53 protein-coding genes and 1 tRNA gene (2 of these 54 only partly in view) are annotated in these 55,551 nt (G+C 71.1%); 34 read left to right on the forward strand and 20 right to left on the reverse strand.

The window, feature by feature from the left end; all coding sequences use genetic code 11:
- Positions 1-956, reverse strand: the 5' portion of a protein-coding gene (locus ACFCVM_RS16600) for a hypothetical protein (RefSeq protein ID WP_375837780.1). It extends 82 nt beyond the left edge of the window; 956 of the gene's 1,038 nt are visible here — the first part of the coding sequence; the start codon lies at positions 954-956; its stop codon lies off the left edge, out of view.
- Between the two features lie 347 nt (positions 957-1,303).
- Between ACFCVM_RS16600 and ACFCVM_RS16605 the strand changes: the two genes are divergently transcribed.
- From ACFCVM_RS16605 to ACFCVM_RS16625, 5 genes are all read left to right on the forward strand, one after another.
- Complete coding sequence (locus tag ACFCVM_RS16605; protein WP_375837781.1) at positions 1,304-2,749, forward strand: NtaA/DmoA family FMN-dependent monooxygenase; 1,446 nt, start codon at positions 1,304-1,306, stop codon at positions 2,747-2,749.
- A gap of 122 nt (positions 2,750-2,871) precedes the next feature.
- Positions 2,872-4,236, forward strand: coding sequence for an aminotransferase class V-fold PLP-dependent enzyme (locus tag ACFCVM_RS16610; protein ID WP_375837782.1), 1,365 nt, complete (start codon positions 2,872-2,874; stop codon positions 4,234-4,236).
- 65 nt (positions 4,237-4,301) lie between these two features.
- On the forward strand, positions 4,302-5,015 hold the full coding sequence (locus ACFCVM_RS16615; RefSeq protein WP_375837783.1) for a hypothetical protein: 714 nt from the start codon (positions 4,302-4,304) through the stop codon (positions 5,013-5,015).
- A gap of 63 nt (positions 5,016-5,078) precedes the next feature.
- A complete protein-coding gene (locus ACFCVM_RS16620; protein ID WP_375837784.1) occupies positions 5,079-6,005 on the forward strand; it encodes a bile acid:sodium symporter family protein in 927 nt (308 codons plus the stop codon).
- 78 nt (positions 6,006-6,083) lie between these two features.
- On the forward strand, positions 6,084-6,581 hold the full coding sequence (locus ACFCVM_RS16625; protein ID WP_375837785.1) for an FBP domain-containing protein: 498 nt from the start codon (positions 6,084-6,086) through the stop codon (positions 6,579-6,581).
- A gap of 29 nt (positions 6,582-6,610) precedes the next feature.
- Here the strand turns inward: ACFCVM_RS16625 and ACFCVM_RS16630 are convergent, their stop codons facing one another.
- Both ACFCVM_RS16630 and ACFCVM_RS16635 read right to left on the reverse strand, forming a co-directional pair.
- Positions 6,611-7,378: an SGNH/GDSL hydrolase family protein gene (locus tag ACFCVM_RS16630; RefSeq protein WP_375837786.1), complete on the reverse strand. Its 768-nt coding sequence runs from the start codon at positions 7,376-7,378 to the stop codon at positions 6,611-6,613.
- Positions 7,379-7,428: 50 nt separating this feature from the next.
- A complete protein-coding gene (locus ACFCVM_RS16635; RefSeq protein ID WP_375837787.1) occupies positions 7,429-7,623 on the reverse strand; it encodes a DUF1918 domain-containing protein in 195 nt (64 codons plus the stop codon).
- Positions 7,624-7,831: 208 nt separating this feature from the next.
- Here ACFCVM_RS16635 and ACFCVM_RS16640 point away from each other — a divergent pair, with 208 nt between their 5' ends.
- Entirely contained in the window at positions 7,832-9,223 is a 1,392-nt protein-coding gene (locus ACFCVM_RS16640) for a GH1 family beta-glucosidase (protein ID WP_375837788.1), read from the forward strand.
- Positions 9,224-9,233: 10 nt separating this feature from the next.
- Here the strand turns inward: ACFCVM_RS16640 and ACFCVM_RS16645 are convergent, their stop codons facing one another.
- Positions 9,234-10,778, reverse strand: coding sequence for a PucR family transcriptional regulator (locus ACFCVM_RS16645; RefSeq protein ID WP_375837789.1), 1,545 nt, complete (start codon positions 10,776-10,778; stop codon positions 9,234-9,236).
- A gap of 167 nt (positions 10,779-10,945) precedes the next feature.
- Between ACFCVM_RS16645 and gabT the strand changes: the two genes are divergently transcribed.
- The 8 genes from gabT (at position 10,946) to ACFCVM_RS16685 (ending at position 20,432) form a co-directional block, all read left to right on the forward strand.
- Positions 10,946-12,304: a 4-aminobutyrate--2-oxoglutarate transaminase gene (gene gabT, locus ACFCVM_RS16650; protein WP_375837790.1), complete on the forward strand. Its 1,359-nt coding sequence runs from the start codon at positions 10,946-10,948 to the stop codon at positions 12,302-12,304.
- Positions 12,301-13,632, forward strand: a complete 1,332-nt coding sequence (locus ACFCVM_RS16655) for a Glu/Leu/Phe/Val dehydrogenase (RefSeq protein WP_375837791.1) — start codon at positions 12,301-12,303, stop codon at positions 13,630-13,632. Before gabT ends, ACFCVM_RS16655 begins: the two co-directional genes overlap by 4 nt.
- Before the next feature lie 61 nt (positions 13,633-13,693).
- Positions 13,694-15,163 (forward strand): NAD-dependent succinate-semialdehyde dehydrogenase, encoded by a 1,470-nt coding sequence (locus tag ACFCVM_RS16660; protein WP_375837792.1) that lies wholly within the window; start codon positions 13,694-13,696, stop codon positions 15,161-15,163.
- A 111-nt stretch (positions 15,164-15,274) separates the two neighbouring features.
- Positions 15,275-16,639 carry a flavin monoamine oxidase family protein gene (locus ACFCVM_RS16665; RefSeq protein WP_375837793.1) on the forward strand — a complete coding sequence of 455 codons (1,365 nt, stop codon included), beginning with the start codon at positions 15,275-15,277 and terminating at the stop codon, positions 16,637-16,639.
- Positions 16,639-17,508 (forward strand): universal stress protein, encoded by an 870-nt coding sequence (locus tag ACFCVM_RS16670; protein ID WP_375837794.1) that lies wholly within the window; start codon positions 16,639-16,641, stop codon positions 17,506-17,508. The genes ACFCVM_RS16665 and ACFCVM_RS16670 overlap by 1 nt, the downstream gene beginning before the upstream one ends.
- 11 nt (positions 17,509-17,519) lie before the next feature.
- Complete coding sequence (locus tag ACFCVM_RS16675; RefSeq protein ID WP_375837795.1) at positions 17,520-19,091, forward strand: APC family permease; 1,572 nt, start codon at positions 17,520-17,522, stop codon at positions 19,089-19,091.
- 148 nt (positions 19,092-19,239) lie between these two features.
- Positions 19,240-19,902: a hypothetical protein gene (locus ACFCVM_RS16680; protein WP_375837796.1), complete on the forward strand. Its 663-nt coding sequence runs from the start codon at positions 19,240-19,242 to the stop codon at positions 19,900-19,902.
- Positions 19,902-20,432 carry an RNA polymerase sigma factor gene (locus ACFCVM_RS16685; RefSeq protein ID WP_375837797.1) on the forward strand — a complete coding sequence of 177 codons (531 nt, stop codon included), beginning with the start codon at positions 19,902-19,904 and terminating at the stop codon, positions 20,430-20,432. Before ACFCVM_RS16680 ends, ACFCVM_RS16685 begins: the two co-directional genes overlap by 1 nt.
- Before the next feature lie 174 nt (positions 20,433-20,606).
- On the opposite strand, the gene ACFCVM_RS16690 is transcribed toward ACFCVM_RS16685, so the two are convergent.
- Positions 20,607-22,229: an amidohydrolase gene (locus tag ACFCVM_RS16690; RefSeq protein WP_375837798.1), complete on the reverse strand. Its 1,623-nt coding sequence runs from the start codon at positions 22,227-22,229 to the stop codon at positions 20,607-20,609.
- Positions 22,226-23,512, reverse strand: coding sequence for an MFS transporter (locus ACFCVM_RS16695; protein WP_375837799.1), 1,287 nt, complete (start codon positions 23,510-23,512; stop codon positions 22,226-22,228). Before ACFCVM_RS16695 ends, ACFCVM_RS16690 begins: the two co-directional genes overlap by 4 nt.
- A gap of 174 nt (positions 23,513-23,686) precedes the next feature.
- Between ACFCVM_RS16695 and ACFCVM_RS16700 the strand changes: the two genes are divergently transcribed.
- From ACFCVM_RS16700 to ACFCVM_RS16720, 5 genes are all read left to right on the forward strand, one after another.
- Positions 23,687-24,301 (forward strand): TetR/AcrR family transcriptional regulator, encoded by a 615-nt coding sequence (locus tag ACFCVM_RS16700; protein ID WP_375837801.1) that lies wholly within the window; start codon positions 23,687-23,689, stop codon positions 24,299-24,301.
- Between the two features lie 100 nt (positions 24,302-24,401).
- Positions 24,402-25,016 carry a DUF937 domain-containing protein gene (locus ACFCVM_RS16705; protein ID WP_375837802.1) on the forward strand — a complete coding sequence of 205 codons (615 nt, stop codon included), beginning with the start codon at positions 24,402-24,404 and terminating at the stop codon, positions 25,014-25,016.
- Positions 25,017-25,078: 62 nt separating this feature from the next.
- A complete protein-coding gene (locus tag ACFCVM_RS16710) occupies positions 25,079-25,525 on the forward strand; it encodes a MaoC family dehydratase N-terminal domain-containing protein (RefSeq protein WP_084183995.1) in 447 nt (148 codons plus the stop codon).
- Positions 25,525-25,950 carry a MaoC family dehydratase gene (locus ACFCVM_RS16715; RefSeq protein ID WP_375838321.1) on the forward strand — a complete coding sequence of 142 codons (426 nt, stop codon included), beginning with the start codon at positions 25,525-25,527 and terminating at the stop codon, positions 25,948-25,950. The genes ACFCVM_RS16710 and ACFCVM_RS16715 overlap by 1 nt, the downstream gene beginning before the upstream one ends.
- 1 nt (position 25,951) lies before the next feature.
- Positions 25,952-27,154, forward strand: coding sequence for a UDP-N-acetylmuramate dehydrogenase (locus ACFCVM_RS16720; protein WP_375837803.1), 1,203 nt, complete (start codon positions 25,952-25,954; stop codon positions 27,152-27,154).
- An 83-nt stretch (positions 27,155-27,237) separates the two neighbouring features.
- On the opposite strand, the gene ACFCVM_RS16725 is transcribed toward ACFCVM_RS16720, so the two are convergent.
- Together ACFCVM_RS16725 and ACFCVM_RS16730 are read right to left on the reverse strand one after the other, a co-directional pair.
- Complete coding sequence (locus tag ACFCVM_RS16725; protein WP_375837804.1) at positions 27,238-27,606, reverse strand: hypothetical protein; 369 nt, start codon at positions 27,604-27,606, stop codon at positions 27,238-27,240.
- A gap of 2 nt (positions 27,607-27,608) precedes the next feature.
- Complete coding sequence (locus tag ACFCVM_RS16730; protein WP_375837805.1) at positions 27,609-29,264, reverse strand: PspC domain-containing protein; 1,656 nt, start codon at positions 29,262-29,264, stop codon at positions 27,609-27,611.
- Between the two features lie 115 nt (positions 29,265-29,379).
- Between ACFCVM_RS16730 and ACFCVM_RS16735 the strand changes: the two genes are divergently transcribed.
- Complete coding sequence (locus ACFCVM_RS16735) at positions 29,380-30,633, forward strand: PspC domain-containing protein (RefSeq protein ID WP_375837806.1); 1,254 nt, start codon at positions 29,380-29,382, stop codon at positions 30,631-30,633.
- Positions 30,626-31,294 (forward strand): LuxR C-terminal-related transcriptional regulator, encoded by a 669-nt coding sequence (locus ACFCVM_RS16740; RefSeq protein WP_375837807.1) that lies wholly within the window; start codon positions 30,626-30,628, stop codon positions 31,292-31,294. The genes ACFCVM_RS16735 and ACFCVM_RS16740 overlap by 8 nt, the downstream gene beginning before the upstream one ends.
- On the opposite strand, the gene ACFCVM_RS16745 is transcribed toward ACFCVM_RS16740, so the two are convergent.
- On the reverse strand, positions 31,260-32,876 hold the full coding sequence (locus ACFCVM_RS16745; RefSeq protein ID WP_375837808.1) for a bifunctional phosphatase PAP2/diacylglycerol kinase family protein: 1,617 nt from the start codon (positions 32,874-32,876) through the stop codon (positions 31,260-31,262). The two genes, ACFCVM_RS16740 and ACFCVM_RS16745, sit on opposite strands and share 35 nt — an antisense overlap.
- Positions 32,877-33,036: 160 nt before the next feature.
- Between ACFCVM_RS16745 and ACFCVM_RS16750 the strand changes: the two genes are divergently transcribed.
- The 4 genes from ACFCVM_RS16750 to ACFCVM_RS16765 are packed head-to-tail and all read left to right on the forward strand — an operon-like array spanning position 33,037 to position 35,346.
- Positions 33,037-33,387 carry a PadR family transcriptional regulator gene (locus tag ACFCVM_RS16750; RefSeq protein WP_375837809.1) on the forward strand — a complete coding sequence of 117 codons (351 nt, stop codon included), beginning with the start codon at positions 33,037-33,039 and terminating at the stop codon, positions 33,385-33,387.
- 2 nt (positions 33,388-33,389) lie between these two features.
- Complete coding sequence (locus ACFCVM_RS16755) at positions 33,390-33,767, forward strand: DUF1048 domain-containing protein (RefSeq protein ID WP_375837810.1); 378 nt, start codon at positions 33,390-33,392, stop codon at positions 33,765-33,767.
- Positions 33,764-34,585 (forward strand): ABC transporter ATP-binding protein, encoded by an 822-nt coding sequence (locus tag ACFCVM_RS16760; RefSeq protein WP_375837811.1) that lies wholly within the window; start codon positions 33,764-33,766, stop codon positions 34,583-34,585. The genes ACFCVM_RS16755 and ACFCVM_RS16760 overlap by 4 nt, the downstream gene beginning before the upstream one ends.
- Positions 34,582-35,346: an ABC transporter permease gene (locus ACFCVM_RS16765; RefSeq protein WP_375837812.1), complete on the forward strand. Its 765-nt coding sequence runs from the start codon at positions 34,582-34,584 to the stop codon at positions 35,344-35,346. The genes ACFCVM_RS16760 and ACFCVM_RS16765 overlap by 4 nt, the downstream gene beginning before the upstream one ends.
- An 84-nt stretch (positions 35,347-35,430) precedes the next feature.
- Here ACFCVM_RS16765 and ACFCVM_RS16770 read toward each other — a convergent pair whose 3' ends face one another.
- From ACFCVM_RS16770 to ACFCVM_RS16790, 5 genes are all read right to left on the reverse strand, one after another.
- Positions 35,431-37,125 carry a long-chain-fatty-acid--CoA ligase gene (locus tag ACFCVM_RS16770; RefSeq protein WP_375837814.1) on the reverse strand — a complete coding sequence of 565 codons (1,695 nt, stop codon included), beginning with the start codon at positions 37,123-37,125 and terminating at the stop codon, positions 35,431-35,433.
- Between the two features lie 143 nt (positions 37,126-37,268).
- Entirely contained in the window at positions 37,269-37,901 is a 633-nt protein-coding gene (locus ACFCVM_RS16775) for a response regulator (protein WP_375837815.1), read from the reverse strand.
- Positions 37,898-39,079, reverse strand: a complete 1,182-nt coding sequence (locus tag ACFCVM_RS16780; protein ID WP_375837816.1) for a sensor histidine kinase — start codon at positions 39,077-39,079, stop codon at positions 37,898-37,900. The genes ACFCVM_RS16775 and ACFCVM_RS16780 overlap by 4 nt, the downstream gene beginning before the upstream one ends.
- Before the next feature lie 21 nt (positions 39,080-39,100).
- Positions 39,101-39,910 (reverse strand): ABC transporter permease, encoded by an 810-nt coding sequence (locus ACFCVM_RS16785; protein WP_375837817.1) that lies wholly within the window; start codon positions 39,908-39,910, stop codon positions 39,101-39,103.
- Positions 39,907-40,797: an ABC transporter ATP-binding protein gene (locus ACFCVM_RS16790; protein ID WP_375837818.1), complete on the reverse strand. Its 891-nt coding sequence runs from the start codon at positions 40,795-40,797 to the stop codon at positions 39,907-39,909. Before ACFCVM_RS16790 ends, ACFCVM_RS16785 begins: the two co-directional genes overlap by 4 nt.
- A 508-nt stretch (positions 40,798-41,305) precedes the next feature.
- Between ACFCVM_RS16790 and ACFCVM_RS16795 the strand changes: the two genes are divergently transcribed.
- Positions 41,306-41,557, forward strand: coding sequence for a hypothetical protein (locus ACFCVM_RS16795; RefSeq protein WP_375837819.1), 252 nt, complete (start codon positions 41,306-41,308; stop codon positions 41,555-41,557).
- 70 nt (positions 41,558-41,627) lie between these two features.
- On the forward strand, positions 41,628-42,350 hold the full coding sequence (locus ACFCVM_RS16800; protein WP_375837821.1) for a hypothetical protein: 723 nt from the start codon (positions 41,628-41,630) through the stop codon (positions 42,348-42,350).
- An 81-nt stretch (positions 42,351-42,431) separates the two neighbouring features.
- On the opposite strand, the gene ACFCVM_RS16805 is transcribed toward ACFCVM_RS16800, so the two are convergent.
- The 3 genes from ACFCVM_RS16805 to ACFCVM_RS16815 form a co-directional block, all read right to left on the reverse strand.
- A complete protein-coding gene (locus ACFCVM_RS16805; RefSeq protein ID WP_375837822.1) occupies positions 42,432-43,766 on the reverse strand; it encodes an RNA polymerase sigma factor in 1,335 nt (444 codons plus the stop codon).
- Complete coding sequence (locus ACFCVM_RS16810) at positions 43,763-44,644, reverse strand: YciI family protein (protein WP_375837823.1); 882 nt, start codon at positions 44,642-44,644, stop codon at positions 43,763-43,765. Before ACFCVM_RS16810 ends, ACFCVM_RS16805 begins: the two co-directional genes overlap by 4 nt.
- A gap of 102 nt (positions 44,645-44,746) precedes the next feature.
- Positions 44,747-45,472: a LysE/ArgO family amino acid transporter gene (locus ACFCVM_RS16815; protein ID WP_375837824.1), complete on the reverse strand. Its 726-nt coding sequence runs from the start codon at positions 45,470-45,472 to the stop codon at positions 44,747-44,749.
- Between the two features lie 71 nt (positions 45,473-45,543).
- Between ACFCVM_RS16815 and ACFCVM_RS16820 the strand changes: the two genes are divergently transcribed.
- Positions 45,544-46,443, forward strand: coding sequence for a LysR family transcriptional regulator ArgP (locus tag ACFCVM_RS16820; RefSeq protein ID WP_375837825.1), 900 nt, complete (start codon positions 45,544-45,546; stop codon positions 46,441-46,443).
- Between the two features lie 15 nt (positions 46,444-46,458).
- On the opposite strand, the gene ACFCVM_RS16825 is transcribed toward ACFCVM_RS16820, so the two are convergent.
- Entirely contained in the window at positions 46,459-47,676 is a 1,218-nt protein-coding gene (locus ACFCVM_RS16825) for a pyridoxal phosphate-dependent aminotransferase (RefSeq protein ID WP_375837827.1), read from the reverse strand.
- An 86-nt stretch (positions 47,677-47,762) separates the two neighbouring features.
- The gene (locus ACFCVM_RS16830; RefSeq protein ID WP_375837828.1) at positions 47,763-48,167 is read right to left on the reverse strand and encodes a hypothetical protein; all 405 of its coding nucleotides are present in this window, start codon (positions 48,165-48,167) and stop codon (positions 47,763-47,765) included.
- 183 nt (positions 48,168-48,350) lie between these two features.
- Between ACFCVM_RS16830 and ACFCVM_RS16835 the strand changes: the two genes are divergently transcribed.
- Complete coding sequence (locus ACFCVM_RS16835) at positions 48,351-51,416, forward strand: hypothetical protein (RefSeq protein WP_375838322.1); 3,066 nt, start codon at positions 48,351-48,353, stop codon at positions 51,414-51,416.
- Here the strand turns inward: ACFCVM_RS16835 and dgt are convergent.
- Complete coding sequence (gene dgt, locus ACFCVM_RS16840) at positions 51,344-52,861, reverse strand: dGTP triphosphohydrolase (protein ID WP_375837830.1); 1,518 nt, start codon at positions 52,859-52,861, stop codon at positions 51,344-51,346. The genes ACFCVM_RS16835 and dgt overlap by 73 nt on opposite strands.
- A gap of 241 nt (positions 52,862-53,102) precedes the next feature.
- Between dgt and ACFCVM_RS16845 the strand changes: the two genes are divergently transcribed.
- From ACFCVM_RS16845 to rplA, 5 genes are all read left to right on the forward strand, one after another.
- Positions 53,103-53,175: transfer RNA gene (locus ACFCVM_RS16845), tRNA-Trp, on the forward strand.
- Positions 53,176-53,215: 40 nt separating this feature from the next.
- A complete protein-coding gene (gene secE, locus ACFCVM_RS16850; protein ID WP_056007694.1) occupies positions 53,216-53,491 on the forward strand; it encodes a preprotein translocase subunit SecE in 276 nt (91 codons plus the stop codon).
- A gap of 64 nt (positions 53,492-53,555) precedes the next feature.
- A complete protein-coding gene (gene nusG, locus ACFCVM_RS16855; protein ID WP_375837832.1) occupies positions 53,556-54,482 on the forward strand; it encodes a transcription termination/antitermination protein NusG in 927 nt (308 codons plus the stop codon).
- Positions 54,483-54,643: 161 nt separating this feature from the next.
- Positions 54,644-55,072: a 50S ribosomal protein L11 gene (gene rplK / locus ACFCVM_RS16860; protein ID WP_022891467.1), complete on the forward strand. Its 429-nt coding sequence runs from the start codon at positions 54,644-54,646 to the stop codon at positions 55,070-55,072.
- A 100-nt stretch (positions 55,073-55,172) separates the two neighbouring features.
- Positions 55,173-55,551: the 5' portion of a 50S ribosomal protein L1 gene (gene rplA, locus ACFCVM_RS16865; protein WP_375837833.1), read on the forward strand. The gene runs 311 nt beyond the window's last position; the window shows 379 of its 690 coding nt (coding positions 1-379); it begins with the start codon at positions 55,173-55,175; the stop codon falls past the right edge of the window.

Raw genomic sequence — 55,551 nt, forward strand, 5'->3', positions numbered from 1 at the left:
GCCACGAGGAGGAGCAACACGAAGGCCACGACCTCGACGACAGGGGCGAGCCAGCCCCCCGCGATGGCGAACTCGGCGTATCTCCAGGTGATGTCGAAGGTTTCGGCCTCGCCCTCGATCTCGAGGTTGCTGATCGATCCGGAACGGGCGATGAGCCGCCAGGCTCCGCCGAGCGCGAGCAGCATGCCCGCCGCGGCGATGGAGACGGTGCCACTGGCGACCTCGGCGCGGGCGATCCTCTCCGCGGCGATCGAGTCGGGACGGAGGAACGGCCGTGCCGCGTTGCTCCGGAGGGTCAGCCAGGCCGCGACGGCGAGCGCCGTCGTGCAGATGAGCACGGGCACGCCGAAGGCCCAGCCGTAGAACCACGGACGCACATCGTCGATCGTCACGTTCGGCGCGGTCAGCACCAGGTGGATCCAGCGCCCGTCGGCGTCGGGCGACGACGCGAGTCCGGCCGCGACGGTCGTCGCGACGAGGGCGGCGAGTGCGATGAGCGCGCCGGCGATGCCGCCGCGTGGGCCGAACGTCGTCCACGTGCGGCGCGTGTTCGACGGCGCCGGCTGTTCGGGCGCCCGCTTTCGCACGACGATGAGCGCGAGCACCACGGAGATCACAAGCAGAGCGGCGAAGACCGGCGTCGCGTACTGCCACCACTCCACGATGTTCACGAGCTGAAGGAGGTATCCGCGCACCACGTTCTCGGCGGCGAACGCCACGATGACGAGGATTGCGCCGACCGAGCATGCGAGGAGCTCGGGGCGGTATCGCGTGGCGGGGTCATTCGCGCGCGGGCCGCTCGATTCGCGGGATCGGGATCCCGCCGCATGGGTGCGCCGCACCACGAGCACGACGGCGGTGATGACCGCGGCGACGACCAGGGAGAAGAGCGGAACGTGCAGCAGCACCTCGAGGAGCGCTTCGGGGGGGATCGGTCGGATCGTCACCTGCGGCATGTCGGCACTCCGTTCGCTTTGTGTCGTCAAACTAGCACAAGTTGTGTCAGTGTCGTGATGCAAGTTTTCGGCGATGCCGCGCGTCTGAGTGCAGCCCATGGGCCGGCGACATCCGTGCCGCCGTGCTCCGCACTGGCGCGAGGAGATCGGCGATTCCGAGGACGGGGCCGGGGTCGATCGTCCTCGGGATTGCGGATGTCCTCGGAATCGCTCGAGCTCGCATCGCTCCGCCGTGCTGTGCAGCCGTCGCTCGCCCATGACGCCGGATGACCCCGCGTTGACACGTGTGACGAGCGGTCTCGCGCCATCCGTTCGCGCTCTTTAGCGTCGGGTCAGGAGGTCGAAACATGACACGACTCATCATCGGCGCGATGGTCAGGGCGATCGGCGCGTACCCCTCGGGCTGGCGATACCCGGGCGCCCATCGCGACCCCCGCGGCGACGCCGCGGTGCTGCGGCGGGCCGCCGAGGTGGCGGAGGCCGCGCGACTCGACTACCTCTTCTTCGGCGACTGGCTCGCGACGGGGCACGACCTCGAGTTCCAGGATCCGTACCTCGTCGCGAGGGTCGACCCGATCGCGGCGATCACGTACCTCGCCGGGGTGACGCGTCGCATCGGGCTCATCGCGACCGCGAACACGAGCTATTCCGACCCGTACACGCTGGCCCGCGCGACGGCGTCGGCCGACCTGCTGTCGGGCGGTCGGGCCGGCCTCAACCTCGTGACGGGCGCAGAGCCGCGGGCCGCGGCGAACCACGGCGTCGACTTCCATACCGCGAACGAGGCGCGATACGACCGCGCCGTCGAGTTCGAGATCGTGCTGCGGAGGCTCTGGGACTCCTTCGACGACGACGCGATCGTCGCGGATGCCGCGAGCGGCGTGTACCTCGACCCGCGGAAGCTGCACGCCACCGACTTCCACGGCGAGCACCTCAGCGTGACCGGTCCGCTCAACGTGCCGCGACCGGTGCAGGGTCACCTGCCGATCGTGCACGCGGGCATCTCGCCCCGGTCGCGACTCTTCGCCGCGCAGAGCGCCGACCTCGCGCTCGTCGCCGTCGGCGACCGCGAGCAGGCGATCGCGATCCGCGAGGAGCTGCGCTCGCTCGCCTTCGAGTCGGGCCGCGACGACCGCACGCTGAAGGTCATCGCGCCCGTGCTGCCGATCGTGGGGGAGACGCGCGAGCACGCGCAGTCGATCGCCGACGAGCTCAGCGAACTCGTGCAGATCGCGGAGGACTGGCCGGGCGGCCCGCCGCAGGCCTTCCCCGCGAATCGCTCGCTCGCTCAGCTCTCGCTGCTCGTCGGGGTCGACCTCGGCGGGCTCTCGCCCGACCGCGCGGTCACGCCGTCGCTCGTCGCCGAGTTCAGCGCCGCGGGGCAGGAGCTCGTCGAGATCGTCGCCGAGCGAACGGGCCGGAGCGCGTCGGGCGAGCGGCCCCCGACGCTGCGTCACCTCGTCGTCGCAGCATCCGTCAACGCCTCGATGATCGTCGGCACGGCCGACGACATCGCCGCGGAGTTCGAGGCGTGGGGTGACGCGGGGGCCGTCGACGGGTTCAACGTGCTCTCGGCCGTGCAGCCGCAGCAGTTCGAGGCGTTCGCGTTCCAGGTCGTACCCGAGCTGCAGCGGCGGGGGCTCCTGCCGACCGAGTACGAGGGGGAGACGCTCCGCGAGCATCTCGGCCTCGCGCGACCCGAGAGCGTGCACGCGACCGGCGACCCGGTGCCGGCCGTCGGGCACGGGCACGGGGCGCGCAGTCGGCTCGCGTCGGCGCGCCGGCATCCGTAGCTGTCGCGCCTCGCGGTTGTGTGTCGCAATGTGTCGCGGTGTGACCCTCCGCGGCGGGACCGGTTGAGGGCGATTCCCGCGATCCGTAGCCTCGTCGCCACACCCGCAATCGAGGAGCATCCGTGACCGTCACCGAGCAGTTCGCGACGCGCGAGGCCGAGCGCCGCGCACCGGCGACTCCGGCGACGGATGCCGCGGCCGCGCCCCGCCCCGTCGGCCCCGGCGCCCTCGCTGTGCTCGCCGATGCGGGCCTCCAGGTGCCCGTGCTCGGGGGCGGCTTCGTACGGCACGTGAACCTCGACGTCGCGGCGTCGGCACCCGCGCTCGAGGTCGTGGCGCAGCAGGTGACGCGCGTGCTGCCGTACTACGCGAGCGTGCACCGCGGCTCCGGGTATCCGTCGCAGTTGTCGACGTCGCTCGTCGAAGACGCCCGACTCTCGGTGGCCCGCCACGTCGGCGCGCGCGACGACGACCTCGTCGTCTTCACCCGCAACACCACCGACGCCCTGAACCTGCTCGCCGGCGCCGTGCCCGGCGACACCGTTGTGCTCGACCTCGAGCACCACGCCAACCTGTTGCCCTGGCGCTCGCGCCGCCTCGTCGAGGGGCGGCCGACGATCGCCGCGACCCTCGACGCCCTCGATGCTGAACTCGCCCGCACACCCGCCGCGCTGCTGTCGGTGACCGGGGCGTCGAACGTCACCGGCGAGGTGCTTCCGATCGACCGGCTCGCCGAGATCGCGCACGCCCGTGGCGCGCGCATCGCCGTCGACGCCGCGCAGCTGCTGCCGCACCGCCGGGTCGACGTCACGGCCTCGGGCATCGACTACCTCGCCTTCTCGGGCCACAAGGCCTACGCGCCCTTCGGCGCCGGAGCACTCGTCGGCCCGGCCGACTGGCTCGATGCCGCGCCCGCCTACCTCGCCGGCGGCGGAGCCGTCGACGCCGTGCGGGTCGACGGCGTCGACTGGAAGCACGGCGTCGAACGGCACGAGGCCGGCACGCCCAACGTCATCGGCGCCGTCGCGCTCGCCCGCGCGCTCGCCGAGCTCGAGCGGCTCGGCGACGACGCGCGGCACGACCACGAGCAGGCGCTCACCCGCCGACTGCACGAGGGGCTCGCCGTGCAGCACGGCGTGCGCGTGCTGAGCGGATTCGACGGGCTCGGCGACCGCCTCGGCATCGCGACGATCGAACTCGAGCGCGGCTCCGTCGGCCTCCTCGCCGCGGCGCTCGGCGCCGAGCACGGCATCTCGGTGCGTGCCGGCCGGTTCTGCGCGCATCCCTTCTTCGAGCGCACCGCCACGCGGTCGAACGGCCTTCGCGCGAGTCTCGGCGCCGGCAGCTCGGCCGACGACGTCGACCGCTTCCTCGACGCGCTCGCCCGGCTCATCGCCGACGGCCCGGCCCACGCCTACGACCACTCGCCCGACGGCTGGTGTCCGCGCGTCGACGACCGCCCCCGCCCCGACTTCGCCCTCGCCTGAGACCACCTCTGCGGGGGCTTCCGCATGCCCGCGCCGCTCGCTAACGTCGGCATCGGAGGGCGAAGATGGCCGACGATGACGAGCAGCTCGAGGCTCGCGCGGTCGCGCTGCGCCGGGTCGTCTACGGCACGCCCGAGGGCTACGCATCGGATGCCTCGGCGGAACTCGCCGCCGTCGAGCAGGAGCTCGCGCGCCGACGGGCGTCGCTCGGCACCGCGCATGCGGGCGACGCGAGCGGCGAGGCATCCGCCCGCCCGCAGGACGCCGACGGCTCGGGGCGGTCGGCTGCCGCGAACCCGGCACCCGGCCGCCCGCGACCGACGGGCCGGCTCGCCACCGCGGCCGCGTTCCTCGCCGTGCTGGCGGTGGCGGCGGGGCTCGGCACGGGCGCCGCGATCGGCCTCGCCCAGGCGCCCGTCGGCCTCGCGGTGTTCGACCGCCCGCAGCGCCCGGGCGACGAGAGCCTGACCGTCGCGCTCGGCGTGCAGGCCGACAGCGTGCGCAACGTCGGCGAGCTCTTCGGCCGCGGATTCTGGGCGTTCAGGAACGGGGACGACCGGGTGTGCCTCTCGGTGGTGCCGCTCGGCACCGGCACCGTCGAGCGCGGGGAGTGCGCTTCGACGGCCCGGTTCGCGGAGCACGGCATCTCGGTGCAGTACTCGATGGCCGAACTCGGCGTGCACCGGCCGGGCGGCGCACGCGACAGCGATCTCGTGCAGGTGACGTGGAGCCCGACTGCGGCAGAACTCGAGTGGGTGCTGCTCGCCGTCGCTCCGTGATGCCGTGCCATCCGTCACCGAATCGATACTCAACGACCACCTGTCGTAGTCCACACTTGGCGCATGGGATCAGCGTTGACCACCATCGGACTCCCCGTCGCCCTCGGCATCATCATGTTCGGGCTCGGACTCTCACTCACCCCCGGCGACTTCGCGCGCGTGGCGAAGCATCCGAAGGCGGTGATCATCGCCCTCGTCTGCCAGCTGCTCGTGCTGCCGGCGCTCTGCCTCGGCCTCGTGCTCGTGTTCCAGCTGCCGCCGGTGCTCGCGGTCGGCATGATGCTGCTCGCCGCGTCGCCCGGCGGCACGACGGCGAACCTCTACAGCCACCTGTTCCGCGGCGACGTCGCCCTGAACATCTCGCTCACGGCGATCAACTCGGTGCTCGCGGTCTTCACGCTCCCGCTCATCACGAACCTCGCGATCGCCTACTTCCTGCCCGGCGACGACGGGCTCGGCCTGCAGCTCGCGAAGGTGGTCGAGGTGTTCGCGATCGTGCTGCTGCCCGTGGTGCTCGGCATGCTCGTCCGCTGGTGGCGCCCGGCATTCGCCGACCGCATGGACAGGCCTGTGCGCATCGCCTCGGTCGTCATCCTCGTGATCGTCATCGCGGGCGCGATCGTCTCGAACCTCGAGCTGCTGCTCGCGAACTTCGGCAGCCTCGCCGCCATCACGGTGCTCTTCTGCGTGCTGAGCCTCAGCATCGGCTACCTCGTGCCGCGCCTGCTGCGGGTCGGCCCCGCCCAGTCGATCGCGAGCTCGTTCGAGATCGGCATCCACAACGCGACGCTCGCGATCGTCATCGCGCAGACCGTCATCGGCAGCGTCGAGATGAGCCTGCCCGCTGCGGTCTACGGGGTGCTGATGTTCTTCGTGGCGCTCGGTTTCGGCTTCCTCATCCGTCGCCGCGGTCCGGCACCCGAGCGAGCGGATGCCTCCGCCGACGCCGTGCCCGCCGCGAATGCCGAGGCGGGGGAGCCGGCGAGCTGACCCCGGCGTGCCGGTGCGCAGCTGCCGGCGGACCGTGCGGATTCGTAGACTGGACGGGTCACGCACGGAGGGGGAGGCATGCAACCGCTCGACGAGAAGGCCGTTCGCACGCTCTTCGGCAATGCGAACGCCTCGGAGCTCGAGCAGCTCGCCCTTCCCGTGCGCTTCTTCGTGACCGAGTGGGCGCCGCTCGACGCCTTCGGCTGGCGCGACCCGCGGATCCCGTCGCGCGGGTACCTCGTCACCGAGCTCGAGGGGATGCCGGCCGGCGTCGTGCTCCGTGCCGCCGACCGCACGGGCTCGCATCATCGGGCGGCCATCTGCAACCTCTGCCACACGCATCAGCCGGGCGACCAGGTCGAGCTCTTCTCAGCGCGACGAGCGGGAGCGGCGGGTGAGCGCGGCGACAGCATCGGCACCTACATCTGCGCCGATCTCGCGTGTCAGGAGACCGTGCGGCTCGGCCGCCCGCCCGCACCGTCGGAGGTGCTGCCGAGTGCGCACGAGCTCGAGCGCATCGAAGGGCTCGCGCGTCGTACGCGCGCGTTCGTCGCCGACGTGCTCGGCGTCGCCTGAAGCGGCGAGTCGCGCGTTCCGATCAGGCGTCAGAACGCGGCATCGGGAACGGGTGCGAGCGTCGGCCGCTTCGCCGTGCGCCCGTCGCCCGACGAACGGCCGGTGAGTCGCCGTCCGATCCACGGCAGCACGAACTCGCGGTAGTACGCGGCCGTGTTGCGGCTCCTCGGCCCTGAGGGCGCCGCGGCGACCTCTTCGACGCCCCACTCGACCGGCACGGCCACGCCGAGCCCCGTCAGCACGTTGCTCGCGACGCGAGCGTGGCCGAGCGCGTTCAGGTGCAGCTTGTCGGGCGACCAGTAGCGGATGTCGCGGAGGCCCACGTCGTTGAAGTTGTCGACGAAGGTGACGCCGGGGCGGTCGGCGAGGTCGACGAGCGCCGCGGTGAGGCGCGCACCGCGCGCGTCGAACACCTTGCCCATGGGAATGTGGTCGGTGGGGTTCGCACCGCTCAGCATGAGCACGTGGATGCCCTCGGCGCGGATGCGCTCGATCGCGTCGCGGAAGCGCGAGGCCGTGACCTGCTCGTCCATGCGGGGGCGCAGCATGTCGTTGCCGCCGCCGTTGAAGCTCAGGAGCTCGGGCCGCAGCGCGATCGCGGGGGCGAGCTGCTCGTCGATGATCGGGCCGAGCTTGCGGCCGCGGATCGCGAGGTTGGCGTACCCGATGGGTTCGCGCGCCGCGGCGGCGAGCCCGATCGCCACGAAGTCGGCCCAGCCGCGCACGGAGCCGTCGGGCAACTCGTCGCCGACGCCCTCGGTGAAGCTGTCGCCGATCGCCGCGTAGGAGTGGAACATGACTCCACGCTATCGCGGGCCGCCGGCAGTGCGGGCAGGGGAGCCGTCGCTCAGGTCGCCTGCTGTTCGTGCTCGAAGACGCAGTCGGCGCCGGGGAAGAGCAGCGTCTCGTGGCCGTCGTCGAACCGCACGAGGTAGGGCGGGCCGCCGTCTTCGCCGCGCACCTCGAGGATCTCGCCCCGACGCGGCGCCTGGCCGACCTGCTTGCCGTGGATGGTGAGGTGTTCTCCGACGGTTGCGTGCATCGCGTCCTCCTCCGAGTCCCTCCAGCGTACGCCGGTGCGTGGGCGGGCGGTAGGGCGGCACGCAGGCATGGATCGGGCCGCGCACGACCCTTCCCCTGGGCGCGTTCGGCGGCTATGGTGACGAGAGTGGGTCAAACGTCCCACTTCGAGCAGAGCGGATGCCGCGGCATCCGCTCACCGCCCCTGCCGACGAACAGCGAGGTTCCCCATGGCCGAAGCCACCACCCCCGACCGCATGGCCGAGACACTGGCCTTCCCGCGTGGATTCCGCTGGGGCGCCGCCACCGCGGCCTTCCAGATCGAGGGGTCGACGAGCGAGGGCGGCCGCGGCGAGTCGATCTGGGATGTCTTCACCCGCACGCCGGGCCTCGTGATCGACGGCTCGAACGCCGAGCTCGCGGCCGACAGCTACCGGCGCTACCGCGACGACGTGGCGCTGCTCGCGGGACTCGGCGCCGACGACTACCGCTTCTCGATCTCCTGGCCGCGCGTGCAGCCCGGCGGCTCGGGGCCGGCCAACGAGGCGGGGCTCGCGTACTACGACCGCCTCGTCGACGAACTGCTCGCCGCCGGCATCGCCCCGGTGCCGACGCTCTACCACTGGGACCTCCCGCAGGAGCTCGAGGCGACAGGCGGCTGGCTGAACCGCGACACGGCGTACCGTCTCGCCGAGTACGCGGGGCTCGTGGTCGACCGCCTCGGTGATCGCGTGGGGCGTTGGATCACCCTCAACGAGCCCGCGATGACGACCCTGCAGGGCTACGCGCTCGGCAGTCAGGCACCGGGCCACGCCCTCATGATGGGCTCGCTGCCGACCGCCCACCACCAGTTGCTCGCGCACGGGCTCACGGTCGCCGCGATCCGCGAGCGCGGCGACGCCGAGGTCGGCATCACGAACAACCACACACTCGTGGTGCCCGCGACGGATGCTCCGGCCGATCAGTTCGCCGCCGGCGCCTTCGACCTCATCTACAACCGCATCTTCGCCGACCCCGTGCTCACGGGCGCCTACCCCGACCTCTCGGGATTCGGCCTCGAGGCGATGCCCGGCCTCGAGCCCGGCGACCTCGAGCTGATCGGCGCCCCGATCGACTTCTACGGCATCAACTTCTACAACCCGACGCGCGTGGCCGCGCCGGCCGAGGGTTCCGAGTTCGCTGCGGCCGGCCTGCCGTTCGAGCCCGTCGACTTCGAGGACGTGCCGACCACGGGCTTCGACTGGCCGATCATGCCCGAGACGTTCACCGAGCTGCTCGTCTCGTTCACCCGCGACTACGGCGACCGCCTGCCGCCCGTCGTCATCACCGAGAACGGCGCGTCGTTCCCCGACGAGGTCGTCGGCGGCGCGGTGACCGGCGCCGTGCACGACGAGCAGCGAGTCGGATACCTCGACGAGCACATCGCGGCCGTGCGGCGTGCGATCGACCTCGGCGTCGACGTGCAGGGCTACTACCTGTGGTCGCTCACCGACAACTTCGAGTGGGCCGAAGGCTACACGCAGCGCTTCGGGCTCGTGCACATCGACTTCGAGACCGGCGAGCGCACGCCGAAGGACTCGTACGGCTGGTACCGCGACCGCATCGCGAGCTCGCGCGGCTGAGCCGCGAGCGTCAGTCGACGGCGAGGAGCGCCGCCCACAGATCGGCGCGGGCGTGGAAGCCCGACAGGTCGCGGCCGAGCAGCCGCTCGGCGAGCGCGATGCGGCTCCGCACGGTGTGCCGGTGCACGCCGAGCGCCTGCGCGGTGGCGTCGAACTGGCCGCCGTGCTCGAGCCAGGTGCGGGTCGTCGTGAGCAGGGTCGTGCCGTTCTCGGCGTCGTGCTCGGTGAGCGGGGCGAGTGTCGCGAGCGCGACGGCGCGGGCATCGGTGCGGGCGAGGAACGCGAGCACGCCCTGCCGGCTGATCTCGTCGAACAGCACGACGCCCGAGCCCGACTCGCGGGCGCGCTCGACCGCGCGCAGCGCCTGCTCATGGGCGAGCGCGATGCCGCCGGTGCCGATCGGGTCGGAGAGCCCCACGGGAACCTCGAACTCGGTCGCGAGTTCGTCGGCGAGCCCGGTGTCCGCCTCCTCGAGCAGCAGCACGAACTGCTCGTCGTCGCGGCCGAAGAAGAGCCGGCCCCCGCGCTCCTCGACGCGCAGCTCGAGCAGCTCGGTCAGGCGGTCGACGGCGGTGAGCGGGGCATCCGCCACTGCGATGCGCATCGGAGACGACGGGAGCGGTCCCCACATCTCGGTCGCGACCCGCTCGGCGAGGGTCAGATCGCCGGCGAGGATGCCGCGGAGCAGCCCCGATCGCAAGTGACCGCGTGCCCGGTCGAGGTCGCGGTTCTGCTCGAGCGCGAGGCCTGCGAGGGCGATCACCGAGGTCACGACCTCGCGGCCGGCCTGGTCGAGTTCGGGGGAGTCGCCGATCGCGAGCACTCCGCGGAGCGAGCCGCCGCCGCCGAGCGTTTGCAGCGTCATCCGCTGCGGCGACTCCGTCGACTCGCCGGCGAGCAGCGTGCGGCTCGCGCGCTGACCACGGCGGAGCATCGAGCGCGCCTCGCCCACGACCTCGCCGAGGAGCGGCTGGCCGAGGCCGTCGACGGGCGCCTCCCGGTCGAGGGATCCCGTCGCATCGATGAGCCCGACCCAGGCGCCGAGGCGATGGGAGAGTTCGGCGAGCGTCGCCGAGAGGCCGTCGGGGCGAAGAGCTGCGAGCGAGATCGCGCGCTGGGCGTTCAGCGCCCAGGCCTGCCGCGCGAAGGCGTCTTCGGCGATGAGGTCGGCGACCGTGCGGGCGATCGCGATGAACGGCACCCGGTAGGGCACCTCGAAGAGGGGCAGACCCTGTGCGGCGCAGGCCTCGACGAGCGACTCGGGGGTGCCCTCGCGGATCACCTCGGTGCCGAACCCGAGCGCGGCGACGCCCGTCGCGCGCAGTCGCGCGACGTACGCGGCGGCGAAGCCCGCCTCGGCGTCGTCGCCGAACTGGGTGCCGGTCGTCAGCAGCACGTGGCCGGCATCGAGGAACGGCGTGGGATCGGCGAGGTCGGAACTGTGCGCCCAGACCACGGGCGCCGAGAGCGCGCGTTCGGGCAGCTGCGCGGCCGGGGTGAGCAGGCCGAGTGCGAGGTCGGGGCGGTCGAGCAGGGTCTGCACGGTCGGCTGCACTGCGGGCTCCTTCGGTGGGCTTCGACCTTCTCGATCGACGAGACGCGCGGTGTACGCCATGTCGAAGAACTGCACCTCAAGTGTACAGGCGGGCCCTGAAGCATCCGCTCGACCCGACCTAGCATTGGCGGCACCAGCCACCGTCGTCACCCCGCATCGGAGCACTCATGACTCTCGTCGACACCCCGGCCACCACGACCGGGGGACCCTCGCTCGCACAGGAGCGCCGCCTCGTCACCGCCATCCCCGGCCCCCGCTCGCAGGAGCTCATGGCCCGCAAGGCGGCAGCCGTCGCCTCGGGCGTCGGCCACACCCTGCCCATCTCGGTCGTCGCAGCGGGCGGAGGCGTCATCGTCGACGCCGACGGCAACTCGCTCATCGACCTCGGCTCGGGCATCGCCGTCACGGGCGTCGGCAACTCGGCGCCCCGCGTCGTCGAAGCCGTCACCGCGCAGCTGAACTCGTTCACCCACACGTGCTTCACCGTCTCGCCGTACGAGGGCTACGTCGCCGTCGCCGAGAAGCTCAACGAGCTCACCCCGGGCGACCACGTCAAGCGCACGGCCCTCTTCAACTCGGGCGCCGAGGCCGTCGAGAACGCGGTCAAGATCGCACGCCACTTCACGAAGAAGCAGGCCGTCGTCGCCTTCGACCACGCGTACCACGGCCGCACGAACCTCACCATGGGGCTCACCGCGAAGAACATCCCGTACAAGAGCGGCTTCGGGCCGTTCGCCTCCGAGGTGTACCGCGCACCCCTCAGCTACCCCTTCCGAGACGGGGGCCTCTCGGGCGCAGAGGCGGCGGCCCGCGCCATCTCCGTGATCGAGAAGCAGGTCGGCGCCGAGAACCTCGCCGCGATCATCATCGAGCCCATCCAGGGCGAGGGCGGCTTCATCGTCCCGGCGCAGGGCTTCCTCCCCGCACTCGTCGAGTGGGCGCGTGCGAACGACGTCGTCTTCATCGCCGACGAGGTGCAGACCGGCTTCGCGCGCACCGGCGCCTGGTTCGCGAGCGAGCACGAGGGCATCGTGCCCGACCTCGTCGTGGCGGCCAAGGGCATCGCCGGCGGCCTGCCGCTCTCGGCGGTCACCGGCCGCGCCGACATCATGGACTCCGCGATGGCCGGCGGCCTCGGCGGCACCTACGGCGGCAACCCGCTCGCCTGCGCCGCGGCACTCGCCACCATCGAGACCTACGAGGCGGACGGCCTCATCGAGCGCGCCCGCGAGATCGGCGCCGTGCTCATCGGCCGCCTGAACGCGCTGCGCACCGCCGACCCCCGCATCGGCGACGTCCGCGGACGCGGCGCCATGGTCGCGATCGAGCTCGTCGACCCCGAGACCGGCGCTCCCGACGCGGCGCTCACGGGCGCGATCGCCAAGTACGCCCACGCCAACGGCGTCGTCGTGCTCACGTGCGGCACCTACGGCAACGTCATCCGCTTCCTGCCGCCGCTCACCATCTCCGACGAATTGCTCGTCGACGGCCTCTCGGTCGTCGCGGAAGGACTGAAGAACGCATGACCGACCTCCTCGCGGCGACGACGACGTCGACCGCAACGGATGCCTCGCCGAGCCCGCTCATCGCAGCAGGCTCCGCCGCGCAGCACATCGCCACGCCCCTCACCGACGCGCGCGCCCAGCTCGCCGAGGCGGTGGGCCTGCTCGGCTACACCGACGGACTGCACCAGATGCTCGCGACACCGCGCCGCGAGCTCACGGTCGCGGTGCCGCTGCGCATGGACTCTGGTGAGAGCCGGCTCTACATCGGCCACCGCGTGCAGCACAACTTCTCGCGAGGACCGGCCAAGGGCGGCCTGCGCTACGCGCCGAACGTGAACCTCGACGAGGTCCGGGCGCTCGCGATGTGGATGACCTGGAAGTGCGCCCTGCTCGACGTGCCGTACGGCGGCGCGAAGGGCGGACTCGCGATCGACCCCCGCGAGCACTCCAAGGCCGAGCTCGAGCGCGTGACCCGTCGCTACACGAGCGAGATCCTGCCGATCATCGGCCCGGAGCGCGACATCCCCGCGCCCGACATCGGCACCGACGAGCAGACGATGGCCTGGATCATGGACACCTACTCCGTGACCAGCGGCTACACGGTGCCCGGCATCGTGACCGGCAAGCCCATCGCGCTCGGCGGTTCGCAGGGGCGGGCGAGCGCGACTTCGCGTGGGGTGACCCACATCGCGCTCGCCGCGCTCCGGCACCGCGGCATCGAGCCGTCGCGTGCCAGCGCAGCGGTGCAGGGCTTCGGCAAGGTCGGTGCGGATGCCGCGCGGTTCCTCGCAGAGGCCGGCGTCACCGTCGCCGGGGTGAGCGACCAGTACGGCGCCGTGTTCAACGCGGCGGGCCTCGACATCGAGGCGCTCTCCGACCACGTGCGCGCCACCGGTTCGGTCGTCGGCTTCGCCGGCGCCGAGGCGATCGACGGCGCACAGCTCATCACGCTCGACGTCGACCTGCTCGTGCCGGCCGCCGTCGAGGGCGTGCTGCACGGGGGCAACGCGGCGACCGTGCGGGCCACCGTCATCGTCGAGGGCGCGAACGGCCCGACGACGCCCGGTGCCGACCGGATCCTCCGCGAGAACGACGTGCTCGTCGTGCCCGACATCCTCGCGAACGCGGGCGGCGTCATCGTCTCGTACTTCGAATGGGTGCAGGCGAACCAGGCCTACTGGTGGCGCGCCGACGAGGTGGAGTCCAGACTGGAGGAGCGGATGCTCAGCGCGTGGCAGCACGTGCTGGGCTACGCCGAGGCGCGGGGGCTCTCGCTTCGCACCGCCGCGACGGCGCTCGCTGTCGAACGCGTCGCCGAAGCGCACAAGCTGCGCGGGCTCTACCCCTGATCGCGGCATCCGAATCGCCCACGACACCGTCACCCAGAATCACCGAACGGAAACCACACGCATGACGACTGCAACACAGGAAGCGACCGTGCTCGACCGGATCAAGGGCGGGCTCTTCATCGGCGGCGAATGGGTCGACGCCGAGGGTGGCAAGACCCTCGCCGTGATCGACCCCGCGACCGGCGCGGTGATCAAGGAGATCGCCGACGCCTCCGTCGCCGACGGCATCCGGGCGCTCGACGCCGCGGTCGCCGCGCAGGATGCATGGGCCGCGACGGCCCCGCGCGAGCGCGGCGAGCTGCTGCGCCGGGCGTTCGACCTGCTGCAGGAGCGCAAGGAGGAGTTCGCGCTCCTCATGACCATGGAGATGGGCAAGCCCCTCGCCGAGGCGCGCGGCGAGGTCGCCTACGGCGGCGAGTTCCTGCGCTGGTTCAGCGAGGAGGCCGTGCGCATCTCGGGCCGCTACGGGCTGAACCCCGAGGGCACCGGCAACATGATCGTGTCGCAGCGCCCGGTGGGCCCGTCGTTCTTCATCACGCCGTGGAACTTCCCGCTCGCGATGGCGACCCGCAAGATCGCTCCCGCGCTCGCCGCGGGCTGCACCGTCGTCATCAAGCCCCCGGCACTCACGCCGCTCACGACGCTCGCGTTCGTGCAGCTGCTCGAAGAGGTCGGCCTCCCGGCCGGCGTCGTCAACGTCATCGCGACGTCGACCTCGTCGAAGGTCTCGGGCCCGATCATCGCCGACCCGCGACTGCGCAAGCTCAGCTTCACGGGCTCGACCGAGGTCGGCCGCAGCCTCATGAAGGAAGCGGCGCAGGGCATTCTCCGCACCTCGATGGAGCTCGGCGGCAACGCGCCGTTCGTCATCTTCGAGGACGCCGACCTCGACAAGGCCGTCGACGGCGCGATGCTCGCCAAGTTCCGCAACATCGGACAGGCCTGCACCGCCGCCAACCGCTTCATCGTGCACGAGTCGGTCGCCCACGAGTTCGGCAAGCGGGTCGCCGAGCGCGTGCAGGCCATGCGCGTCGGCCGCGGCACCGAAGACGGCATCGCGATCGGACCGCTGATCGACGCGAAGGCGGTCGCCTCGACCGACGAGCTCGTCAGCGACGCCGTCGCCAAGGGCGCCACGGTGCTCACCGGCGGCACCGTCATCGAGGGCGAGGGCACCTTCTACGCCCCGACCGTGCTCGGCTCGGTCTCGGCCGACGCCCGCCTCCTCCGCGAGGAGATCTTCGGCCCCGTGCTCGGCATCACGACGTTCTCGACCGAAGACGAGGCCGTGCGCCTCGCCAACAACACCGAGTACGGCCTCGTCTCCTACGTCTTCACGCAGGACCTTGCGCGCGGCCACCGCATGATCGACCGCCTCGCCACGGGAATGATGGGCCTGAACACCGGCCTCGTCTCGAACGCGGCCGCGCCGTTCGGCGGCATCAAGCAGTCGGGCATCGGCCGCGAGGGCGGGCTCGAGGGCATCCACGAGTACCTCGACACGAAGTACACGCTCATCCCCGTGAGCTGAACCGACTGAGCGGATGCCGCAGCTCGCGCCGCGGCATCCGCTCGCCCGGGTCTCGACACGGCCCTGACCGGACGACCCGAACAGCACGACAACCGAAGGAAGTACCTGCACATGGAACGCATCGACTGCGACGTCGTCATCGTCGGCGCCGGGGCCTCGGGCCTCACCGCCGCCACCAAGCTGAAGGCGGCCGGCAAGTCCGTCGTCGTGCTCGAGGCGCGCGACCGCATCGGCGGCCGCCTCTGGACCGACGACATCGACGGCGCCATGCTCGAGATCGGCGGCCAGTGGGTCTCGCCCGACCAGGACGCGCTCATCGAGACGCTGGGCGAGCTCGGCCTCGAGACGTACGAGCGCTTCCGCGAGGGCGAGAACGTCTACATCGCCGAGAACGGCGAGCGCCGCCTCTTCGAGGGCGACATCTTCCCGGTGCCCGCCAAGACCGAGGGCGAGATCGTCGGCCTCATCGAGAAGCTCGACGCTCTCGTCGCCGAGATCGACCCCGACGCGCCGTGGGCCCATCCCCGTGCGAAGGAGCTCGACGAGATCTCGTTCGCCGAGTGGCTCGGCACCCAGACCGACGATGAAGAGGCGAAGCTCAACATCGGCATGTTCATCGCCGGTGCCATGCTCACCAAGCCCGCGCACGCGTTCTCGGCGCTGCAGGCGCTGCTCATGGCGGCATCCGCCGGTTCGTTCTCGAACCTCGTCGACGCCGACTTCATCCTCGACAAGCGCGTCGTGGGCGGCCTCCAGCAGGTGCCGCTGCGCCTCGCGGAGCGCCTCGGCGACGCCGTCCGCACCGGCCAGGCCGTGCGCACCATCCGCTGGACGCCGGATGCCCCCGAGGCCGGCGTCGTCGCGGTCACCGATTCGATCGAGGTGCACGCGAAGCACGTCGTGCTCGCGCTGCCGCCCATCCTCATCAGCCGCATCTCGTACGAGCCACCGCTGCCCCGCCGCCAGCACCAGATGCACCAGCATCTCTCGATGGGCTTCGTCATCAAGGTGCACGCCGTCTACGAGACGCCGTTCTGGCGCGAGCAGGGCCTCTCGGGCACCGCGTTCAGCCCCTACGAGCTCTGCCACGAGGCCTACGACAACACGAACCACGGCGACCCCCGCGGCACGCTCGTCGGCTTCGTCTCCGACGAGGAGGCCGACGGCGTCTTCACACTCTCGGCCGAGGAGCGGAAGGCCCGGATCCTCGAGTCGCTGTCGCACTACTACGGCCCCGAGGCGCTGAACCCGGTCGTCTACTACGAGAGCGACTGGGGCTCCGAGGAGTGGACCCGCGGCGCCTACGCCGCGAGCTTCGACATGGGCGGACTCGCGCGGTACGGCGCCGACCTCCGCACACCCGTCGGGCCGATCCACTTCTCGTGCTCCGACATGGCGGGCAAGGGCTACCAGCACGTCGACGGCGCGATCCGCGTCGGTCGCGAGGTCGCCGACGAGATCCTCGGCGCGAGCTGATGGTCTCCCGCATCGTCGTCGGCTACACGGCGAACGAATCCGGTGCCGACGCGCTCGCCCTCGGCGGGCGACTCGCGGCGGCCAGTGAGGCGCTCCTCGAAGTCGTGATGGTGCTTCCGATCGAGGCGCGCGGCGCCGTCGTGCCGCCCGACACGGGATACGAGCGCCACCTCAAGGAGCGCTCGCGGGGCTGGCTGGCCGAGGCATCCGCTCGCCTCGGCGACGGTGTCGAGCAGGCGCTGCACATCCGCTACGCCGAGTCGTTCGCCGAGGGCCTCGTGGCCGCCGCGCACGAGTTCGGCGCCTCGCTCATCGTCGTCGGCGCGGCCCGTGGCGGGCTGCTCGGCCGCTCGCGCATCGGCTCGGTGGCCAACGACCTGCTGCACGCGTCCGACGTGCCCGTGGCGCTCGCACCGGCGGGCTCCCGCGAGATGCCGGTCTCGGTCGGCGTGACCCGGATCACGGGTGCGGTCGGCACGCGTTCGGGTGCGGGATCGGTGCTCGACATCTCGGTGCGACTCGCCCGGGTGACGCACGCGCCGCTGCGGCTCGTCTCGCTCGTCTCGATCGACCTGCCGGCCGGCATGGACGAGGAGCTCGCCTCGCTCGCGAGCACCGCCCACGCCGACGACGTGCTCGAGGAGGCGCGACGTGCGCTGCCCGCCGGCACCTCGGCCACCGCGGTCGTCGCCTCCGGCGACACGATCGAGCAGGCGGTCTCCGCGCTCGAGTGGCACGCCGGCGAGATCGTCATCGTCGGATCGAGCCGCCTCGCGACCCACAGCCGACTCTTCCTGGGCTCGACGGCATCGAAGATGCTGCGCGAGCTGCCGGTGCCGATGATCGTCGTGCCGCGCTCCACCTCCTGAAGGACCATGCAATGACGCACCAAGAACCCCACCAGTACCACACCGAACCGCACGCGCCGTTGACCACGGCGAGCGCCGCGGTCGACGGCTCCGACGCCGGACTGTCGAAGAAGGGGCTGTCGGCGGGTTCGGTCGGCCTCATCGGCGCGATCGTCATCGGCATCTCGTGCATCGCGCCCGCGTACACGCTGACGGCCGCGCTCGGCCCGACGGTGTCGGAGGTCGGCGTGCAGGTGCCGGCGATCATCCTCGTCGGCTTCATCCCGATGCTGCTCGTCGCGCTCGGCTACCGCGAGCTCAACAAGCGGATGCCGGACTCCGGGACCTCCTTCACCTGGGCGACGCGCGCCTTCGGACCATGGGTGGGCTGGATGGCCGGTTGGGGCCTCATCGCCGCGACGATCCTCGTGCTCTCCAATCTCGCGGGCATCGCGGTGGACTTCCTGTTCCTTCTGATCGCGCAGGTCTCCGGGAGTCCCGAGATCGCCGACCTCGCCGCGAACCCGTTCATCAACGTCGCCGTCTGCCTGCTGTTCATGCTCGGCGCGACGTGGATCTCGTATCGCGACATGCAGACCACCCAGAAGCTCCAGTACTGGCTCGTCGGGTTCCAGATCACGGTGCTCATCGTGTTCTCGGTCGCCGCCCTCGTCGAGGTCGCGAACGGCAATGCGTTCGACGCGACGCCGATCGAGTGGTCGTGGTTCAACCCGTTCGCCGTCGGATCGTTCTCGGCGGTCGTCGCCGGGCTCTCGCTCTCGATCTTCATCTTCTGGGGCTGGGATGTCACCCTCACGATGAACGAGGAGACGAGGGGGTCGGAGAAGACGCCTGGCCGGGCCGCGACGATCACGGTCATCACGATCTTCGTGCTCTACCTGCTCATCGCCGTGTCGCTCATCTCGTACGCGGGTGTCGGCGAGGGAGAGTTCGGACTCGGCAACCCCGACATCCAGGACAACGTGTTCTTCCACCTCGCCGGTCCGATCCTCGGCCCGTTCGCGGTGCTCGTCTCGCTCGCCGTGCTCACGAGCTCGGCGTCGAGCCTGCAGTCGACGTTCGTGGGTCCGGCCCGCACGCTGCTCGCGATGGGCCACTACGGCGCGCTCCCCGAGAAGTTCGCGAGCGTGAGCCCGCGCTTCTTCACGCCGGGGTATGCGACGATCGTGTCGGCGGTCGTGGCATCCGTCTTCTACGCCGTCATGCGCTTGCTGAGCGAGAACGTGCTCTGGGACACGATCACCGCGCTCGGCATGATGATCTGCTTCTACTACGGCATCACCGCGTTCGCGTGCGTGTGGTTCTTCCGTAAGCTGTGGTTCGCCTCGGCGCGCAACGTGTTCTTCACGTTGCTCGCCCCGCTCGTGGGCGGGGTCATCCTGGCCGTGCTCTTCGTCACGACGCTCATCGACAGCATGGACCCCTCATACGGCAGCGGCTCCAACATCGGCGGCGTGGGCCTCGTGTTCATCCTCGGCATGGTCGTGCTGCTCGGCGGCGCTGCGGTGATGCTCTGGCAGTGGCGCAAGCGCCCGGCATTCTTCCGCGGCGAGACGCTCTCGCGCGCGGTCGCGGAGGACTGAGCCCGCCACCCGAACGACGAGGCCGCCCCCTGCGACACCAGGGGGCGGCCTCGTTCCGTGTCAGGGGACATTCGCTCGAGAGAATGTGTGTCGAATCGCGCGGTGCCGGACATACCTCCAGTGAGGGCATCTGACGGAAGGGCGCGCGATGGACGACTGGCTGGACGAGGCCGTGCGGCGGGGAGCGCCGAGGCCGCTGGGGGCGGAGCCGGTCGCCGCCGGCGAGGCGGTGGCTGTCGCACACGCGGTCGCCACGGCAGGACGCCACGGGCGGCGGATGTCGCGGCGGGGCGCGTTCCTCGGCGGCGCGGCGCTGAGCTTGGGCATCCTGGGTCTTGGGGTGACCGCGGCGGCGGCTGCGCCGACGGTGATCGACTGGCTCGGGTGGGCGCCCGATGTCGTCGCGCAGCGGACCTTCGACGTCGGTGCCGTCGCCGATCTCGGGCTCTGCGAGGTCTTCGTCCGGGTCCTGCCCGAACCCTCGGCCGACCTGTCCGCTGCGGAGGTCGAGCGGCGCACCGAAGCGGCCCGGATGTTCCTCACCGAGCACGACTGGCAACCGATGATCGACTCCATCACCGAGCGCGAGATTCAGACCCAGTACGAACTCGAGGTCGCACAGCGAGCGGCATTCACCGGCCCCGACGGCATCGTATCCGGTGCGACTCCACCGCCGGCGACGATGTCGACCGCCGCGACGCTGGTCATCGCCGACCGCATCAGCGACGAGTTCGAACGGGCCGGCCATCTCCGCGGGGGTGTCAGCCTCGAACAGGCGGCAGGGCCGTGCGTGTCCGAGGGCGCGAATTGATGCGGCGACGAACCCGGCCGGATCGGGAGACCCGGCTCGAGCAGGCATACGTCGCCAACGCCGCCGACCTGCTCAGCTACTTCGGCCGTCGGGTGCGCATCCGGGCCGACGCCGCCGATCTGCTGAGCGAGACCTTCGTGGTCGCGTGGCGCCGTGCCGACCGCCTGCCGCCCGACCCCGAGCAAGCGAGGATGTGGCTCTTCGGCGTCGCCCGCCGGGTGCTCGCCAACGCGGCTCGCGGCGCCATCCGTCAATCGGGTCTCGCCGATCGCCTGCGGACGCACCTCGAGACCCTCCCGGCCGCGCACGACGACGACGACGATGCACTCGACGTCCGGTCGGCGCTCGACGCCATTCCCGAAGACCAGTCGGAGCTCGTGCGCCTCGTGCTGTGGGACGGCTTCACCGTCGCCGAGGCGGCAACGATCCTCGGCATCAGCGAGACCACCGCGCGCGGGCGGTACCAGCGGGCCCGGGCCCGGCTCCGCGAACTGCTCCGCGAACACCACTACGAAGGGACCACCCCATGAACGCGCATCGCATCGACCCCGCCGACCTCGAACTGCCGCCGACGCAGCCGCTCGACATCTCGGCCTACCTGCCCGATCCGCTCGACGAGGCCACCGCGTAGCGAGCGCCCGATCCAGCGCCCAGCCGAGCGGATGCCGCGGCGCCGGTCCATGCACCGGCGCCGCGACACGGCGTCAGGCCGCGTAGACCGTGTCGCCCGCCACCACCGTGCGCACGACCCCGGCGCTGAGCAGCGATTCCTCGCCGGCGGCGAACACGTCGGTGTCGAGCACCGTGAAATCGGCGGCGAGGCCGGGCGTGAGGCTGCCGCGCAGACCGGCCTCGCCGCACGACGCCGCGGCGTCGCGCGTCGCGTGCACGATCGACTGGGCGAGGGGCAGCGCGAACTCGGGCTGGATCGGCCCGAACGACGGGTCGAGTGCCGAACGCCGGGTCGCGGCGACGTACATGTTCGGCAGCGCCTCGTGCGGAGCCGTCGGCGCATCGGTCGAGAACGCGAGCAGCGCGCCGGCCTCGACGTACTCGGGCCAGGCGAAGCCGCGGTCGGCGCGCTCGTCGCCGAGCATCGCGGCCCAGTTCGCCCAGATGGCGGGGTCGGCGTGCACGGGCTGCATCGATGCGGTGACGCCGAGCCGCGCCATCCGCTCGGCCGTGCCCGGTGCCGCGTATTCGAGGTGCTCGATGCGGTGGCGTCGTGCGCGCTCGCCGTTGACCTCGTGCGCGTGCTCGAGCGCGTCGAGCGCGTGGTCGCTCGCGAGGTCGCCGATCGCGTGCATCGCGACCTGGAGTCCTGCGACGTCGGCCGCTGCGACGACGGGCTTCAACCGGTCGAGCGGCCAGATCGGGTCGGCGTTCGAGCCGTCGGCGTACGGATGCCGCATGGCCGCCGTGCAGGCGTCGATGACGCCGTCGAGCACGAGCTTGATGCCCGCGACCCGGAGCCACGGCGAGTCGATCTCGGCCGCGAGCGCGGTCGCCCGCTGCACCTGCTCGAGGTTCGCGGCGTCGTCGCCGGTGTTCGCGACGAACCAGTGGCCGACGACGCGGATCGGCAGGACGCCGCCGCGTCGTGCCGCGGCCCGCTGGAACGCGGCGAGCCCGAGCTCGTCGAACGCCATGTCGACGACGCCGGTGACGCCTGAGGCGAGGTAGGCGGCGATCGTGCGCTCGACGGCGGCGTCGCGATCGTCGTCGGTCGTGATGGCGGCGAGGTGGCTCCACACGAACTGCTGCGCCGCCGTCTCGAAGAGCATGCCGTCGGGCTCACCGTCGGCATCGCGCCCGATCGAGCCGCCGATCGGGTCGGGGGTGTCGCGTGTGATGCCGAGCTCGGCGAGCGCCGCCCGGTTCACCCAGACCGAGTGGTAGTCGTTCGCGTCGAGGTACACGGGCACGTCGGCGACCACGGCGTCGATCATCGCCGCGGTGGGGGCACCGCCCGGCACGGAGTCGAAGAGCCAGCCGCGCCCGAGCAGCCGCGGCGCGTCGGGGGAGGCCTCACGGGCAGCGCGGAGGCGCGCCTGGATGTCGCCGAGCGAGCGGGCATCGGTGAGCCCGACTCGGCCGAGCGCCTCGCCCATCATGACGAGGTGCGTGTGCGCGTCGGTGAAGCCGGGCAGCACGAGCCGGCCGTCGAGGTCGAGCGTCGCGGCATCCGTGCCCGCGGCCTCGCGGGCGCCCTGCGCGTCGCCGACGTAGGCGAGCGTGCCGTCGTCGTCGACGACGAGGGCCTCCGCCCACTCGTTCGCGGGGTCGGCGGTGAAGATGCGGGCGTTGGTGACGAGCGTGCGGGTCACGCGGGGACCTCCTGGAGTTCGGCGGCGGCAGCGGATGCCTCGGCGCGCTCGCGCCGGGTCGAGAAGGCGGCGACGGCGGCCACCGGCACGGCGAGCACGAAGCTCGCGACGCCGAGCACCACGGCGAAGCCCTGGAAGCCGAAGACCTCGACGAGGGCGGCGCCGATCACGGGCGTGAGGCTCGAGCCGACGAGGTACACGGCGAGCAGCGGCGCCGACCAGCGACCGTCGGCGTCGAGGGCCGACGAGGTCGAGACGAAGTACATGAATGCGAGGGCGTAGAGCGTGTTCCACGCGATGAAGACGACGATGAAGGTCGTGGGATCGGTGACGAAGCACTCGACGATCTTGAGGATGCCGCCGCCGACGAGCAGCACGGCGAGCGGAACGGCCCGGCCGAGGCGGTTGCCGACGATCATGAGCAGCACCGAACCGATCAGTCCGCCGGCGGTCGCGCCGCTGAGCGCGATGCCGAGCCCCTCGGGCGTGAGCGAGGCCTGCTCGCCGCCCATGACGCCGGCCATGGCCCAGAGCGAGTCCTCGCTGACCGCCCAGAGGGCGAACGTGACGAGCAGGGTGAAGCCCGCGATCCGCACGGCGCGGGGCGACGGCAGGGTGCGCGACGCCGCGGCGGCGGCTTCGAGCGCGGGCACGGCCGCGGTCGGCGGCACCTCGACGGGCACGGCCTCGGCGACCGCCACCGACGACCTCGGCGCGATGACGGGTGCTGCCGGGAGCCAGCCGCTCACGAGGAGGCCGACGACGGAGAAGATCGCGAGCGCGCCGAACACGTCGATCGGTGCAAGGCCGATGAGCGGGATGATCGCGAGGATCACCGTGACGACGGCGCGGTTCGCGAGGCCGTTGAAGCCCGCCACCCGGTCGGGGTTCGTGAACGCGGCGATCGCGGCGCCGCCGGAGGCGACTGCGCCGCCGGCGCCGATGCCGCCGACGATGAGACCGGTGATGACGGCCGCGGGCATCGGCGCGAGCGCTGCGGTGGCGAATCCGAGCACCGAGAGCGCGAGCCCGGTGCGGGCGACCGCGAGGCGGCGGGGGCCCGCACAGAGCGGCGCGATGGCGAGACCGGTGACGGCGGTGGCGAGGAGCGTCGCGGTGATGATCCAGCTCGCGGTGAGCACGTCGGCGCCGATCGCCTGCTGGAGGGCGCTGATCATGTACGGCGAGAGGTTCACGCCGAGGTAGCCGGCGATGCCGATCGTGAAGGTCGCGGTGGCGCTCGGCAGGCGGAGCGGCACGCGAGCGGTGAGGTCGTTGGACACAGAGGTCTCCGTGGGGCTGGGGCACGTCGATGTGCAGGGGACGGACGCGGCAGGGGGTGTCGTCGCGATAAGTGAATGGTGTTCGTTTATTATGCATACGAGTCCCCGTGATGGGAAGAGCGGATTTCGAACGGCCGCCCCTAGGCTGATCGGGGCGTCGAACGAGGAGGTGCCGTGGCCAGACCCAGAGTGCCCCTGCTGTCGACCGAGCGCATCGCCGACGCGGCCATCGAGCTCGTCGACTCCGGCCAGGCGTTCGGCGTCAATGCCCTCGCCCGCCGACTCGGCGTGACGCCCTCGTCGCTCTACAACCACGTCGACGGCCGCGACGGCATCATCGAGCTCATGCGAGGTCGGCTCGGCGAGGCCTACCTGTCGGAGGAGCGAGAGGGCGACTGGGTCGAGGTCGTGACGCAGACGATGCGCGCCTCCCGCCGCATGTACGCCGAGCACCCGTTGATCGTGCCGCTCCTGGTCGGGAAGACGATCACCCATCCCGCGGTCATCGCGAGCTACGACCGCCTCGCGACGGCCCTCGTCGGGGCGGGGTTCCCCGACGACGAGGTGATCACGGTCATCGCGATCCTCGACTCGTTCGCGCTCGGCTTCGGCCTCGACCTGGCGTCGCCCGACGACATCTGGCAGCCCGAGACGCCCACGACCTCGCTCGCGCGCCTCGTCGAACTCACCACGAAGGGGCGCGAACGCTCCGACCGGGTCTTCGAGATCGGGCTCGAGCTGCTGCTCGACGCCCTGCGGCTGCGCCTCGGTCGCCTCGATCTCGACTGAGCGACTGCCACCGTTCGGATGGCACTTTCCCGCGGGGCATCCGTATCGATACGGTGATCGGTGGACGCCCCGACCGCGGGCGCCGGAATGGGGAACCCGAATGGCTGCACTCGACGACATCGTCGCCAACCTCCCGATCGGCGACATCGCCGCGAAGCTCGGCGTCGACGAGGCGACCGCGAAGCAGGCGGTGAACGACGCCCTTCCCGCGCTGCTCGCCGGCATGGGCGCGAACGCCAGCGACCCCGCGGGTGCCGCTTCGCTCCAGAAGGCCGTCGCCAAGCACGACCCGAAGCTCATCGAGGGCGGGGTGAACCTCGCCGACGTCGACGAGGAGGACGGCAAGAAGATCGTGAAGAACGTGTTCGGCGACAACACCGACAAGGTCGTCACGGCGCTCGACAAGAAGGAGGGCGGCGCGGGCGACCTCATCGGCAAGCTCCTGCCGATCCTCGCACCCATCGTGTTGAGCTTCCTCGCCGCACAGTTCGCGAAGAAGCCCGAGGCGGCGGAGGCTGCGCCGGAGTCGTCGGGCGGCGGCATCGGCGACCTGCTCGGCGGCCTCCTCGGCGGCGGCGGTTCGGGCTCGTCGGGCGGCGGCATCGACCTCGGCGGTCTCGTGGGCGGCCTCCTCGGCGGTGGCTCGGGCGGCTCGAACTCGGGCGGCGGCCTCGGCGACCTGCTCGGCGGCCTCCTCGGCGGCGGCAAGCGCTGAGCGCTCCGGGCAGCGGATGCCGCGGCCTCCGCTGCCCATGCACCCCCGCTTAGACTGGCGGGGTGCCAGTGAACCCGGAGCTCCAGGGGCGGACCTTCCCGCCCACCGAGCCGTACCTCGTCGGTCGTGAGAAGGTGCGCGAGTTCGCCCGCGCCGTGTTCGCGACGAACCCGATCAACCTCGACCCCGAGGCCGCACGCGCGGCCGGGTACGCCGACGTCGTCGCGCCGCCGACCTTCGCCGTCGTCGTGCAGGAGCAGACGCTCGCCCAGCTGCTGGCCGACCCCGAGTCGGGCATCGACTTCTCGCGCGTCGTGCACGGCGACCAGCGCTTCACGTCGACGCGGCCGATCGTCGCCGGAGACCTGCTCACCGCGACCCTCACCGTCGCGAGCGTGAAGAGCCTCGGCGGCCACTCGATGGTCACGGCCGAGTCGGCCATCACCGATGCCGATGGCGCGCACGTCGTCACCGCCGTCTCCACCCTCGTCGTGCGAGGAGACGAATGATGCCCGCCCCCGAGTTCGCCTCCCTCGCCGTCGGCGACGTCGTCGCCGAGCGCTCGTTCCCGCTGACCCGCGACTCGCTCGTGCGATACGCCGGCGCCTCCGGCGACTTCAACCCGATCCACTACCGCGACGACATCGCGGCCGAGGTCGGCCTGCCGGGCGTGCTCGCCCACGGCATGCTGACCATGGGCCTCGCCGTTCAGCCCGTCGTCGATTGGGCCGGCGACCCCGGCCGCGTCGTCGACTACCAGGTGCGCTTCACGCGCCCCGTGATCGTCGACCCGCAGAACGGCGCGATCGTCGCAGTGACCGCGAAGGTCGGCCAGCTCGACGAGGCCGCGACGGTCGCACGCATCGACCTCACGGTGAAGGTCGGCGACGACACGGTGCTCGGCAAGGCGCAAGTGCGCGTCGCACTCGGTTGACATGAGCGGCGACATCCGTTTCTCGGACCTCACGACACTGCAGGTCGGCGGGCCGATCGGCCGGCTGGTCACCGCCACGACGCAGCGCGACCTCGTCGACCTCGCGACCGAGACGTGGGCGACGGATGACGCGTGGCTCGCGCTCGGCGGCGGCTCGAACCTCCTCGTGGGCGACGAGGGCTTCGCGGGCACCGTGATCCGCGTGGCCACGCGCGGCATCGAGGTGCTGCCGGCGGCTCCGGGGGTCGAGGCATCCGTTCGACTGCGCGTGCAGGCCGGCGAGACGTGGGACGACCTCGTCGCGTGGACCGTCGAGCACGGATACTCGGGCATCGAGGCGCTCTCGGGCATCCCCGGCTCGGTCGGCGCCGCTCCCGTGCAGAACATCGGCGCCTACGGGCAGGAGCTCGCCTCGACGCTCGTCGCGATCGAGTTCCTCGACGAGGGTGCCGCGACGCCGCGCCGCATGACGGCCGCCGAACTCGAGCTCGGCTACCGCACCTCGGTGCTGAAGCAGGGGCTCGCGGGCATCGTCGTGACCGTCGAGCTCGAACTGCACGACACCGCCGCCGAGCGAGCGGTGCTCGGTGAGGCGCTCGGCCAGCCGATCGCCTACGGGCAGCTCGCCGACGCCCTGCACGTGCAGCAGGGCGACCGGGTCGCGATCGCCGACGTGCGGGGCAGCGTGCTCGCGCTCCGCGCCTCGAAGGGCATGGTGCTCGATCCCGCGGACCCCGATTCGGTGAGCGCCGGCTCGTTCTTCACGAATCCGATCGTGGGCGAGCACGTCGCGCGCACGCTTCCCGCGGCGGCGCCCCGCTGGTACGTCGAACCCGAGGCGGCCGACGAGGTGACGCCGCTCGGCTCGCTCGCCGCGGCGTCGCCGCTCGAGGCGTTCCTCGCGCATCAGGCCGAACTCGAGGAATTCGGCGACGATGTCGCCGTGGTCGAGACCGTCGACGCCGAACCGCTCGTGAAGCTCTCGGCGGCCTGGCTGATCGAGCACTCGGGCATCCGTCGCGGCTTCGCCCTGCCGGGCTCGCGCGCGGCGATCTCGTCGAAGCACACGCTCTCGCTGACGAACCGCGGCGGTGCAACGGCCGAGGAGATCGCAACACTCGCGCGGTTCGTGCAGGGGCGGGTGCAGGCCGAGTTCGGCATCGTGCTCCGGCCGGAGCCCGTGCTCGTCGGCGTCGAACTGTAGCGGTCGACCGATGCCAATCGCCCCTCACCGATCGGTGAGGGGCGATTCGCATCAATGCGTCGACCGGCGGGGCGGTGCGCGACTCAGCGCCGGGCGCGCTCACCGCGGCGGATGAGTCCGACGATGCCGAAGAGGGCGATGACGACGCCCACGACGATGACCGCCGTGAGGGTCGCGGTGAGCGGGCTCAGCGTGACCAGCCAGTCGCCGACGAGATCGCGGCGGGCGGGATCGACGAGGACCCAGAGGGTCGTCGCGGCGGCCGTGCCGAAGAGCAGTGCCCAGACGAGGGCGCCCCATCGCACGGTCGGGCGTGCCGTCGGCGCCGGCGCCTCGGGGGCGGCCGCCGCCGCATCATGCGACGCCGGCGTGACCCAGTCGGGCAGGATCGCCGTGGTCGCGGCATCCGACCCGGTCTTCGGCTGGTCGGAATCGTTCGTGTTCGTGGTCATGATCAGCTTCCTTCGCGGATCTCGATGTGCACCATGCCGGAGCCCTGCTCGAGCACGATCCTCGCGTCGACGGGGTCGTCGCCTGCACGGTACTCGCGGACGCCGGCGTCGCCGCCGAGCAGGAGCGCTCCGCGATCGAGACCGCCGATCTGCGGTTCGGAGCTGGATGAGAAGTCGGGCGAGTAGACGACGATCTCGAGCGGCCCCGCCTCGCTCGCGTCGAGCACGATCTCGGTGTCGGGCTCGACGGTGATCCAGGTGCTGCCGGCGCCCTGCTGCAGCTCGACGACGGGTGGCACGTCGCGCCACCACGGGGTGGCGTGGATGTACGCGTCGCCGAAGGGCTGCACGAGCCGCTGCGACTGGTTGAGTGCGACGCTGTAGCCGGGCGGCACCAGTGCGCCCTGCGGCATGATGGATGCCGCGACGGCGGCCACCGTCATCGCGATCGCGGAGAGCAGGGTCATGAAGGCGAGGCCTCCGCTGCGCCGGCGCCGGAGCGCAGCGACGACCATGCCCGCCGAGAGCAGGAGCGTCGCGACCGCGAGCGCGATCGGGATCGCGAACCCGGCGACATCCGGTGTCGCGAGCGACCAGATCGCGGCGATCGAGCCGGCGACGAGTGCGAGGCCGAGCACGGTGAACACGAACGCGGCGCTCGCCCTGGGGCGGCTGGCCCGCCGTGCAGCGCGTGCAGCGTCGGCCTGGGCGGTGAGCTCACGCGCCTTCGCCTTGTTCTCGGCCGCGGCTTGCGCTCGGGCGGCGCGTTCGGCCTGCTCCTGACCTGACTTCCACTCGGAGTGGGAGACGCGCCATGCCTCGTGCTGGGCACGCCACTCGGCGATGGCCGCGGCATCGGCGCCTTCGGCGGGAACGGGCGGTTCGGTGCTCGGCACGGTCGAGCCGGGCGCGGTCGCGGTCGGGTCGGGCGCGGGCACGGCCGCCGGCGCCGAGGCATCCGAAGCTGCGAATGCGACCGTCGAGGGATGCCCCGGAGCGGTGGCGGTCGTCGCGGAAGCCATTCGCGCACCGACACCGCCCGGGGAGCTCTGGGAGGCCCGCTGCGCGAGCCAGACGACGAGCGCGATGACGCCGCCGACGAGGATGAGGCCCCACAGCACGCGAAGCGGCACGCCGAGGTTGAAGCCGAAGATCGGATCGCTGATCGTCGGCCAGTCGGGCCACCAGCGCCAGCCGAGCCAGCCGCCCTGCACGAGCGGGATGAACCCGATGACGCCCATCACGGCGATGCCGACGATCGCCGGGTCGACGATGCCGCGCATCAGTCGCTCGAAGTGGATCTCGCCGTCGGTGTCGGGCAGCAGCACCCACGCGATCGCGTAGAGCAGCACGAACGGCGCACCGAGCACCGCGACGACCACGACGATGCCGCGCACGATGATCGGGTCGATGCCGAGTCGGGCGGCGACCCCGGCGCAGACGCCGCCGAGCCAGCCGGCCCGTCGCGGCACCCCGAGCCCGCGGAGCCATTCGTAGAAGCCGGTGCCGGTGCCCGACGCGGGTGTCGCCGCGCCGGGGTCACCGGAGGATGGAGTCGCTCCCGCCGCATCCCGGGCGTTCGGGCCGGACGCCGCGGAGTCCCCCTTCACGTCGTCCTGCACTGGGTCCGCCTCGGGGGCGGTCGGGTTCGTCTCCATGCTTCGATGCTGGCACCAGCGGCGCATGCCCCGCCATGGGGTGAATCCCTGATTCGACCCTGAGCGGGCCCGACGGGCCGGGAGGATCGTCGCCCCGTCTGCTTGGATTGCAGGCATGGAGTCGCGCGCGGAACAGACGACGGATGCCGCGGCATCCGCGCCCGCCGACGCCGCTGCCTCCTCCCCGCGCCTGACCCGCCCTCGCACGTGCGTCGCCACCGGCGTCTCGGCGGGGCTCGCCGACCATCTCGGCTGGCCCGTCTGGATCGTGCGCACCGCCGTCGTCGTGACGAGCCTCGCGAGCGGTGCCGGTCTGCTGCTCTACCTCTGGCTCTGGGTGTTCACCCCGTGGGTGCCGGGCGAGGGGCGCCCGACCCGGCGCGCCCCGGTCGCGTGGCTGCTCATGTCGGCAGCCGGCGCATCGTTGCTCGCCGCGGCCGCGATGAGCCCGCTCGTGGCCGTCGACACGGTCGACGGCGGCCGCGACCGTCTCTCGTGGTGGCTGTTCGCGGTGCTCGCCGGGGTCGGTCTCGCCGTGGCATCCGGTGCCTGGGCGAGTTTCATCGACCGACCGGAGCCCGAGCGCGGGCCGCGGCACGAACTCACGATCCGCATCGTCGCGACCGTGCTGCTCGTGGTGACCGCGGCATCGCTCGTGCTCGGGCCGACGGCCGCGTGGTACCCCGCGCAGGCCTTCCTCGCCGCGCTCGCCGCGGTGCTCGGCATCGGGCTCGTCTACGCGCCGACGCTCGTGACCGCGTGGCGCGACCTCACGGCCGAGCGCACGAAGCGCATCCGCGAGGAGCAGCGCAGCGAGATCGCCGCGCACCTGCACGACTCGGTGCTGCAGACGCTCGCCCTCATCCAGAACCGAGCGGGCGCGACCAGCGAGGTCGCCCGAATCGCCAGGGCCCAGGAGCGCGAGCTGCGCGATTGGCTCTTCGCCGGTGACACCCCGGCCGACAGCGACCTCGGCACCGACCTCCGCGACTTCGCGGCCGCCCTCGAGATCGACTACGCGGTGACGGTCGACGTCGTGGTCGTGGGGGAGTCGAGGGAGCGCGCGAGCGGCGAGATGGCGGCGGCGGCCCGCGAGGCGATGCTGAACGCCGCGCGGCACGCGGGCGGAGAGGTCTCGGTGTACGTCGAGTCCACGCCCGAAGCCGTCGAGGTGTTCGTGCGCGATCGCGGTCCGGGGTTCGCGCTCGCCGACGTTCCCGGCGACCGGCTCGGGGTGCGCGAATCGATCATCGGCCGCATGCGCCGCGCGGGTGGCTCGGGCGAGGTGCGACCGGGCGTCGGCGGCGTGGGCACCGAGGTGCGACTGCGGTTCCCGGCCGCCGAACGTATGGAGGCCGGTCGTGGCTGAGCGGGTGCGCGTCGTGATCGTCGACGACCATTCCATCTTCCGGTCGGGCCTGAAGGCCGACCTCGACGAGACCATCGAGGTCGTCGGCGAGGCGCACGACGTCGAGTCCGCGGTCGCGGTCGTCACGGATGCCGCGCCCGACGTGGTGCTCCTCGACGTGCACCTGCCCGGGGTCGCTGTGCCGGCGGGCGCGAGCGGCGGCGCCGAGGTGATCCGGCGCGCCGCGGCATCCGTGCCCTCGACGCGGTTCCTCGCGCTCTCGGTCTCGGACAAGGCCGAAGACGTCGTCGGCGTCATCAGGGCCGGAGCCCGCGGGTACATCACGAAGGGCTCCTCGGGCGCCGACGTGAGCAGGGCCGTGCACGCCGTCGCCGGCGGCGACGCCGTGTTCTCGCCGAAGCTCGCGGGGTTCGTGCTCGACGCGTTCGGTGCGCCGGTGGGGGAGACGGCGTCGGCGAGCGACGAGCTCGACCGCCTCTCGGCGCGCGAGCAGGAGGTCATGCGGCTGATCGCTCGCGGCTACTCGTACAAGGAGGTGGCGGCCGAGCTCTTCATCTCGACGAAGACGGTGGAGACGCACGTCTCGGCGGTGCTGCGCAAGCTCCAGCTCTCGAGCCGGCACGAACTCACGGCCTGGGCGAACGCGCGACGCCTGCTGTAGCCCCTTCGCCGCTCGCGGGCCGGTACACGTCGAGCGCAGCGGGCACGATCCGCACGGTCGTGCGGTAGCCCGGCGATGCGGTGCGCGCGGTCGCCTCGACCGGCGCCTCGAGCGCGACCTCGCCGTCGTGTGCGAATCCGGGCGGCTGCCCGTGCCTCGGTCGCACGAGCACCTCGATCGACTCGCTCGTGAACGACTCCAACCGCTCCGGCAGCAGGCGGACGCGTCGGAGCACCGCGCTCGTGCGGCGACCGAAGGCGAGCGATCCGGCGGCGCGCACCCGCGAACCCGCGTGCAGGATCCGGACGTCGAGCACGCCGCCGTCGAGGCGCCGCCGCTGCATCGGTGCGGCGATGCCGGGGTCGTTCTGGCCGACGCCCACGTACAGGGTCCAGACCCGGGCACGCCGCCCGCCGACGACCACGGTCACGGGGGCCGAGCGGCGCAGCACCCGCGCTGCAGCGATGACGGCGGCGAGCCACTTGCCCCAGCGCTCCTCGAGCCGTTCCCGCTCGGCGACGAAATCCGGGTAGAGGCCGACGGAGGCGGTGTTCAGGACCGTGATCGGCGGGCCGTCGGCGAAGCGCAGTTCCGCGACATCCGATCGCACGCCCTCGCCGCGCTGCAGGGCGTCGATCGCGAGGTCGACGGATGCCGCGCCGGCCGTGCGCGCGAAGTGGTTGAACGTGCCGCCGGGCACGACGAGGAGCGGCACGCCGGCGGTCAGCGCCTCGTGCGCCACGGCGGCGACCGAGCCGTCGCCGCCGCACACCCCCACGATGCGCGGCGGGTCGTCTCGGGCGAGCGCCGCACGCACGGCGACGGCGGGATCCTCGCCGTCGAGCTCGTGCAGCTCGGCGGACGGCAGTCGCCGCCGGAGCACGTGCTCGGGGTCGGTTCTCACCACGCTCGTGCCCGATGCCCGGTTGATCACGATGAAGAGGCCCGTGCCGTCGGAGGATGCGGGCAGCCTGCGGTCGACACCGCTCGGTGCCGGGGCGTCGTCTTCGCCCGGGCCCGGTCGCGCCACGATGGTGCTCAGGCCCGCGACCCCGGCCCCGAGCGCGAGCCCGCCGACGACATCCGAGAGCCAGTGCGCACCGGTGTGCAGCCGCGAGTAGGCGACGCCGAGCGCGAACGGGGCCAGTGCCGCGCCGAGGCGCGGCTGCTCGATCGCGACGCCGGTGGCGAATGCCGCGGCGCTCGCCGAGTGTCCCGACGGGAACGACGGGGTGGTGGGCGTCTTCGGCAGGTGCCGGCCGATCGGCACATCGGCGAGCACCGGTCGGTCGCCCCCGAACACCTGCTTCGCGATCACGTTCGTGAGCGCGCTCGCGACGAGCAGCGAGCCGAGTCCACGCGCGGCCGTGCGTCGGCGGCCGATGACGGCGAGCACGCCCGCGATGGTCCACCAGAGCACGCCGCGGTCGGCGAACCCCGAGACGCGCGACCAGAACCGGTCGGCCATCGAGTGGGTGCGGCGGGCGTTCACGGCGCGGGCGGATGCGGCATCCGCGCGCCGCACCCAGGCGGGCAGGATCCTCGTCCGTTGCACGGCGACGCGCACGCTGCGGAAGGCCACGCCGCCATCGTAGGCGTGGTGCTTCGCGCCGTCGACGGGTTGCGCGGGGCTCGACGGGTCCTGTCGAAAAAAACTTGCTATTCAGTGTTGCTAACTACCAGTACTTGTGCTTACTATGTACCGGTAATCAGTTACACCAAGTAGTGAGAGGAGGGGTTCCATGGGCAAGCAGACGACCGAGATGCTGAAGGGCACGCTCGAAGGCATCGTCCTCGCAATCCTGGCCGTGAGTCCGGCGTACGGGTACGAGATCACGGCCCGACTTCGCGACGAGGGCTTCTCCGACATCGCCGAGGGCACCGTCTACGCCCTGCTGGTCAGGATCGAGCAGCGCGGCCTCGTCGACGTCGAGAAGGTTCCGTCGGAGAAGGGCCCGCCCCGCAAGGTCTACACGATCAACGCGCAGGGCGGCGAGTACCTCGCCGAGTTCTGGAGGACCTGGAGCTTCCTCGCCGAACGGATCGAACAGCTCCACAGCCGCATCGAACTGACGAACGAAGAAGGAGTGTAGCCATGGCTGCCAAGTGGTACGAGCTGATCACCGGATCGCTCGACGACAAGAAGGCGTACCGCCAGTACAAGGCCCGCATCGCGGCCCTGCCCGAGCCCTACGGCACCGCCGCGAAGGCCTTCGAGCGCTACTTCATGTACAACGGCGGCATCACCGACGGCGACCCCGCCGTGATGATCACGATGCTGAACGACTTCGCCGACCTGTGGGAGCGCGCCGCCGTCGACGGAACGCCGGTCGAGGACATCGTCGGCGACGACCCGGTCGAGTTCGCCGAGGCCTTCGCCGCGGCGTACGCCGGCAAGCGCTGGATCGACAAGGAGCGCAACCGCCTCACCGAAACCATCAAGAACCTCGAACGGAAGGAAGAAGAGCGATGACCACCGAAACAGCGATCCGGGTGCAGGGCATCCAGAAGTCGTTCAAAGACCTGCACGTGCTCCGAGGCGTCGACTTCGAGGTCGCGGCGGGCAGCATCTTCGCCCTGCTCGGCTCGAACGGCGCGGGCAAGACCACCCTCGTCCGCATCCTCGCGACGCTCGCGAAGGCCGACGCCGGCACCGCGACGGTCAACGGGCTCGACGTCGCCGCGGACGCCGCAGAGGTGCGGGGGGCGATCAGCCTGACCGGCCAGTTCGCCGCCGTCGACGAGGTGCTCACGGGCCGTGAGAACCTCATGCTCATCGCGAAGCTCCGGCACCTGAAGCAGCCGGGTGCGATCGCCGACGAGCTGCTCGCCCGCTTCTCGCTCACCGAGGCAGGGGGCCGCAAGGCGGCGACCTACTCGGGCGGCATGCGCCGTCGGCTCGACATCGCGATGAGCCTGATCGGCAACCCGCCGATCATCTTCCTCGACGAGCCGACCACCGGGCTCGACCCGCAGGCGCGCATCGAGGTGTGGCAGACCGTCAAGAAGCTCGCCGATGCCGGCACGACCGTGCTGCTCACGACGCAGTACCTCGACGAGGCCGAGCAGCTCGCCGACCGGATCGCCATCCTGCACAAGGGCACGATCATCCAGAACGGCACCCTCGCCGAACTCAAGCAGCTCCTCCCGGCCGCCACGGTCGAGTACGTCGAGAAGCAGCCCACGCTCGAAGAGGTCTTCCTCACCCTCGTCGGAGAGACCGGCGAGACCGAAACGGACGATGCCGACCGCACCGACAGTGCGGTCAAGGCAGGAAAGGAATCACGATGACCACCCACGTCCTCAGCGACACCCGGGTCCTCACCGGCCGATCGCTGACCCACATCCTCCGCAGCCCCGACACGATCATCACCACCGCGGTCACCCCGATCGCGCTGATGCTGCTCTTCGTCTACGTGCTCGGCGGGGCGATCAACACCGGGTCCGACGAGTCGTACATCAACTACATGCTCCCCGGCATCCTGCTCATCACGATCGCGTCGGGCATCGCGTACACCGCGTACCGCCTGTTCCTCGATCTGCAGGGCGGCATCTTCGAGCGCTTCCAGTCGATGCCGATCGCTCGGTCGAGCGTGCTGTGGGCGCATGTGCTCACCTCGGTGGTGGCGAACCTCGTGTCGGTCGCGATCGTCATCGGCGTCGCCCTGATCATGGGCTTCCGCACCGGGGCATCCGTGGGCGCATGGCTCGCCGTCGCCGGCATCCTGGCCATGTTCACCCTCGCGTTGACCTGGCTCGCCGTGGTCGCCGGCCTCTCGGCGAAGACGGTCGACGGGGCGAGCGCGTTCAGCTACCCGCTGATCTTCCTGCCGTTCATCAGCTCGGCGTTCGTGCCCACCGACTCGATGCCCGCCCCGGTCGCCTGGTTCGCCGAGAACCAGCCCGTGACCTCGATCGTGAACTCCACGCGGGCCCTGTTCGCCGGTGAGCCGGTCGGCAGCGAGATCTGGGTCGCACTCGCCTGGCTCGTCGGCATCCTCGTGGTCGCCTACGTGTGGGCCATGGCGATCTACCGCCGCAAGATCTCCTGAGCCCAGCAGCTCGAGCGCAGCTCCCCTTCGCCCGTCTTCGACGCGGCGGAGGGGAGCTTCGTCGTGCCAGCGCTCCGGGCGGGTTCAGCCGCGTTCGAGCAGCTCGTCGCGCACGGAGCGCCGCAGCACCTTGCCGATGAGCGAACGCGGCAGCTCGTCGAAGAGCTCGATACGGCGCGGCACCTTGTAGGGCGTGAGGCTCGTACGGCAGAAGTCGCGGAGGGCCGCCTCGTCGAAGACGGCGCCGTCGCGCAGCTCCACGCCCGCTGCGACCGCTTCGCCCCCCGACGCTCGCGGAAGGCCCACGACCGCGGCGCCGCGCACGTCGGGATGGGCGAGCAGCGCAGCTTCGACCTCCGACGGCGAGACGTTGAAGCCGCCCGTGATGATGAGCTCCTTCACCCGGTCGACGATCGTGACGAACCCGTCGTCGGAGACGTGCACGATGTCGCCGGTGCGGAGCCACCCGCCGGTGAGCAGCGTCGCGGCGGTCTCGGTCGGTCGTCGCCAGTAGCCCTGGAAGACCTGCGGCCCCCGCACGAGCAGCTCGCCGGCCTCGCCCGCCGGCCGGTCGACGTCGGGGTCGTCGGGGTCGACGACGCGGATCTCGGTGCTCGGAAACGGCACGCCGACCGTGCCCGGCCGCCGGGTCGGTCCCATCGGGTTGCCGACCGAGATCGGCGAGGACTCGGTCATGCCGTAGCCCTCGACGAGGAGCCCGCCGGTCGCGCTCTCCCAGCGGTCGACGGTCGCGATGGGCAGGCTCATCGCACCCGAGATGGCGAAGCGGATGCGCTCGAGGGCACGCGGGTGACGCGCGGCTGCACGCACGAGCTGATCGTAGATCGGCGGCACGGCGGGCAGGAACGTCGGTGGCGAATGCCGTGCGGCATCGAGCACGAGACCCGAGTCGAACTTCGGGAACAGCACGAGCCGCGCCCCGATCGACATCGCGAAGGTCAGGCAGAGCGTCATGCCGTAGGCGTGGAAGAGGGGGAGCACCCCGTAGAAGACCTCCTCGCCCTCGGCGAGGCCGGGCACCCAGGCACGGCCCTGCATCGCGTTCGCGCGCAGGTTCCGGTGGCTGAGCACGGCGCCCTTCGGTGTGCCGGTGGTGCCGCTGGTGTACTGCAGCACGGCCGTGTCATCGAGGGAGGGGCGCGGATGCCGCTTGGCGAGCGCCCGCCGCGAGGTGAGCCGCTCCCACTCGACGAGCCCGCGGGCACGCGGCTTCGTCGTGAGCGCGGCGCGGGAGCGCCTGGCCTTCGGGATCGGCAGGCGCAGCGCCATCCGCTTGCCGAACGGCAGAGCGCGCGTCAGGTCGACCGAGACGATGTGGGCGGGCCGGATGTCGCTCGGGAACTCGGCGACCGTGTCGGCGACGCTGTTCCAGACGATCGCGACGCGTGCGCCGTGGTCTTCGAACTGGTGCCGCAGCTCGGGCGGCGTGTAGAGCGGGTTGTGCTCGACCACGATCGCACCGAGGCGCAGCACTGCGTAGAACGCCGCCACGTGCTGCGGGCAGTTCGGCAGCACGAGCGCGACCCGATCGCCTGCGACGACGCCCAGCCGACGCAACCCCTCGGCCGTCGAGGCGATCTGCTCGCCGAGTTCCCGGTAGCTCGTCTCGGCGCCGAAGAACTCGAGTGCCGTGCGTCGCCTGAACCGGCCCACCGCGTCGTCGATCATGTCGACGAGGGTCTGGCTCGGCTCATCGATCGTCGGCGGCACCCCTTCGGCGTAGTGAGCGAGCCACGGGCGGTGTTCGTACGGGTTCATGCGTGCCTCTCACGGCCACCCGCACGCACGATCACGGGTGTGCCCCGTCGATGCCGCGGCGCGCGCGGATGCCACCTCCAGCGTAGGCCGCGAGCGCTGTGGCCGCCCCGAATCTCGATGACGCCGGATCTCGATGAGGCCGGCTAGATCAGCCCGAGCTCCATCGCCCGGGTGACGGCTCGCGTGCGATCGCTCACCTCGAGCTTCTCGAAGGCGTGCAGCAGGTGCGTCTTCACCGTCGCCTCGCCGATGAAGAGCGCCCGGGCGATCTCGGGGTTCGAGCTGCCGTCGGCCACGAGCCGCAGCACCTCGAGCTCGCGCGGCGAGAGCGAGGGCGCGGTGACCGAGGCCGCGTCGGCGCGCACCCTCGAGACGAGCTTCGCCGCGATCGACGGGGCGAGCACCGTCTCGCCGGCGGCGACGGCGCGGATGCCGGCGACGATCTCGGCCTGCGGGGCCGCCTTCAGCAGGTAGCCGCTCGCTCCCGCCTCGATCGCCGCGAGGATGTGGTCGTCGGTCTCGTATGTGGTGAGCACGAGCACGCGCGTGCCGGGCACCTCGGCGAGGATGCGCGCGGTCGCCGCTGCACCGTCGAGCTGCGGCATCCGCAGGTCCATGAGCACCAGGTCGGGGCGTTCGGATGCCGCGACGGCCACCGCGTCCGCGCCGTCGGCGGCCTCGCCGACGACCTCGAGACCGGGCTCGGCGTCGAGCAGGCCGACGATGCCGGCGCGCACGATGGGATGGTCGTCGGCCACGACGATGCGGATGCTCATTCGGTCTCCTCAGGTTCTGCGGCATCCGCTCGGGGGATGCCGACGCGCAGCACCGTGCCGCCCTCGGCCCCCGGTTCGATCGCGAACGAGCCGCCGACGAGCGCGGTGCGGTCGCGGATGCCGGTGAGCCCGAAGCCCGAGGCGCCGGGCGTCGCAGCACCCGGGCCGACGCCGTCGTCGGAGACCGTGAGCACGACCTCGCCGTCGACGGATTCCACCGTCACCGCCGCGTGCCGGGCGCTCGCGTGCTTGCGCACGTTCGCGAGCCCCTCCTGCGCCGAGCGCAGCAGCACGACCTCGTGCTCGCGGCTGAGGCCGGTCGCGTTCGCCGAGACCGTCACGGCGACGCCGGTCTCGCGCTCGAAGCTCGCCCCGAGCCTGGCGAGCGCGTCGCCGAGCCCGGCGCCCGGCTCGACCGGTGCGAGCGAGGCGACGAGGCCGCGCGCCTCGGTGAGGGCCTCACGCGCCATCTGCTCCATGAGCTCGACGTCGGAGCGAGCGGATGCCGCGGCCGCGCCGTCGACCGCTTCGAGCCGTGTGCCGGTGCGCTGCGCGACCATGACGAGCCCGGTGAGGCTCTGCGCGATCGTGTCGTGGATCTCGCGGGCGAGGCGTGCGCGCTCCTCGACGACCCCGGCGTCGCGGTGCATCGCGGCGAGCTGGCCCTGTGCGGCCTGCAGCTCCTCGAGCAGGCGGCCGCGCTCCTGGCCGTACAGGGCGATGTTCGTGATCCAGAGCCCGAGCGCGATGCTGAAGCCGACCGAGACCACTGCGCTGATGACCCCGGCGACGATGCCGCTCGGGCCGAAGTGCACGACGTAGCCAGCTGCGAGCGCGACGCCGATGAGCACGTTCGACGCGACCGCGCTGCGGATCGACGGCGCCGTCGTCCAGATGAACGGATAGACGAACACCTGAATGATCGCGAAGGAGGGCTCGAACGACGCGCCGACGCCGACGAGCATCGCGAACCCGATCGAGATCACGAGGTGCGGGGCGAGGCGATCGACGCCGAGATGGGCCCTCGCGTAGGCGAAGTAGAAGACGAGGAACGCGCCCGTCGTCGCCCAGACGCCCCAGTCGTTCGGTCCGTACGGCGGCGGGTCGAACAGGGTGAAGAGCACGAGGATGGATGCCACGGCGATCGCCGCGACATCCCACCATCGTCTGCTCAGCATGTTGCGAGTCTCGCACGCGCCTCAGGCGTCGCGCCGGATCCAGCGGAAGGTGAGGCGGGAGAGCACGAACCCGACGATGAGCCAGATGCCGAGCGCGATCGCGACGCCGGGGAGGTTCCACGAACCGTTCTGCTCGAGCGACTCCCATCCCTCGGGCAGGAACACCGAGCGCATGCCCTGGGCGATCCACTTGAGGGGGAACAGGCTCGCGAAGTTCTGCAGCCACTCGGGCAGCATGTTCCACTGCAGGTACACGCCCGAGATGAACTGGAGGATCAGCCCGATCGGGATCACGACCGCGGCGGCGCTCTTGCCCGAGCGGGGCAGCGCCGAGAGGGCGATGCCGAGCAGCGCACAGGTCGTGAGGCCGAGCACGAACACCCAGGCGAAGGTGAACCATTTCTCGGGCTCGGTGGGCAGGTCGATGCCGAGCACGAGCCATCCGGCGAGGATCAGCAGCCCAGCCTGCAGCGTGCCGGTGACGAAGACCTGGCCGATCTTGCCGGCGAAGTACCCGATCGGCGAGAGGGGCGTGCCACCCAGCCGCTTCAGCGTGCCGTTCGACTTCTCCAAGGCGATGTCGATGGCGAGGTTCTGCACGCCCGACAGGAAGATGCCAGCGGCGAGCATCGCCGGCAGGTAGAGGGCCGCGATCGAGATCTCGGCCCCGGGAGGACCGACCTCGCCCGATGCGCTGAATGCGGCCGAGAAGATCGCGAGCATCACGAACGGGAAGAGGAAGGTGAAGAACAGTGTGTCGGCGGCCCGGAAGTACATCTTCGTCTCGACGCCGATGCGCGACGTGCCCTGGGTCATCAGGTTGGTGCTCATGCGAGGGCCTCCTCGGCGGTCGTGTCGGGTACGGCGCTCTGCACGAGCTCCAGGTAGATGTCTTCGAGGGTCGGCCGGATCACTTCGAGGCCGGCCGGTTCGCGGCCGAGTTCGGCGACGACGGATGCCACGTGCAGCCCCGGCTCGTCGGTGCGCACCTCACGAGTGGTGCCGCCCGCGTCGCGCCAGCGCACGATGGGCCGGCGTGCGTCGGCGCCGCCGATCTCGTCGATGGCGCCGACGTCGAGGAGCCGGCCGCCGGCGATGACGCCGGCGCGATCGGCGAGCTGGGCGGCCTCGTCGAGGTAGTGGGTGGTGAGCAGGATCGTCGTGCCCTCCGCCTTCAGCGAGCGGATGAGCCCCCAGAACTGTCGCCGCGCCTCGGGGTCGAAGCCAGTGGTCGGCTCGTCGAGGAACAGCAGCTCGGGTCGGCCCACGATGCCGAGTGCGACGTCGACGCGGCGCTGCTGGCCGCCAGAGAGCTTCGCGATGCGCGTCTTCGCCTTCGCCTCGAGCCCGGCGGCGGCGATGACCTCGTCGACGTCGCGCGGGTTCGGGTAGAGCGAGGCGAAGTGCCGCAGCACCTCGGTGACGGTCAGCAGTCCGGTCTCGCCGCTCGACTGCAGCACGATCCCGATGCGCGACTTCCAGTCGAGGCCGCCGCGTGCCGGATCGACGCCGAGCACGCTCACCTCGCCCGAGGTGCGGAGCCGGTAGCCCTCGAGGATCTCGACCGTGGTCGACTTGCCTGCGCCGTTCGGCCCGAGCAGGGCGAACGTCTCGCCGTGGGCGATGTCGAGATCGAGGTCGTCGACCGCGGTCACCCCGCCGTAGACCTTGCGGAGCCCGCGGATCTGCACCGCGGCATCCGTGCGTGTGGTGTTCATACCCCGTAGCCTCTCGCGGCCGCGCGCGGACCGACAGCCCCCGACGGTTCGATTCCGGCATCCACCGGTCGGTGGATGGCGCCCGTGGGTCGACTGGCCCCGGCTAGAGTCACGTTCGCCGCGTGCGGATTCCTCCCGTGGAGAGTTCATGATTGAGGGAGTCGCGTGGGGCATGAACCGGGTGATCGCCGGCATCGGAATGATGGCGGCTGGAAAGACAGCCGAAGCGACGTGGCTGGCATTCCAGTCGGTGTTAGTGCTGAGTTCTTCGGGGCAGCGGTTTTGTGACTGTAGCCGGCGGGATACCACGAGGTGCACTCCAACTCATGATTGAGTACGAGGACCAGTGGGTGCAGCAGCAACTCGTTTCCTGGATCCAAGATATCTTTGTGGGGACCGTTGCCCCTGGTTGCGGTGGCCACGTGCTCGATTGGGTCGGAGGACTCTAATGTCGATTTCGCGGAGCGGGCCCCCACTCGACTCTGGCTTCGGTACGCTCCTCGTCACCGTGTCGTTTCTCGTCCTCCTGTGGGTGGCAGTGCCGTTGAGCTGGCTGACCTGGTGGTTCGCGCTGTCCTGGCGAGCTGAGCCGCGTGCATCGCTGCGTCAATGCACTGGTTGGTTCGTCATCAACCTCATGGCCTTCCTTCAGCGCTTCATCTTGAGGTTCCTTATTCCCAAGCCGAGCGTTCGTTACGTGGCGTGGCGGGACATCGATAAGCTCGCGCGAGAAACCGACAGGTCCAACTTCTTCGGGTGACCGACTGGATCTGGCTCCAGTCTGAGTAACAGGCGCGCTTGAGGTCGCGCACATCAACAATGGTTTCGTTATGGAAGCGCGCTTCTTTCTCGAGGTGGAGGGGTTGTCCGAAGTGATCCGCATGGCGAGACCTAGCGCGTGGTGGTACGCGATTCTCGGGTTGGTGATTGTTCAAGGCGCCCTTGTCGTTCGATCGATTGCGCGAGAGGCATCGGAGCAACCTGAGGACACCGCCACGATTCTTGGGCGCGTTCTTTTCTTTCCTGTCGTGTTCGCGGCTCTGAGTGTTCTGGTGCTGTCTGTCATGTACAGAGGTTCACGCGTTCGAGATCGGGCGCTCGTAAAGGCTGGCCTCTCACCTATTGCGACGATTCAAGTCACACAGAATCTCGCGCGTGTCTTGGCAACCTTCCAGCGGCCGAGCATGGAGTTCCTTCCGTACTCCGCAGGCCAACTTGCTCGATGGCGGACGACCTTGGTGGATGATCAGGCGTCACTTCATCTCTTCGACGGCACATCCAGCCCGGAATCTGTGTTAGAGATCCAATGGCGGACGGTCCATCGGGTCTACACCGCGGCGCTCTCGGACGGGCATGGGAGTAGAGCGTTCCACGGCATCGTGGTTGAAGTACGGGACGAGAGGGGCAGCACACTGATCGAACTCATGCTGGTAGGTAAGGGGCCAGGAGGCGCGTTTCCAATGGGAAAGCGATTTGCCGATGATCTGTGCAGAACCCTTCAAGCCAAGATTCTCCTGAAGGATGAAGTGCCGCCCGAGGAGCATGCGCGGTGAATCGATACCTCCCGACGTTCGGGTGGTCTGCTGCATGGATCGGTGGCAGGTTGTAGTCACGCAGCCAATGCGGCTGGCGTGTCAGCGATCGGGCGCAGGCTGATCCAACGCCTCGACCTCTGCCAGCCGGCGTTCGAGGAAGCGTCGCTCGGGCGCCGTCGGGGCGAGCGGGATCGCCTCGCGGTATCGGGCGGAGGCCGCCTCCGCTCGCCCGGAGCGCCGCAGGAAGTCCGCCTGCGCCGCTGGCAGCAGGTGGTACCCGGTGAGGCGTTCTGATGACTCGAGTGCGGCGAGCGCCGCGAGACCGGCGTCGGCGCCGTCGGCCATGCCGATCGCGATCGCGCGGGCGAGCTCGACGAACGGCGACGCGCCCTTCGTGAGCAGCGCGAGCTCGTCGTAACGCCGCACGATCGCAGCCCAGTCGGTCTCCTCGGGGGTGCGCGCGCGAATGTGCACGGCCTGGATCTCCGCCTGGATCCGGTAGGGGCCGCGTTCGGTCCTCGGGGTCGCGTCGAGCAGGGCGAGCCCCTCGGCGATGAGTTCCCGGTTCCAGCGTTCGCGATCCTGTTCTTCGAGGGGAACGAGTTCGCCGTCGGCATCGACCCGGGTCGTCGCTCGTGCGTGCTGCGGGAGCATGAGCGCGAGCAGGGCGCGCGGCTCCGAGGCGTCGGGCAGCAGCTCGACGACGAGTCGCGTGAGGCGGATCGCCTCCTGAGCCAGATCGACCCGCTGCAGGCGGTCGCCCGAGGAGGCGACGTAGCCCTCGTTGGCGACGAGGTAGAGCACGGCGAGCACCCCGTCGAGGCGAGCGGGCAGCGCTTCGGGCGGTGGCACGCGATAGGGGATGCCCGCATGCCGGATCTTCCGCTTCGCGCGCACGAGGCGCTGCGCCATCGTCGGCTCGGGCACGAAGAACGCGCGCGCGATCTCGCTCGTCTCGAGGCCGCCCACCGTGCGCAGGGTGAGCGCGACTCGCGACTCCATCGGCAGCGCCGGGTGGGTGCACGTGAAGATGAGGCGAAGGCGATCGTCCCACGCCGGCTCGTCGCGAGCGACCGCGATCTCGGCAGGGTCCGGTGGCCCGGTGCGTCCCTCGAGGGCTTCCATCGACATCCACTCCCTGACCTTTCCCGACTCCACGGCAAGACGCCGCAGCCGGTCGAGTGCGAGGTTGCGAGCGGCGGTGGTGAGCCATGCGCCCGGGTTCGACGGCACGCCGTCGCGCGGCCACGTGGTCGCCGCCCGCTCGAACGCCCCTGAGGCCGCCTCCTCGGCGACATCCCAATCGCCCGTCGTCCGGATGAGCGTCGCAACGACCCTCGACCAGTCGGTCGCGAATGCGGAGTGGAGGGCCGATGCGACCTCGGGCGCGAGCCCGTCGGCTCGGTCCCCGTGCGCCGGCCCTCCGGCCGTCATCCGTTCGCGATGCAGCGGCCTGCCCCCGCGACCGCGTCGAGCGCTTCGGCGGCCGACGGCTCGACGCGGATGCCGCGTTCGGCAGCCTCCCGCTCGTGGCGGGCGACGTGGTCGTCGTGCACGTCGAACGGCCAGAGCGGGCGCAGTTCGAGCGTGCCGCCCCTGGCCATCGGATGCTTCGACGCCACCTCGATCGCCTCGGAGAGGTCGCGCACCTCGAGCACGTCGAAGCCCGCGACCCACTCCTTCGACTCGGCGAACGGGCCGTCGCTGACGAGCACCTCGCCCTCGCGTCGGCGCACGAAGGTCGCTTCTTCGGGTCCGTGCAGCACCTCGCCGAAGAGGCGGGTTCCGCGGGCGTCCATCTCGCCGACCCAGGCTTCGGGATCGTCGTTCGCTCCGTCGTCGTCGGGAGAGGCGTCGCCGCCTCCGTCGTCGCTGATGACCGCGCCCTGCTGAGCGGCCACCACGAGCATCAGATACCGCGTGCCCTTCGCCACCCGGTCGCGAAAGCCCGTCGGGACGACGCGAGCCGACGGGTCGGCGTCGGGCCATTGCACGAACGGGCGCACCTCCACCCTCACGAACGCAGCTGCGGGATGCCTCGACGCGATCTCGATCGCCTCGTCGAGGTCGGCGACGTCGATGATGTCGAAGCCGCCGATCGATTCCTTCGACTCGGTGAACGGGCCATCGGTGACGAGCAGCTGCCCCTCGCGCACCCGCACGATGGTGGCGTCATGGTCGGGCCGCAGCCGTTCGCCGTACTCGGACGCGCCCCGGGCCTCGAGGTCGTCGACCCAGTCGCCGATGTCGTCGGCCGCCGGAACGTAAGCGACGGGGTCGTCGCCCTCGGCGTAGAACAGTGCGTATTCCATGGTGGAACCTCTCTCTCGGTCAACCTACGCAAGTACGACGAACGGCGATAGCCGTTCTCGACACTTGTGTGGGTGATCCGCGGGATCGGCTGCCCGGCCCGCTCAGTGCGGCAGCACGAGCATTACGCCGAGCCCGACCATGACGACGGCGATGATCGCATCGAGCACGCGCCACGCGCGGGGGCTCGAGAGCACGCCGCCCAGGAGTCGTGCGCCGTAGGCGAGGCCGAAGAACCAGACGATGCTCGCGATGCCGGCTCCGACGGCGAAGGCCCAGCGGCCGTCGCCGTGGGTGTTCGCGACCGAGCCGAGCAGGAACACGGTGTCGAGGTACACGTGCGGGTTCAGCCAGGTGAGCGCGAGGCAGGTCAGCACGGCCGCGGCGAGGCCGGTGCTCCGCCGGGTCAGCGTCGTCGAGACGGATGCCGCGGGGTTCGCGGGCGCCGCGGGTGTCCCGGCCCGGCCGTCCACGAGCCCCGCGGCATCCGCCTCGGCCGTCTCGACCTCGCGCTCGGCCGACGCGGCCTCGAGCGTCTCGCCGCTCGGCCGGATCGCGCGGCGCGCCGCGAGCAGGCCGTATGCGACGAGGAACGCCGCACCCGCCCAGCGGATGACGTCGACGAGCCACGGCACGGCCGTGAGCACGGCTCCGATGCCTGAGACCCCCACGATGATGAGCGCGAGGTCGCTCAGCGCGCAGATCGCGGCCACCGCGAAGACGTGCTCGCGCCGGATGCCCTGTCGCAGCACGAACACGTTCTGCGCGCCGATCGCGACGATGAGCGAGAGGCCGAGGCCGAAGCCGGCCAGCAGTGATGAGAGGGGCACGAGTCGACTGTAGGCGTGGCGGCAGCCTTACTCCAGCTCAAGATTCTTCATCGGCATTAGCATGGCTTCAGATGAAGATACCGCTCGACCTCGCTCGCACGCTCGCCGTCGTCATCGACGAGGGCACGTTCGACGCGGCGGCACGGCGGTTGCGCATCACCCCGTCGGCGGTCTCCCAGCGCGTCAAGGCGCTCGAGCAGCAGCTCGGGCGGGTGCTCGTCGTGCGCTCGAAGCCGGTGCGGGCCACCGACGCCGGTGCGCCGATCGTGCGACTCGCGCGCCAGGTCGCCCTGCTCGAGCACGACGCGCTCGCGGAGTTCGGGCTCGACGAGGCATCCGCTCGGCCGATCTCGCTCGCCCTCGCGGTCAATGCCGACTCGCTCGCGACCTGGTTCCTGCCGGCGCTCGCCCGTGTGGGGGAGCGGCACCCGGTCGTCTTCGACCTGCACCGCGACGACCAGGACTTCACGGCGGGGCTGCTCGAGTCGGGCACGGTGCTGGGCGCGGTGACCTCGCAGTCGGCGCCGGTGGCCGGATGCCTCGTGCGCCCGCTCGGCGTCATGCGCTACCAGGCCGTGGCGACGCCCGTCTTCGCCGAGCGCTGGGGGCTCGCGCCGGGGGTTGCGCGGGCGGGCGCGCTCGCGGCGGCGCCACTCGTCGACTTCGACCGGCGCGACGACCTGCAGCGCGAGCATCTGTCGGCGCAGGGCATCGACCCCGACGGTCCGCCCCGCCACTTCGTGCCGGCGTCGAGCGACTTCGCGACAGCGGTCAAGCTCGGGCTCGGCTGGGGCATGCTGCCGGCGTTCCAGTCGGCCGACGAACTCGAGCGCGGCGCGCTCGTGCGGCTCGACGGGGAGCCGATCGACGTGCCGCTCTTCTGGCAGCAGTGGAACCTGCGCTCGAACCTGCTCACCGCCGTCGCCGACGAGCTCGCCGTCGAGGCGCGCACCGCGCTCGCGCGGCCCTGAGGCCGCGACCGATGGCTAGGCGAAGAGGCGCTGCAGGCGCTGCACGCCCTCGAGGAGCGGTGCGTCGCCGAGCGCGTAGCTGAGGCGCAGGTAGCCCGACGGACCGAAGGCCTCACCGGGCACCGCGGCGACCTCGGCCTGGTCGAGGATCAGGTCGGCGAGCTCGAGCGAGGTCGTCGGCGTGACGCCGCCCCACTCGCGGCCGAGCAGGCCCGTGACGTCGGGGTAGACGTAGAAGGCGCCCTGCGGCACCGGCACGGTCATGCCGTCGATCTTCGAGAGCTCGGCGACGATCGTGCGGCGACGACGGTCGAACGCACGGCGCATCTCCTCCACCGCGTCCTGCGGGCCGTTGAGCGCGGCGATCGCCGCGCGCTGCGAGATGTTCGACACGTTCGACGAGAGGTGGGACTGCAGGTTCGCCGCGCCCTTGATGACATCGGCCGGGCCGACCATCCAGCCGAGGCGCCAGCCCGTCATCGCATAGGTCTTCGCGACGCCGTTGACGAGGATCGTCTGGTTCGCGAGCTCGGGAACGGCCTCGACGATCGAGACGGCTCGGGGCGGCACGCCGTCGGGCTCCTCGGCGTAGGTGAGGTTCTGGTAGATCTCGTCGGCGACGACCCAGATGCCGTGCTCGAGCGCCCATTCGCCGATCTCGCGGGTCTGCTCGGGGGAGTAGACGGCGCCGGTCGGGTTGGACGGCGAGACGAAGAGCAGCACCTTCGTGCGGTCGGTGCGCGCGGCCTCGAGCTGGGCGACCGTCACCAGGTAGCCCTGGTCGGAGCCCGCGAAGACGTCGACCTGCACGCCGCCGGCGAGCTTGATCGCCTCGGGGTACGTGGTCCAGTAGGGCGTCGGCACGAGCACCTCGTCGCCCGGGTCGAGCAATGTCTGGAACGCCTGGTAGACCGCCTGCTTGCCGCCGTTCGTGACGACGACCTGGCCGGGGGAGACCTCGAGGCCCGAGTCGCGGAGGGTCTTCGCCGCGATCGCCTCGCGCAGTTCGGGCAGGCCCGCCGCCGGCGTGTACCGGTAGTTCTTCGGGTCGTGCGTCGCCGCGAGCGCCGCCTCGACGATGTACTCGGGCGTCGCGAAGTCGGGCTCGCCCGCCGCGTACGAGATGACCGGGCGCCCCTCGGCCTGGAGGGCCTTCGCCTTCGCATCGACCTTGAGGGTCGCGGACTCGGCGATGGCGGCGATGCGGGCGGAGAGGCGAGGGTGTTCGGTCACGAGCACCAGCCTACGGCGCGCGGGCCCCGCATGACAGGGCTCGGATGACGCGAGCGGAAGCCGCGGCATCCGAGCCCGTGTTCGCCTCAGCTCCGGGTCTTGAGCTCGCGGCCGTGCACCGTGAGCGCATAGATCACGAGGAAGTCGAGCGTGAGCACGATGATCGACCACCACGGCTGCACGGGCAGCAGGAAGAGCTGCCCGATGGCGTTGATGATCACGAGGATCACGGCCACCACCCGAGCCCACGTCGCGCCCGAGAAGAGGGCGGCGCCGATCAGCACGAGCAGGGCGCCGCTGATCACGTGCCACCAGCCCCAGCCCTGCACATCGAAGATGAACAACGCGCCGACGTCGGCCGTGAGGTACGCGCTGTCGGGCATGGCGAGCGCGATGAAGCCGTACAGCACGTCGAAACCGCCGGCGATGATGAGCATGATCGCCGCGAAGACTCCCCAACCGACCCAGCCGGTGACTTGCGTCTCGCTCATGGTGACACTCCCTTTCGCATCGATGCAGCGCCGACGCGATCTGCGTCGACGCAGATGGTGCTGGCGTCACGTTAGCGCGTGGCGACCGAGCAGGGCAACGAATGCCGGGCGCGGCGCAGAGACGCGTTCGCGGCGGAGATTTTTCTGGGACATCTGTCCCACTCTTGCTACGCTGCCCACGTGATGGCGCGAACCCGACGGGGAATCCTCGCCGGTGTCGCGCTCACGGTGCTCGTGGCGCTGGGCGCCGGCGTCGCCGTGGTGCTCGCCGACGAGCTCGGCATCCGCAGCGAGCCGTCCGACATCCCGTCGGAGGTGCTCGCGGCCGCGCCCGAGACCCCGTCGGCCCTTCCCCCCGAGTTCACGGCGATCTCCGCGCCGCACTCGCTCCGCATGGAGCTCGCGGTCGACGAGCTGCGCGACGCGGTCGCCGATGCGGACGCGACCGACGGCACGGCCGCCCTCGACGTCGTCATCGGCGATGGCACGGCAGGTGCGGGGAGCGACGACGACGAGTCCTACCGCCTCGAGGGCGCTCCCGACGCGCTGCGCGTGGTCGCGGCATCCGAGGCCGGCGCCGTGCTCGGCGTCTACGACCTCGCCGCCGCGGTGCGCGACCGCCGGAGCGTGACCGAACGCCTCGGCGAGACGATCGACTCCCGCCTCGGCTTCCGCATGGTCGACCTCGGCGCCGTCGGCGTGACGGTCGACGAATCGGAGTGGGCGGCCGGCGACGACTACTCGCACAACTCGAAGGCCTTCGCCGACGTGATCCTCGCCGAGGCGCCGTACATCGACGACACCGCGCTCGCGGTCGCCCGCGCGGACTTCGAGGCCTACGTGCGGCACGCGCTCGCCGAGGGGTACAACGCGATCGCGATCCCCGGATTCGTCGAGTACCTGACCTTCTCGGGCGTCGGCGACGGCACCGACGTCTACGACGCCGACGATTCGCACGTCGCCCGCGCCCACGCGATGCGCGAGGCGTTCGGGCCGATGTGGGAGTACGCGCACGACGCCGGCCTCGACGTGTACTTCCGCACCGACATGCTCACCCTCACGACGCCGCTCGAGGAGTACCTCGTCGAGCGCTTCGGGGGCCTCGCCACCGAGGACCCCGAGTTCTGGGAGGTCTACTCGGCCGGCCTCGACGAGCTCTACGCCGAGATGCCCTTCCTCGACGGCGTGCTCATCCGCATCGGCGAGGCGGGCCGCGTCTACGACCTGCCGGGCTGGGACTACTACTCGAAGCTCGCCGTCACGACGGTCGACTCGGTGCGGGCCATGCTCACGGCGTTCACCGAGCAGGCCGAGCGCGCCGACCGCGAGGTGATCTTCCGCAGCTGGAGCGTCGGCGTCGGCGCCGTCGGCGACATGCACACGAACGACGCCTCCTACGAGGCGGTGCTCGCGGGCATCGACTCCGATGCGCTCATCGTGTCGACGAAGTACACGCTCGGCGACTTCTACAGCCACCTGCCGCTGAACCACACCCTCGAGATCGGCGAGCAGCGACGCATCGTCGAGTTCCAGAGTCGGCGCGAGTTCGAGAACTTCGGCGCGTTCCCGAACGACCTCGGGGTGCTCTACCAGGAGGCGCTGCAACGGTTCATCGCGGCGAATCCGCGCGTCGAGGGAATCTGGACGTGGACCCAGGACGGCGGCCCATGGCGGGCCGGCCCGCTCTCACTCGAGCTGAAGGCCGGCTTCTGGCAGCTCTACGAGCTGAACACCGAACTCGCCGTGCGGCTCGCACGCGACCCCGAGGCCGACCCCGCCGCGATCACGGCCGACTGGGCGCGGCGCTGGTTCTCGGACGACCCGGCGACCGTCGCGGCGATCGGCGAGGCGATGGCGCAGTCTCGCGCCGCCATCACCGACGGGCTCTACATCGGCCCGTTCGCCGACCGCCGGGTCTTCGCGATCGGGCTCGAACCGCCGCCCATGATGTGGATCTTCGAGTGGGACATCCTCACCGGCGACAGCGCCGTGCTGAACGTGATCTACGAGATCAGCCGCGACGAGCTCGACGAGGCGATCGCGGGCGGCGACCGCGCGATCGCCGCGGTCGAGCGCATGCAGTCGGCGATCGAGGCGACGGATGCCGCGAGCTGGCGCGACCCCGTACTGCGCACGGCGTTCCTCGACACCCTCGACTACCAGGCCAACACCTTCGCGATGCTCGGCGACTACCGCGAGATGTTCCTCCGGCAGGCGGAGTGGCACGACACCGGCGACTCGGTGGCATACGAGCGGTGGGATGCCGCGCGGCGGGCGTTCGAGGCATCCGCCGCCGCTCATGAGGCCGCCTACGCGGGCGACCCGTACCTGCCCCCGTACAACCTGACGGCGGCCGAGCTCGGCGTCGAGCGGGCCGTGCGCGACCTGCCGATGGCGTGGGCCGCGCGCGTCGCCCTCGTGCTGCTCGCCGCATGGCTGGCCTACGGCATCGCGGACGGCTTCGCCCGCGCCGGATGGCCCGGCGCCCGGGCCGCACGTGCGCTGTGGATCGCCGGAACCAGGCCATGGCGAGCGCGAGCGGTGGTCGAGGGGCTCGGCCGTCTCGACCGGGTGCTGCTGGCCGCCGTGCCCGCCGCCTTCCTCGTGGCGAGCCGCGGCATCCAGACCTGGTTCCTCGCCCCGTCGCACCTGCTCGTGACCCTCGGCGGCTGGGTGCTGTTCGCGGGGGTCGTCTGGCTCGCCCTCGGTCGTCGCTCGGCATGGCCGGTCATCGCGGCCATCGGAGGGGCCGCGATGCTGCGCGTGGCGCTGCTGCTCGTCGTGCTCGCCCCGACGGGGCCGGGCGGCTACTGGTTCGAGTTCTGGACGAATCCGGTCGGGCGCTCGGCCTACATCGCCGTCGCGTTCGCCGCATTCGGTTGGGTCGTGATCGCCGCGGCCTGGGCGCTCGCCGTCGAGCGGGGAGCGCTCTGGGCGACCGGTGCGGTCGTGGCGGGCATCGGCGGCGTGCTCGCGGTGTTCGGCTCGCTCATCGGCCTGATCGGCCTCGAGGCGGCGCTCACCACGTGGAACGACGAGATGGCACTGCTGCCGTGGGGGCTCTCGCGCATCCTCGGCATCAGTGTCTACCTCGACATCCCCGCGGACACCGCGTGGTGGGTCGCGATCGCCGGCGCCGTGCTCGTCGGGCTCGGAGCGGCCTGCATCGCGCTGGGTCAGAGGTTCTGGCCGATGTCCCACAGTCGGTCGGGCCGCCCGTCGAGCGCCTCCGACACCGCGAGCGCCTGATCGTCGGAGAGCGACGCGACGTAGTCGATCACCCCGCGACCGACTCCGAGCCGGCGCACGTCGCCCGCCGCGGGGATCGGAACGCCGTCGGGGCGCTCGTGGCGCAGCGCCGCGTAGCCGTCGGTCGCGATGTCCACGAGCTCCTTCAGGCGCTGCGGAACCCGGTCGCGGTCGTGCTCGTCGGTCGCCCAGGCGGTGAGCCCCTTGACGGCGCGGGCGAGCACCCGGCTGAGTCCGCGCTGGTACATGACGATGTCGGCGCGGTCGAGGATGAAGTGCCGGTGCACGAACTTCAGGATCTCGACCTCGTGCCAGGCCTGTCGATCGAGGGTCACGAGACCCGAACGCACGACATCGGGCGGTGCAGGCACGACCGATGACTGCAGGTGGCTGATCCACCGGTTCGTGAACGACGAGAGTGCGCGCTCCGAGGCGATCGACCCGTCGAACGGCGTCGCCAGCAGGCCGTCGACGAGGTCGTCGGCGACGACGTCGACCGCATCGGCGAACGCGTCGTCGGAGGCCACCCAGGGATCGTCGCGGGCGAACTTGCGGCGAAGGGCCTCGAGCGCGCTGCCCGCAGGTGCGGTGCGGGCGTCGAGGGCCGCCTCGTCGAGCTCGCGCAGCTGGGAGCCGCCCTCGATCCAGCCGCGGAACTCCCGCGCCACCGCGCCCTGGCTGAGCACGCCGGCCCGGTAGAAGTCGTCGACGTCGTGGATCGAGTAGGCGACGTCGTCGGCGATGTCCATGATCGAGCACTCGAGCGACTGCTGCATCGGCGGGAGCCCGGCGCGGGCCTGCTCGAGGTCGAGGGCGTCGATGCCGTACGCCGAGTACTTGGGCACCTCGATGCCCTGCGCGGTGCGGCGGAGGCCGCGCGGCAGCGGCCCGTCGCCGAAGGACGACGCGTCGATGTACCTCGTCCACGGGTACTTCGCGACGGCCGTGCGCACCGCCGCCGTCAGGTTCAGCCCGCGAGGGGCGGCCTCGCTGACGTCGAGCGCCGTGAGGATCCGGTAGCTCTGCGCGTTGCCCTCGAAGCCGTCGACGAGCCCGAGCGTCTCGCGTGCGAGCCGGTCGAGCACCCGTTCGCCGAGGTGCCCGAACGGCGGGTGGCCGAGATCGTGCGCGCTCGCCGCGGCCTGCACGACGACGGCGTCGCAGCCGTGCTCGAGCGCGAGTTCGCGCGCCGGCGACGCGGCATCCGTCAGCTTGACCGCGATCGCCCGCGCGACCGCGGTGACCTTGATCGAGTGGGTGAGCCGGTTGTGGATGAGCGGGCCCGCGCCCGGCTGCGCGATGACCTGGGTGACGGCGGAGAGCCGCGAGAAGTACGGCGAGAACCGGATGCGCTCGAGGTCGAGGCGGAACTGCGAGTGCTCGCCGGTGACCTCGGCGCTGCTGCGCGGCTCCGGAACGAGGCGCGATGCGCGGTCGATCGTCATGCGCTCAATCTAAGCCGATCGACCCGTCGACGCGGGCGATTCGGATGCCCCGGGGCCGGCGTCGGCGGCGGGGCGTCCGCTCGGCTTTACTCTGCCTGCGGCGTCGCATACACTTGGTGAGGTTGTTGAAGTCAGCCAAGATTCTCTGCGCCTATTTTCGGGCCTTCACCTGGTGAGAAACGCAAGGGAATCGTGGCGCTCGGCAATCGGTGGAACAGCCCCGGTCACCCGGTCGTTCCATAGGGCGGTGGCTCAATTGGTAGAGCAGCGGTCTCCAAAACCGCAGGTTGCAGGTTCGAGTCCTGTCCGCCCTGCGAGCCGGCAGTGATTGCCGGCCCACGAAAGGTGTACGAGGTGGCACGAAAAGTAATCGACGAACCGAGTGAAGACGTCGTCGCCAACGCGAAGCGCGATCGCGCCGCGCGTCGGAACCCCTTTTCGCGCGTCGCCCTGTTCATCCGGCAGGTCATCGCCGAGCTGAAGAAGGTCGTCACGCCGACCCGCAAGGAGCTCCTCAGTTTCACGACTGTGGTGCTCGTGTTCGTCATCATCATGATGGCGATCGTGTGGGCGTTCGATCAGGTGTTCGGCTGGCTGGTGCTGTACGTCTTCGGAACACCGGGGGTCTGATCGGACCTTCGGGTTCGACGGATCCGGTTCGCCGCTGGCGCACCGGAGAAAAGGATTGAGAGAAGTGTCAAGGACTGAGCGCGACGACGTCGACTGGGCCACGGCTGCCGAGCAGTCGGCCGAAGACGACGAGGCGCAGACGGGCAACACCCTCGAGCACGAAGAGGAATCGGTCGAGCCGGCCGAGCACCGCGCCGTGCACGTCGTCGACGACGAGGGCAACGACGTCGACCTCGACGCCGTGCTCGACGCGATCGCGGAGTCGACCGACCCCGAGGCCGACGCCGTGGTCGACGACGCACTCGACATCGACTCGGCCGAAGAGGCCGAGGCCGCCGTCGAGGCCGTCATCGAAGAAGACGAGGAGCAGGCCGACCCGTACGCGGAGTTCCGCGCCGAGCTCCGGTTCCTCCCCGGCAAGTGGTACGTCATCCACTCCTACGCGGGCTTCGAGCGCCGCGTGAAGGCGAACATCGAGCAGCGCCGCGAGTCGATGGCCATGGCCGACTACATCTACCAGGTCGAAGTGCCGATGGAAGACGTCGTCGAGATCAAGAACGGCCAGCGCAAGATGGTCACGCGCGTCCGCATCCCCGGTTACGTGCTCGTGCGCATGGACCTCAACGAGGACTCGTGGTCGGTCATCCGCCACACGCCCGGTGTCACCGGCTTCGTCGGCAACGCGCACAACCCGACCCCCCTCCGCTTCGAAGAGGCCTTCGGCATGCTGAAGAGCCTCGTCGAGATCAAGGACGTCGCTCCCGTCAAGGGCGCGAAGGCCGGCTCGGCCGCCGGTGCGGCCCGCGCGATCCCCGCCGAGGTCGACTTCGAGGTCGGCGAGACCATCACGATCAAGGACGGTTCGTTCGCGGGCCTGCCCGGCACGATCAGCGAGATCAAGCCCGAGAGCGGCAAGCTCATCGTGCTCGTCTCGCTCTTCGAGCGCGAGACCCCGGTCGAGCTCAGCTTCGACCAGGTCACCAAGCTCTAGCACCTCCCAGACAGTACGCAGCGGCCCTCCGGTACAATCGGAGGGTTGTGCTGCGTCAGGCACGCGCTGGCAACAGCACATCAGATCACCGCATCCCGGAACGGCCGGGTTGCGGGAGAGTGCCCCGGCCACCGGGGCGTTCGAACAGAAAGAGAGAAATCATGGCACCGAAGAAGAAGGTCACCGGTCTGATCAAGCTTCAGATCAAGGCCGGCGCCGCGAACCCGGCCCCGCCCATCGGCCCGGCCCTGGGTCAGCACGGCGTGAACATCATGGAGTTCTGCAAGGCGTACAACGCGGCGACTGAGGCCCAGCGCGGCAACGTCATCCCCGTCGAGATCACGGTCTACGAAGACCGCTCGTTCACCTTCATCCTGAAGACCCCGCCCGCCGCCGAGCTCATCAAGAAGGCTGCCGGCGTCGCCAAGGGCTCCGGCGTCCCCCACACCACCAAGGTCGGCAAGCTGACCCAGGCTCAGGTGCGCGAGATCGCCGAGTCGAAGATGGTCGACCTCAACGCCAACGACCTCGACGCAGCGTCGAAGATCATCGCGGGCACCGCTCGCTCGATGGGCATCACGGTCGAATAGGCCTCGACGGATGCCACGCGGCATCCGTTCACCAGAACTCAGCATTCAGTGGCAGCGCCCGCCAGGCGCAGATGACCACACTCTCTCAAGGAGAAGCAACATGGCAAAGAAGTCAAAGGCCTACCGCGCCGCGGCCGACAAGATCGAAGACGGCAAGTTCTACACCCCGACCGAGGCAGTGGCCCTCGCGAAGGAGACGGGCTCGGCGAAGTTCGACTCGACCGTCGAGGTCGCGCTGAAGCTCGGCGTCGACCCCCGCAAGGCCGACCAGATGGTGCGCGGCACCGTCATCCTCCCGCACGGCACCGGCAAGACCGCTCGCGTCATCGTGTTCGCGACCGGCCCCGCCGCTGAGGCTGCCATCGCTGCCGGCGCCGACGAGGTCGGCGGCGCCGAGCTCATCGAGAAGGTCGCCGGCGGCTACACCGCGTTCGACTCGGCGGTCTCGACCCCCGAGCTCATGGGCCAGGTCGGCCGTC

The sequence above is a fragment of the Agromyces sp. NPDC056389 genome, assembly GCF_042262385.1.
Lineage (GTDB): Bacteria > Actinomycetota > Actinomycetes > Actinomycetales > Microbacteriaceae > Agromyces.

What these genes read in the sequence shown, in the direction of transcription:
- ACFCVM_RS16835 (WP_375838322.1), top strand. Translation starts at nt 48,351, where the DNA reads ATGGCGCGAACCCGACGGGGAATCCTCGCCGGTGTCGCGCTCACGGTG.
- ACFCVM_RS16785 (WP_375837817.1), bottom strand. Translation starts at nt 39,910, where the DNA reads ATGAGCACCAACCTGATGACCCAGGGCACGTCGCGCATCGGCGTCGAG.
- dgt (WP_375837830.1), bottom strand. Translation starts at nt 52,861, where the DNA reads ATGACGATCGACCGCGCATCGCGCCTCGTTCCGGAGCCGCGCAGCAGC.
- gabT (WP_375837790.1), top strand. Translation starts at nt 10,946, where the DNA reads ATGACTCTCGTCGACACCCCGGCCACCACGACCGGGGGACCCTCGCTC.
- ACFCVM_RS16615 (WP_375837783.1), top strand. Translation starts at nt 4,302, where the DNA reads ATGGCCGACGATGACGAGCAGCTCGAGGCTCGCGCGGTCGCGCTGCGC.
- ACFCVM_RS16820 (WP_375837825.1), top strand. Translation starts at nt 45,544, where the DNA reads ATGAAGATACCGCTCGACCTCGCTCGCACGCTCGCCGTCGTCATCGAC.
- ACFCVM_RS16800 (WP_375837821.1), top strand. Translation starts at nt 41,628, where the DNA reads ATGGAAGCGCGCTTCTTTCTCGAGGTGGAGGGGTTGTCCGAAGTGATC.
- ACFCVM_RS16625 (WP_375837785.1), top strand. Translation starts at nt 6,084, where the DNA reads ATGCAACCGCTCGACGAGAAGGCCGTTCGCACGCTCTTCGGCAATGCG.
- ACFCVM_RS16765 (WP_375837812.1), top strand. Translation starts at nt 34,582, where the DNA reads ATGACCACCCACGTCCTCAGCGACACCCGGGTCCTCACCGGCCGATCG.
- ACFCVM_RS16715 (WP_375838321.1), top strand. Translation starts at nt 25,525, where the DNA reads ATGCCCGCCCCCGAGTTCGCCTCCCTCGCCGTCGGCGACGTCGTCGCC.
- ACFCVM_RS16640 (WP_375837788.1), top strand. Translation starts at nt 7,832, where the DNA reads ATGGCCGAAGCCACCACCCCCGACCGCATGGCCGAGACACTGGCCTTC.
- ACFCVM_RS16660 (WP_375837792.1), top strand. Translation starts at nt 13,694, where the DNA reads ATGACGACTGCAACACAGGAAGCGACCGTGCTCGACCGGATCAAGGGC.
- ACFCVM_RS16760 (WP_375837811.1), top strand. Translation starts at nt 33,764, where the DNA reads ATGACCACCGAAACAGCGATCCGGGTGCAGGGCATCCAGAAGTCGTTC.
- ACFCVM_RS16670 (WP_375837794.1), top strand. Translation starts at nt 16,639, where the DNA reads ATGGTCTCCCGCATCGTCGTCGGCTACACGGCGAACGAATCCGGTGCC.
- ACFCVM_RS16780 (WP_375837816.1), bottom strand. Translation starts at nt 39,079, where the DNA reads ATGCTGAGCAGACGATGGTGGGATGTCGCGGCGATCGCCGTGGCATCC.
- rplK (WP_022891467.1), top strand. Translation starts at nt 54,644, where the DNA reads ATGGCACCGAAGAAGAAGGTCACCGGTCTGATCAAGCTTCAGATCAAG.
- ACFCVM_RS16720 (WP_375837803.1), top strand. Translation starts at nt 25,952, where the DNA reads ATGAGCGGCGACATCCGTTTCTCGGACCTCACGACACTGCAGGTCGGC.
- ACFCVM_RS16730 (WP_375837805.1), bottom strand. Translation starts at nt 29,264, where the DNA reads ATGGAGACGAACCCGACCGCCCCCGAGGCGGACCCAGTGCAGGACGAC.
- ACFCVM_RS16755 (WP_375837810.1), top strand. Translation starts at nt 33,390, where the DNA reads ATGGCTGCCAAGTGGTACGAGCTGATCACCGGATCGCTCGACGACAAG.
- ACFCVM_RS16685 (WP_375837797.1), top strand. Translation starts at nt 19,902, where the DNA reads ATGCGGCGACGAACCCGGCCGGATCGGGAGACCCGGCTCGAGCAGGCA.
- ACFCVM_RS16725 (WP_375837804.1), bottom strand. Translation starts at nt 27,606, where the DNA reads ATGACCACGAACACGAACGATTCCGACCAGCCGAAGACCGGGTCGGAT.
- ACFCVM_RS16620 (WP_375837784.1), top strand. Translation starts at nt 5,079, where the DNA reads ATGGGATCAGCGTTGACCACCATCGGACTCCCCGTCGCCCTCGGCATC.
- ACFCVM_RS16790 (WP_375837818.1), bottom strand. Translation starts at nt 40,797, where the DNA reads ATGAACACCACACGCACGGATGCCGCGGTGCAGATCCGCGGGCTCCGC.
- ACFCVM_RS16655 (WP_375837791.1), top strand. Translation starts at nt 12,301, where the DNA reads ATGACCGACCTCCTCGCGGCGACGACGACGTCGACCGCAACGGATGCC.
- ACFCVM_RS16635 (WP_375837787.1), bottom strand. Translation starts at nt 7,623, where the DNA reads ATGCACGCAACCGTCGGAGAACACCTCACCATCCACGGCAAGCAGGTC.
- ACFCVM_RS16770 (WP_375837814.1), bottom strand. Translation starts at nt 37,125, where the DNA reads ATGAACCCGTACGAACACCGCCCGTGGCTCGCTCACTACGCCGAAGGG.
- ACFCVM_RS16735 (WP_375837806.1), top strand. Translation starts at nt 29,380, where the DNA reads ATGGAGTCGCGCGCGGAACAGACGACGGATGCCGCGGCATCCGCGCCC.
- ACFCVM_RS16810 (WP_375837823.1), bottom strand. Translation starts at nt 44,644, where the DNA reads ATGGAATACGCACTGTTCTACGCCGAGGGCGACGACCCCGTCGCTTAC.
- ACFCVM_RS16605 (WP_375837781.1), top strand. Translation starts at nt 1,304, where the DNA reads ATGACACGACTCATCATCGGCGCGATGGTCAGGGCGATCGGCGCGTAC.
- ACFCVM_RS16830 (WP_375837828.1), bottom strand. Translation starts at nt 48,167, where the DNA reads ATGAGCGAGACGCAAGTCACCGGCTGGGTCGGTTGGGGAGTCTTCGCG.
- ACFCVM_RS16675 (WP_375837795.1), top strand. Translation starts at nt 17,520, where the DNA reads ATGACGCACCAAGAACCCCACCAGTACCACACCGAACCGCACGCGCCG.
- ACFCVM_RS16665 (WP_375837793.1), top strand. Translation starts at nt 15,275, where the DNA reads ATGGAACGCATCGACTGCGACGTCGTCATCGTCGGCGCCGGGGCCTCG.
- ACFCVM_RS16750 (WP_375837809.1), top strand. Translation starts at nt 33,037, where the DNA reads ATGGGCAAGCAGACGACCGAGATGCTGAAGGGCACGCTCGAAGGCATC.
- ACFCVM_RS16680 (WP_375837796.1), top strand. Translation starts at nt 19,240, where the DNA reads ATGGACGACTGGCTGGACGAGGCCGTGCGGCGGGGAGCGCCGAGGCCG.
- ACFCVM_RS16705 (WP_375837802.1), top strand. Translation starts at nt 24,402, where the DNA reads ATGGCTGCACTCGACGACATCGTCGCCAACCTCCCGATCGGCGACATC.
- ACFCVM_RS16775 (WP_375837815.1), bottom strand. Translation starts at nt 37,901, where the DNA reads ATGAGCATCCGCATCGTCGTGGCCGACGACCATCCCATCGTGCGCGCC.
- ACFCVM_RS16805 (WP_375837822.1), bottom strand. Translation starts at nt 43,766, where the DNA reads ATGACGGCCGGAGGGCCGGCGCACGGGGACCGAGCCGACGGGCTCGCG.
- ACFCVM_RS16630 (WP_375837786.1), bottom strand. Translation starts at nt 7,378, where the DNA reads ATGTTCCACTCCTACGCGGCGATCGGCGACAGCTTCACCGAGGGCGTC.